55 protein-coding genes (1 of these 55 cut by a window edge) are annotated in these 56,109 nt (G+C 74.1%); 16 read left to right on the top strand and 39 right to left on the bottom strand.

Annotated features, from left to right (window positions below; all coding sequences use genetic code 11):
• Nucleotides 1-1,806: the 5' portion of a BTAD domain-containing putative transcriptional regulator gene (locus ABZ321_RS19825; RefSeq protein WP_354893067.1), read on the bottom strand. Its footprint begins 993 nt before the window's first position; 1,806 of the gene's 2,799 nt are visible here — the first part of the coding sequence; the start codon lies at nt 1,804-1,806; its stop codon lies off the left edge, out of view.
• A 126-nt stretch (nt 1,807-1,932) separates the two neighbouring features.
• Between ABZ321_RS19825 and ABZ321_RS19820 the strand changes: the two genes are divergently transcribed.
• The 3 genes from ABZ321_RS19820 (at nt 1,933) to ABZ321_RS19810 (ending at nt 4,980) form a co-directional block, all read left to right on the top strand.
• Complete coding sequence (locus ABZ321_RS19820) at nt 1,933-2,997, top strand: class I SAM-dependent methyltransferase (RefSeq protein WP_354893064.1); 1,065 nt, start codon at nt 1,933-1,935, stop codon at nt 2,995-2,997.
• A gap of 91 nt (nt 2,998-3,088) precedes the next feature.
• Nucleotides 3,089-4,495, top strand: a complete 1,407-nt coding sequence (locus ABZ321_RS19815) for a ferric reductase-like transmembrane domain-containing protein (protein ID WP_354893061.1) — start codon at nt 3,089-3,091, stop codon at nt 4,493-4,495.
• Complete coding sequence (locus tag ABZ321_RS19810) at nt 4,495-4,980, top strand: FMN-binding protein (RefSeq protein WP_344502685.1); 486 nt, start codon at nt 4,495-4,497, stop codon at nt 4,978-4,980. The genes ABZ321_RS19815 and ABZ321_RS19810 overlap by 1 nt, the downstream gene beginning before the upstream one ends.
• Before the next feature lie 4 nt (nt 4,981-4,984).
• Here ABZ321_RS19810 and ABZ321_RS19805 read toward each other — a convergent pair whose 3' ends face one another.
• Entirely contained in the window at nt 4,985-5,464 is a 480-nt protein-coding gene (locus tag ABZ321_RS19805; RefSeq protein WP_354893057.1) for a GNAT family N-acetyltransferase, read from the bottom strand.
• A 12-nt stretch (nt 5,465-5,476) separates the two neighbouring features.
• Nucleotides 5,477-7,528, bottom strand: coding sequence for an ABC transporter ATP-binding protein (locus ABZ321_RS19800; RefSeq protein WP_354893054.1), 2,052 nt, complete (start codon nt 7,526-7,528; stop codon nt 5,477-5,479).
• Between the two features lie 128 nt (nt 7,529-7,656).
• Here ABZ321_RS19800 and ABZ321_RS19795 point away from each other — a divergent pair, with 128 nt between their 5' ends.
• Together ABZ321_RS19795 and ABZ321_RS19790 are read left to right on the top strand one after the other, a co-directional pair.
• Nucleotides 7,657-8,175: a type 1 glutamine amidotransferase domain-containing protein gene (locus tag ABZ321_RS19795; RefSeq protein ID WP_354893051.1), complete on the top strand. Its 519-nt coding sequence runs from the start codon at nt 7,657-7,659 to the stop codon at nt 8,173-8,175.
• Nucleotides 8,176-8,390: 215 nt separating this feature from the next.
• Nucleotides 8,391-9,434, top strand: coding sequence for a hypothetical protein (locus tag ABZ321_RS19790; RefSeq protein ID WP_354893048.1), 1,044 nt, complete (start codon nt 8,391-8,393; stop codon nt 9,432-9,434).
• Nucleotides 9,435-9,472: 38 nt separating this feature from the next.
• Here ABZ321_RS19790 and ABZ321_RS19785 read toward each other — a convergent pair whose 3' ends face one another.
• Nucleotides 9,473-10,135, bottom strand: a complete 663-nt coding sequence (locus ABZ321_RS19785; RefSeq protein ID WP_354893045.1) for an SDR family NAD(P)-dependent oxidoreductase — start codon at nt 10,133-10,135, stop codon at nt 9,473-9,475.
• Nucleotides 10,136-10,193: 58 nt separating this feature from the next.
• Between ABZ321_RS19785 and ABZ321_RS19780 the strand changes: the two genes are divergently transcribed.
• Complete coding sequence (locus ABZ321_RS19780) at nt 10,194-11,159, top strand: membrane dipeptidase (RefSeq protein ID WP_344502691.1); 966 nt, start codon at nt 10,194-10,196, stop codon at nt 11,157-11,159.
• Between the two features lie 52 nt (nt 11,160-11,211).
• Here ABZ321_RS19780 and ABZ321_RS19775 read toward each other — a convergent pair whose 3' ends face one another.
• The 11 genes from ABZ321_RS19775 to uraD form a co-directional block, all read right to left on the bottom strand.
• A complete protein-coding gene (locus ABZ321_RS19775; RefSeq protein WP_344502693.1) occupies nt 11,212-11,715 on the bottom strand; it encodes a flavin reductase family protein in 504 nt (167 codons plus the stop codon).
• A gap of 102 nt (nt 11,716-11,817) precedes the next feature.
• Nucleotides 11,818-12,774 carry an allantoicase gene (gene alc, locus ABZ321_RS19770; protein ID WP_354893041.1) on the bottom strand — a complete coding sequence of 319 codons (957 nt, stop codon included), beginning with the start codon at nt 12,772-12,774 and terminating at the stop codon, nt 11,818-11,820.
• A complete protein-coding gene (gene allB, locus ABZ321_RS19765; RefSeq protein ID WP_354893038.1) occupies nt 12,771-14,069 on the bottom strand; it encodes an allantoinase AllB in 1,299 nt (432 codons plus the stop codon). The genes alc and allB overlap by 4 nt, the downstream gene beginning before the upstream one ends.
• Nucleotides 14,066-15,217 (bottom strand): hypothetical protein, encoded by a 1,152-nt coding sequence (locus ABZ321_RS19760; RefSeq protein WP_354893035.1) that lies wholly within the window; start codon nt 15,215-15,217, stop codon nt 14,066-14,068. Before ABZ321_RS19760 ends, allB begins: the two co-directional genes overlap by 4 nt.
• 2 nt (nt 15,218-15,219) lie before the next feature.
• Nucleotides 15,220-17,472 (bottom strand): xanthine dehydrogenase subunit D, encoded by a 2,253-nt coding sequence (gene pucD, locus ABZ321_RS19755; protein WP_354893032.1) that lies wholly within the window; start codon nt 17,470-17,472, stop codon nt 15,220-15,222.
• Nucleotides 17,473-17,533: 61 nt separating this feature from the next.
• Nucleotides 17,534-18,880, bottom strand: a complete 1,347-nt coding sequence (locus ABZ321_RS19750) for an 8-oxoguanine deaminase (protein ID WP_344502698.1) — start codon at nt 18,878-18,880, stop codon at nt 17,534-17,536.
• Nucleotides 18,877-19,335: a (2Fe-2S)-binding protein gene (locus ABZ321_RS19745; RefSeq protein WP_344502699.1), complete on the bottom strand. Its 459-nt coding sequence runs from the start codon at nt 19,333-19,335 to the stop codon at nt 18,877-18,879. The genes ABZ321_RS19750 and ABZ321_RS19745 overlap by 4 nt, the downstream gene beginning before the upstream one ends.
• Complete coding sequence (locus tag ABZ321_RS19740) at nt 19,326-20,177, bottom strand: xanthine dehydrogenase family protein subunit M (RefSeq protein ID WP_354893028.1); 852 nt, start codon at nt 20,175-20,177, stop codon at nt 19,326-19,328. The genes ABZ321_RS19745 and ABZ321_RS19740 overlap by 10 nt, the downstream gene beginning before the upstream one ends.
• Nucleotides 20,165-21,016 carry a factor-independent urate hydroxylase gene (gene pucL / locus ABZ321_RS19735; protein WP_344502701.1) on the bottom strand — a complete coding sequence of 284 codons (852 nt, stop codon included), beginning with the start codon at nt 21,014-21,016 and terminating at the stop codon, nt 20,165-20,167. Before pucL ends, ABZ321_RS19740 begins: the two co-directional genes overlap by 13 nt.
• 3 nt (nt 21,017-21,019) lie before the next feature.
• Nucleotides 21,020-21,310: a hydroxyisourate hydrolase gene (locus ABZ321_RS19730; RefSeq protein ID WP_344502702.1), complete on the bottom strand. Its 291-nt coding sequence runs from the start codon at nt 21,308-21,310 to the stop codon at nt 21,020-21,022.
• On the bottom strand, nt 21,307-21,783 hold the full coding sequence (uraD, locus tag ABZ321_RS19725; RefSeq protein WP_344502703.1) for a 2-oxo-4-hydroxy-4-carboxy-5-ureidoimidazoline decarboxylase: 477 nt from the start codon (nt 21,781-21,783) through the stop codon (nt 21,307-21,309). Before uraD ends, ABZ321_RS19730 begins: the two co-directional genes overlap by 4 nt.
• Nucleotides 21,784-21,923: 140 nt before the next feature.
• Here uraD and ABZ321_RS19720 point away from each other — a divergent pair, with 140 nt between their 5' ends.
• Nucleotides 21,924-23,201 (top strand): ATP-binding protein, encoded by a 1,278-nt coding sequence (locus tag ABZ321_RS19720; protein WP_354893023.1) that lies wholly within the window; start codon nt 21,924-21,926, stop codon nt 23,199-23,201.
• Between the two features lie 311 nt (nt 23,202-23,512).
• Here ABZ321_RS19720 and ABZ321_RS19715 read toward each other — a convergent pair whose 3' ends face one another.
• The 3 genes from ABZ321_RS19715 to ABZ321_RS19705 form a co-directional block, all read right to left on the bottom strand.
• Nucleotides 23,513-24,271 carry a GNAT family N-acetyltransferase gene (locus tag ABZ321_RS19715; protein WP_354893020.1) on the bottom strand — a complete coding sequence of 253 codons (759 nt, stop codon included), beginning with the start codon at nt 24,269-24,271 and terminating at the stop codon, nt 23,513-23,515.
• A gap of 63 nt (nt 24,272-24,334) precedes the next feature.
• Entirely contained in the window at nt 24,335-24,691 is a 357-nt protein-coding gene (locus ABZ321_RS19710; RefSeq protein WP_344502807.1) for a hypothetical protein, read from the bottom strand.
• 361 nt (nt 24,692-25,052) lie between these two features.
• Nucleotides 25,053-26,492, bottom strand: coding sequence for an MFS transporter (locus ABZ321_RS19705; protein ID WP_354893018.1), 1,440 nt, complete (start codon nt 26,490-26,492; stop codon nt 25,053-25,055).
• 102 nt (nt 26,493-26,594) lie between these two features.
• Here ABZ321_RS19705 and ABZ321_RS19700 point away from each other — a divergent pair, with 102 nt between their 5' ends.
• Nucleotides 26,595-26,990 (top strand): MarR family transcriptional regulator, encoded by a 396-nt coding sequence (locus tag ABZ321_RS19700; RefSeq protein WP_354893016.1) that lies wholly within the window; start codon nt 26,595-26,597, stop codon nt 26,988-26,990.
• On the opposite strand, the gene ABZ321_RS19695 is transcribed toward ABZ321_RS19700, so the two are convergent.
• The 4 genes from ABZ321_RS19695 to ABZ321_RS19680 all read right to left on the bottom strand — a co-directional run bounded on the left by ABZ321_RS19695 (nt 26,972) and on the right by ABZ321_RS19680 (nt 30,514).
• Nucleotides 26,972-27,670, bottom strand: a complete 699-nt coding sequence (locus tag ABZ321_RS19695) for a methyltransferase domain-containing protein (RefSeq protein ID WP_344502708.1) — start codon at nt 27,668-27,670, stop codon at nt 26,972-26,974. The genes ABZ321_RS19700 and ABZ321_RS19695 overlap by 19 nt on opposite strands.
• Nucleotides 27,671-27,971: 301 nt before the next feature.
• Nucleotides 27,972-28,481 carry a hypothetical protein gene (locus tag ABZ321_RS19690; RefSeq protein ID WP_354893014.1) on the bottom strand — a complete coding sequence of 170 codons (510 nt, stop codon included), beginning with the start codon at nt 28,479-28,481 and terminating at the stop codon, nt 27,972-27,974.
• An 81-nt stretch (nt 28,482-28,562) separates the two neighbouring features.
• Entirely contained in the window at nt 28,563-29,825 is a 1,263-nt protein-coding gene (locus ABZ321_RS19685) for a HAMP domain-containing sensor histidine kinase (RefSeq protein ID WP_354893011.1), read from the bottom strand.
• On the bottom strand, nt 29,822-30,514 hold the full coding sequence (locus ABZ321_RS19680) for a response regulator transcription factor (RefSeq protein ID WP_344502711.1): 693 nt from the start codon (nt 30,512-30,514) through the stop codon (nt 29,822-29,824). Before ABZ321_RS19680 ends, ABZ321_RS19685 begins: the two co-directional genes overlap by 4 nt.
• Before the next feature lie 49 nt (nt 30,515-30,563).
• On the opposite strand from ABZ321_RS19680, the gene ABZ321_RS19675 reads away from it, so the two are divergent.
• On the top strand, nt 30,564-31,064 hold the full coding sequence (locus ABZ321_RS19675; protein ID WP_344502712.1) for a hypothetical protein: 501 nt from the start codon (nt 30,564-30,566) through the stop codon (nt 31,062-31,064).
• Nucleotides 31,065-31,476: 412 nt separating this feature from the next.
• On the opposite strand, the gene ABZ321_RS19670 is transcribed toward ABZ321_RS19675, so the two are convergent.
• On the bottom strand, nt 31,477-32,349 hold the full coding sequence (locus ABZ321_RS19670) for a LysR family transcriptional regulator (protein WP_344502714.1): 873 nt from the start codon (nt 32,347-32,349) through the stop codon (nt 31,477-31,479).
• A gap of 75 nt (nt 32,350-32,424) precedes the next feature.
• On the opposite strand from ABZ321_RS19670, the gene ABZ321_RS19665 reads away from it, so the two are divergent.
• Nucleotides 32,425-33,147, top strand: coding sequence for a hypothetical protein (locus tag ABZ321_RS19665; RefSeq protein WP_344502715.1), 723 nt, complete (start codon nt 32,425-32,427; stop codon nt 33,145-33,147).
• A 103-nt stretch (nt 33,148-33,250) separates the two neighbouring features.
• Here ABZ321_RS19665 and ABZ321_RS19660 read toward each other — a convergent pair whose 3' ends face one another.
• The 8 genes from ABZ321_RS19660 to ABZ321_RS19625 all read right to left on the bottom strand — a co-directional run bounded on the left by ABZ321_RS19660 (nt 33,251) and on the right by ABZ321_RS19625 (nt 40,220).
• Nucleotides 33,251-34,036, bottom strand: a complete 786-nt coding sequence (locus tag ABZ321_RS19660) for an endonuclease/exonuclease/phosphatase family protein (RefSeq protein ID WP_344502808.1) — start codon at nt 34,034-34,036, stop codon at nt 33,251-33,253.
• Nucleotides 34,037-34,085: 49 nt separating this feature from the next.
• A complete protein-coding gene (locus ABZ321_RS19655; protein WP_354893006.1) occupies nt 34,086-34,802 on the bottom strand; it encodes an alpha/beta hydrolase in 717 nt (238 codons plus the stop codon).
• Nucleotides 34,803-35,082: 280 nt separating this feature from the next.
• Entirely contained in the window at nt 35,083-35,712 is a 630-nt protein-coding gene (locus ABZ321_RS19650) for a hypothetical protein (RefSeq protein ID WP_354893003.1), read from the bottom strand.
• Nucleotides 35,713-35,746: 34 nt separating this feature from the next.
• Complete coding sequence (locus ABZ321_RS19645) at nt 35,747-37,015, bottom strand: hypothetical protein (protein WP_354893000.1); 1,269 nt, start codon at nt 37,013-37,015, stop codon at nt 35,747-35,749.
• Nucleotides 37,016-37,179: 164 nt separating this feature from the next.
• Nucleotides 37,180-38,268, bottom strand: coding sequence for an amidase family protein (locus tag ABZ321_RS19640; RefSeq protein WP_354893507.1), 1,089 nt, complete (start codon nt 38,266-38,268; stop codon nt 37,180-37,182).
• 125 nt (nt 38,269-38,393) lie between these two features.
• Complete coding sequence (locus ABZ321_RS19635; protein ID WP_344502720.1) at nt 38,394-39,230, bottom strand: GDSL-type esterase/lipase family protein; 837 nt, start codon at nt 39,228-39,230, stop codon at nt 38,394-38,396.
• The gene (locus ABZ321_RS19630; protein WP_354892996.1) at nt 39,224-39,724 is read right to left on the bottom strand and encodes a hypothetical protein; all 501 of its coding nucleotides are present in this window, start codon (nt 39,722-39,724) and stop codon (nt 39,224-39,226) included. The genes ABZ321_RS19635 and ABZ321_RS19630 overlap by 7 nt, the downstream gene beginning before the upstream one ends.
• Nucleotides 39,711-40,220, bottom strand: coding sequence for a GNAT family protein (locus ABZ321_RS19625; protein WP_354892993.1), 510 nt, complete (start codon nt 40,218-40,220; stop codon nt 39,711-39,713). Before ABZ321_RS19625 ends, ABZ321_RS19630 begins: the two co-directional genes overlap by 14 nt.
• 176 nt (nt 40,221-40,396) lie before the next feature.
• On the opposite strand from ABZ321_RS19625, the gene ABZ321_RS19620 reads away from it, so the two are divergent.
• A complete protein-coding gene (locus tag ABZ321_RS19620; protein ID WP_344502723.1) occupies nt 40,397-40,831 on the top strand; it encodes an SRPBCC family protein in 435 nt (144 codons plus the stop codon).
• On the opposite strand, the gene ABZ321_RS19615 is transcribed toward ABZ321_RS19620, so the two are convergent.
• Nucleotides 40,828-41,835, bottom strand: coding sequence for an LLM class flavin-dependent oxidoreductase (locus ABZ321_RS19615; protein ID WP_354892990.1), 1,008 nt, complete (start codon nt 41,833-41,835; stop codon nt 40,828-40,830). The genes ABZ321_RS19620 and ABZ321_RS19615 overlap by 4 nt on opposite strands.
• Nucleotides 41,836-41,976: 141 nt before the next feature.
• Entirely contained in the window at nt 41,977-43,854 is a 1,878-nt protein-coding gene (locus ABZ321_RS19610; RefSeq protein ID WP_354892988.1) for a Calx-beta domain-containing protein, read from the bottom strand.
• Between the two features lie 247 nt (nt 43,855-44,101).
• Between ABZ321_RS19610 and ABZ321_RS19605 the strand changes: the two genes are divergently transcribed.
• A complete protein-coding gene (locus ABZ321_RS19605) occupies nt 44,102-44,869 on the top strand; it encodes a VWA domain-containing protein (protein ID WP_354892985.1) in 768 nt (255 codons plus the stop codon).
• A 22-nt stretch (nt 44,870-44,891) separates the two neighbouring features.
• Here the strand turns inward: ABZ321_RS19605 and ABZ321_RS19600 are convergent, their stop codons facing one another.
• From ABZ321_RS19600 to ABZ321_RS19590, 3 genes are all read right to left on the bottom strand, one after another.
• A complete protein-coding gene (locus ABZ321_RS19600) occupies nt 44,892-45,407 on the bottom strand; it encodes a gluconokinase (RefSeq protein WP_354892982.1) in 516 nt (171 codons plus the stop codon).
• A 123-nt stretch (nt 45,408-45,530) separates the two neighbouring features.
• A complete protein-coding gene (locus ABZ321_RS19595) occupies nt 45,531-46,283 on the bottom strand; it encodes an SDR family NAD(P)-dependent oxidoreductase (RefSeq protein WP_344502728.1) in 753 nt (250 codons plus the stop codon).
• 54 nt (nt 46,284-46,337) lie between these two features.
• On the bottom strand, nt 46,338-46,730 hold the full coding sequence (locus tag ABZ321_RS19590; protein ID WP_344502729.1) for a hypothetical protein: 393 nt from the start codon (nt 46,728-46,730) through the stop codon (nt 46,338-46,340).
• 268 nt (nt 46,731-46,998) lie between these two features.
• Here ABZ321_RS19590 and ABZ321_RS19585 point away from each other — a divergent pair, with 268 nt between their 5' ends.
• On the top strand, nt 46,999-47,844 hold the full coding sequence (locus tag ABZ321_RS19585) for a GNAT family N-acetyltransferase (protein ID WP_354892978.1): 846 nt from the start codon (nt 46,999-47,001) through the stop codon (nt 47,842-47,844).
• A 74-nt stretch (nt 47,845-47,918) separates the two neighbouring features.
• Here the strand turns inward: ABZ321_RS19585 and ABZ321_RS19580 are convergent, their stop codons facing one another.
• Together ABZ321_RS19580 and ABZ321_RS19575 are read right to left on the bottom strand one after the other, a co-directional pair.
• Entirely contained in the window at nt 47,919-48,299 is a 381-nt protein-coding gene (locus ABZ321_RS19580; protein WP_354892975.1) for a hypothetical protein, read from the bottom strand.
• A gap of 84 nt (nt 48,300-48,383) precedes the next feature.
• Nucleotides 48,384-49,049, bottom strand: coding sequence for a response regulator transcription factor (locus ABZ321_RS19575; protein WP_344502732.1), 666 nt, complete (start codon nt 49,047-49,049; stop codon nt 48,384-48,386).
• A gap of 34 nt (nt 49,050-49,083) precedes the next feature.
• Here ABZ321_RS19575 and ABZ321_RS19570 point away from each other — a divergent pair, with 34 nt between their 5' ends.
• Nucleotides 49,084-50,592 carry a PAS domain S-box protein gene (locus ABZ321_RS19570; protein WP_354892972.1) on the top strand — a complete coding sequence of 503 codons (1,509 nt, stop codon included), beginning with the start codon at nt 49,084-49,086 and terminating at the stop codon, nt 50,590-50,592.
• A gap of 153 nt (nt 50,593-50,745) precedes the next feature.
• Here ABZ321_RS19570 and ABZ321_RS19565 read toward each other — a convergent pair whose 3' ends face one another.
• Complete coding sequence (locus ABZ321_RS19565) at nt 50,746-52,455, bottom strand: glycosyl transferase (protein WP_354892969.1); 1,710 nt, start codon at nt 52,453-52,455, stop codon at nt 50,746-50,748.
• 160 nt (nt 52,456-52,615) lie between these two features.
• Here ABZ321_RS19565 and ABZ321_RS19560 point away from each other — a divergent pair, with 160 nt between their 5' ends.
• Together ABZ321_RS19560 and ABZ321_RS19555 are read left to right on the top strand one after the other, a co-directional pair.
• Nucleotides 52,616-53,092 (top strand): hypothetical protein, encoded by a 477-nt coding sequence (locus tag ABZ321_RS19560; protein WP_354892966.1) that lies wholly within the window; start codon nt 52,616-52,618, stop codon nt 53,090-53,092.
• Nucleotides 53,089-56,109, top strand: a 3,021-nt coding sequence (locus tag ABZ321_RS19555; RefSeq protein ID WP_354892963.1) for a pentapeptide repeat-containing protein, incomplete at its 3' end; no start/stop codon positions are given. The genes ABZ321_RS19560 and ABZ321_RS19555, both read left to right, overlap by 4 nt.

Here is a 56,109-nt window from a genome sequence, read left to right as displayed (position 1 = left end):
CACCCACGCGGCCTCGTCCGGGCCCGAAAGACCCCGGTCGGCCGCCTCGAGGAGGCCGGCGAAGTGGGTGGCGTGCCGCAGCCGCAGCTCCCGGTCGGCGGCCGGGTCGAGCAGTTCGGCGGCGTAGACGCGCAGGCTCGCCAGCATCCGGTACCGCCCGACGCCCGCGCTGCCGGGCCGGGTCAGCAGCGACCGTTCGGCCAGCATCGCGACGACGTGGGCGACCGAGCCGGCCGGCAGCGAGCCGTAGCCGATGACGGCCTCCGCCGCGTCGAGGTCGATCCCGGCGGCGAACACGTGCAGCCGCGCGAACGCGATCCGCTCCTGCTCGCCGAGCAGCCGCCACGACCAGTCGACGACCGCCCGCAGCGTCTGGTGCCGCGCCGGCCGGCCGCGCGGGCCCGCGTCCAGCAGGACCAGCCGCGCGTCGAGCCGCCGGCTCAGGTCGTCGACGGTGAGCGTGCCGGCGCGGGCCGCCGCCAGCTCGATCGCCAGCGGCAGCCGGTCGAGCGCCTCGCACAGCGCGCCGACCCGCGCCGCGAACCCCGGGTCCGTCAACGCCGCGAAGCCCGGGTCGGCGGCGGACGCGCGCGCCGTGAACAGCCGCACCGCGTCGGGGGCGGTGAGCGGGTCGACGACGTACACGCGCTCGCCCGGCAGCCCGATGCGCTCCCGGCTGGTCGTCAGGACCCGAAGGGCCGGGCAGTCCTCAAGCGACAGTCCGACGAGGACGTCGTGGACGGCGTCGACGAGATGCTCGCAGTTGTCGACGACCAGGAGCCCTTCGGCGCCGCGCGCCCACGCGGCGAGGGCGTCGGTGAGCCTCCCCTCGACGACGAGCCCGGCGGCCGCGGCGACCGCCGGCGCGACGGCGGCGGGGTCGCCGACCGCGGCCAGGTCGACCCACCACGCCGGCCCGCACGCCCGCGCGAGGCTGGTCTTGCCGACCCCGCCGGGCCCGACCAGCGTCACGATCCCACCGGCGCCGGCCTCGACGAGCGCGGCGACGGCGCCGAGGTCGGCGTCCCGCCCGATGAGCCCAGCGGTCCTCCGCGTCGGCGTTCCCGGCGTCGGTACCGTTGAAGCCCGGTCGCTCAGGAGCCGGCGCTGCAGGGCGAGCACCGCCGCCGACGGGTCGAGGCCGGTCTCGTCCCGCAGCCAGTCCCGGTGCGCCCGCACCGCGTCGAGGGCCTCGGCGGTCCGGCCCGCGGCGGCCAGCGCCGACGCGAGCGCCCGCACCGCCCGGTCGCGGCCCGGGTCGGCGGCGACGAGCGCGGACGCGGCGGCGACGGCCTCCGCGGTGCGCCCGAGGCCGGCGAGCAGCTCGACGCGGGTCTCCTCGGCGTCGCGGCGCAGCTGCGTGAGGCGGGCGGCCTCGGCCCTGGCGAGGTCGGGGAACTCCGCGTACGCCGCGCCCCGCCACAGCCCGAGCGCCGTGTCGAGCCGGACGAGCGCGTCGACGGCCGGCTCCCCCGGCCGCGGCGCCGTCAGCGCCACGAACTCCTCCGCGTCGACGCCGCCGGAAGGGACGTGCAGGACGTACCCGGGCGGCCTCGTCCTCAGGTGCCCCGCCGCCGCGCCCAGCGACCGGCGCAGCCTGGCGACGTACGTCTGGGCGGCGTTGCGGGCGTCGGGGCCGGTCGCGCCGGGCACGACGAGCGCGCCGAGCCGGTCGACGCCGAGGACCGCGGGGCGGCTCAGGACCAGCGCGGCGAGCACGGCACGCTGCCGCCCGCCGGCGATGTCGACGGGGCGGCCGTCGACGGTGACCTCCAGCGGTCCGAGGACTCCGATGCGCAGGCTCACGACCGGAGGCGGTAGTCGGCGCCCGGCGTCATGCAGTCACCTTCCAGGAATGGTTCACGGGTCTCGTACAGTTCACGTACTCCGGTTGTACGCGGTTCGACAGCCGGAGGGCTCAGCCTTGAGGGCATGACTGACACCGAGAGCCCGAACCTGACCGAGCGCCTCCTCGCGCAGCTGCTGGCCGGCACCGAGCTGTTCAGCGTGCACCTGGGCATCCAACTCGGGTTGTACCAGGTGCTGCACGAGCATCCCGGCGCCACCGACGCGGTCCTCGCCAAGCAGGCCGGGATCGCCGAGCGGTATGCCCGCGAGTGGCTGGAGCAGCAGGCCGCGGCCGGGTACCTGGAGTGCACGTCGCTTGCGGACCGGACGTTCCGGCTGCCGGACGGCACCGCCGACGTGCTGCTGGACCCGGCGCATCCCGCGTCCGGGGTCGGGCTCGTGACCGTGTTCGCCGGGGTGGCGCAGGCGGTGCCGGCGCTGGCCGAGGCGTACCGGACCGGCGACGGCGTCCCGTACGCCGACTACGGCCCGTTCACCCGTGACGGCATCGCGGCGATGAACCTGCCCGGCTTCCGGCACAGCCTCGCGCAGGAGTGGCTGCCGGCGCTGCCCGACGTGGTGCAGCGGCTGGCGCAGGCGCCCGCGGCCGGGGTGCTGGACCTCGGGTGCGGCGCCGGCGCGTCGACGCTCGCGCTCGCCGAGGCGTTCCCGCGGGCCGCGGTCACCGGCATCGACCTGGACGAGGCGTCGATCGCGGCGGCCCGGCGGGCCGCGGCCGACGCGGGGCTCGCGGACCGGGTGTCGTTCCTGCGGCAGGACGCGACGGCCGCGGCGGGCGACTACGCCCTCGTCACGATCTTCGAGGCGCTGCACGACATGGGCGACCCGGCCGGGGTGCTGCGGACCGTGCGAGGCCTGCTCGCGCCGGGCGGAGCGGTGCTCGTCGCCGACGAGCGGGTGGCCGACGAGTTCACCGCGCCGGCGGGTGAGGTCGAGCGGCTGCAGTACGCGTTCAGCGTCCTGCACTGCCTGCCGGCGACGATGGCGGAGGATCCGGTGGAGGCGGCCGGGACCGCGCTGCGCGCGCCGACGGTGGCCCGGTGGGCGGCGCAGGCCGGCCTGTCGTGCACGGTGCTGCCGATCGAGCACGACTTCTGGCGCTTCTACCGGCTGTCCGTTCTGGACTGAGTCCAGTGTGGACGGCCCTTGGATTAGGGCCGCTTTAAAAGCACCTGAAGGGTTTGGCCGCCGGCCCACGCGGTTGGTAAGACCGTCCCCGGTGGACATTCAAGGGGCACTACGAGAGCCAGTTCCAGGGGCGGTCATCCCGCGTGAGTTCCGCCGGCCGTACCGGCGCCGGCGCTCCGTCGACGCGTGGCGGGCGGTGACGATCGCCGCGTTCTGGCTGGGGCTGGTGGCGACGCTGCTGCCGTGGTGGTGGAACACGCCCGCCGGGTTCCTGCGCGACCCGGCGACGTCGCTGACGGCGGTGGGGCGGATCACCGGGCTCGTCGCCGGCTACGTCCTGCTGGTGCAGGTGCTGCTGATGTCCCGGGTCGCCTGGCTGGACCGCTGGCTGGGCGCCCGGGACCTGCTGCACTGGCACCGCGACCTCGGCGTGTTCGTCGTGGCCGCGGTGCTCGCCCACGCCGCGTTCACCGTCCTGGGGTACGCGAAGCTCGAACGCGTCGGGCCTGCCCGCGAGGTCGTCCGGTTGCTCACGGTCGACAAGTACACCGGGATGCTCGGCGCGTTCGTCGGCACCGGGCTGCTCGTGGCGCTCGCGGTCCTGGCGCTGCCGCTGCTGCGGCGCCGCATGTCCTACGAGGTCTGGCACCTGCTGCACCTCACGTCCTACCTGGTGCTGGTGCTCTCGGTCGGGCACCAGTTCGCGGTCGGGCAGGAGATGTCGGCGCCCGGCTTCTCGCGCGCCTTCTCGCTGGCGCTGTGGTGCGCGGTCGTCGGCGCGGTCCTCTGGGGTCGGTTGTTCGCTCCCGTACGGATGAACCTGCGGCACCGCTTCCGGGTGCGGTCCGTCGTGCTCGAAGGCCCCGACATGATCTCCATCTACATCGGCGGCGACCGGCTGCCGGAGCTGCGGGTCCGCGCCGGCCAGTTCTTCCGCTGGCGGTTCCTCGACGACCGCAACTGGTGGCAGGCGCACCCGTTCTCGATGTCGGCGGCCCCGAACGACGACTGGCTGCGGCTGACCGTGAAGGTCGTCGGCGACCACACCGCCGGCCTGCGCCGGCTGCGCCCCGGCACGCGCGTCTTCGTGGAGGGCCCCAGCGGCGACTTCACCGCCGACCGCCGCCGGCAGGCCCGTGCGCTGCTCATCGCCGGTGGCAGCGGCATCGGCCCGATCAGGGCGCTGCTGGAGGAGCTCCCGCCGCGGACGGTCGTGCTGTACCGGGCGCGCAACGCCGGCGAGCTGGTCTTCCGGGAGGAGCTGTCGCTGCTCGCCGAGGCGCGCGACGCGCAGGTCTGGTACGTCACCGGCGGCCGTGACGACCCCGGCCCGCGGCGCGCGTTCAGCCCGCGCGGGCTGCTCGAGCTGGTGCCGGACCTGACCCGCCGCGACGTGTACCTGTGCGGGTCGGCCGGTCTCGTCGACGCGTCCGTGGTGGCGCTGCGCCGGGCCGGGGTGCCGGCCCGCCAGATCCACCTCGACCCGTTCGAGTTCTGATGCGACGCATCGGCATAGCCGTCCTCGGCACCGGCGTGCTCACCGCGCTCCTGGTCGCGGTGAAGTCCCAGCTCCCGGCCGCGGTCCCGCCGGCCGCCGCCACCCGCCCGTCCGGCCCATCCACGGCCCACGCCCCGGCCGTCGCCTCCCAGCCCGCGCCGGGTGTCCGCGTCGTGGACCCGTCCCGGATGATGGACGGCTCCCACCTCGGCGCGGTCTTCACCAACCCGTTCGGGCCCGTCCAGGTCCGCGCCGACGTCCGCGGCGGCCGCCTCGTCGACGTGGTCACGGTGCGCCTCCCGACGGCCGCGGCCCGCGGGATCGAGATCGGCATGCGCGCGGCACCGGTACTGCGTGCGCAGGCCCTCGAACGCCAGAGCGCCGACCTCGACACGGTCTCGGGCGCCACCTACACCAGCGACGGCTACCGGCGCTCGCTGCAGTCCGCCCTCGACGCCGCCCGCACCGGCCGCCCCGCCGCCTGACCGGTCAGAGGGCGATCACCATCGACGGGTGGTCCACATCGCGGAAACCGAACCCGCGGTAGAGTTCGTAGCCCTCCTCGGAGGCGTGCAGCTGCGCCCGGACGACCCCGTTGTCCCGGAACCAGCCGAGCAGGGCCGCCACGCACGCCTTGGAGAAGCCGCGGCGCCGGTAGCCGTCGTCGGTGGAGACGTTGAAGACGTAGCCGCTCAGGCCGGTCGGGTTCGACGGGGAGCCGAGCCGCTCGTCGATGACGCCGACGGCGCACGCCGCCAGCCGTCCCGGTTCGCCGGGCCGGTCGACCACGAACGCCGCGGTCCGCGCGTCGTCGCCGGGCAGCCGCCGGCGCAACGAGCTTGCGGTCTGCTCGGCCCAGTCCCCCGGCTCGAGCACCACACCGTCCATCGCCTGGAACATCACCATCCGCAGCCGGACCAGCTCGCCGGCGTCGGCCGCGGTGGCCCTGCGGGCATGCACCTCGATCACGCCGCGAAGGTATCAAGCGGCCGTGTACCCCGTCGCCTGCAATGCGAACAGCTCCGCGTACGTGCCGCCGGCGCCGAGCAGGTCGAGGTGGGCGCCGTGCTCGACGACGCGCCCCTCGTGCAGGACGTAGATGTGGTCGGCGTGGCGGACGTTGGCGAGGCGGTGCGTGATGAGCACCGTGATCCGGTCGGGCGCGCCGGCCCGCAGCGCCGCGAACAGCGCGTGCTCGGCCCTCGCGTCCAGCGCCGCGGACGGCTCGTCGCAGATGAGCACCGGCGCGTCGCGGTAGAACGCCCGCGCGGCGGCGAGGCGCTGCCACTGGCCGCCGGACAGGTCCTGGCCACCGGCGAAGTTGCGCGACAGCAGCGTGTCGTAGCCGGCCGGCAGCCCGGCGATCATGTCGTGGGCGCCGGCCTTGCGCGCGGCGGCCTCGACCAGCCCGTCGTGCGTGTTCTCGCGCGGCTCGTCGTTTGTGCCGTCGTTCGTGCCGTCGCGCGGGCCGTCGCGCGGGCCGTCGCGCGGGCCGTCGCGCGGGCCGTCGCGCGGGCCGTCGTTCGTGCCGCCGCGCGGGTCGTCGTTCGTGCCGAGCAGGATGTTGCGTTCCGCGGTGAACGGCCAGTGCCAGTACTCCTGGCTGACCATCGCCACGTGCCGCCACGCGTCCTCGGGGTCCACGGTGGACAGCGGCGTGCCGTCCCACGACACGGTGCCGCTGTCCGGGTGGTACAGCCCGGCGATGAGCCGCGCGAGGCTGGTCTTGCCGGAGCCGTTCTCCCCGACCAGCGCGATCGTCTGTCCGCGGTGGACGGTCAGGTTCGCGCCGAGGACCGCGGGCGCGTCGGTCTCCGCGTAGTGCAGGGTGGCGTCGCGGACCTCGATGCTCGCCGGCGCCCGCACGGTCGCCTCCCTGGTCACGGGCGGCATCCGCTCGCCGGCGCGGGCCAGGAAGTCGGTGTAGTCGTTGAAGTACAGCCCTTCCTCGTAGACGCGGTTGACGTTGGTGACGGCGAGCGCGAGCGCGTTGCGGGCCGCCTGCAGCGCGAGCACCGCGGTGCCGGCCGCGGCGAGCGGCAGCCGGTGGTCGACGAGGAGCGCGCCGAGCGCCACGTACACCCCGAACGTCGCGACGCCGGAGAACACGCCGCCGACGAGCCGGGTCATCGTCTGGCGCCGGACGACCTCCAGCTCCGTCCTCGTCTCCGCGCCGGCCATGATGTCGTACTCGCGCAGGAGGAACGGCCGCATCGTGAACGCGCGCAGCTCCGCGGCCGTGGCCCGGTTCGCCATCAGGTCGGACAGCATCCACAGCCGGCGCCGGCGGCTGGTGCGCGCGTGGTTGCTGAGGTAGGCGAGGCGGGCCGCCCGCACCGCCGCCCACGCGGCCGGGACGCTGGCCAGCAGCAGCGCGCCGAGCAGCACGGGGTGCAGCAGCGCGAGGGTGACCGCGGTCGCGGCGAGCCCGGCGAGCCCGGCGGTGAGGTCGATCGCGCCGCGGGTCAGGAACTGCACCGCGAGCGACCCGCGGTTGCGGGCGCGCTCCATCTCGTCGGAGAACCCGGCGTCGTCGAACGCGGCCAGCTTGACCTGCGTCGTCAGCTCGAACAGCCGCCGCTCCGCGGTCGTGAGCACCTGCGGCTCGAGGCGCGCCTGCGCCCAGCCGGCGATGATCGACAGTCCGCTCCGCACGAAGGTCGCGGCGGCGACGACGACCAGCGACGGCACCGCCGCCCGGACCCGGTCCAGGGTCGGACCCGCGGCGAACAGCGCCTGCAGGACCCCTCGCGTCGCGAGCAGCCCGAACGCGGTCGCGACCCCGGCGAGCAGGTTGAACGCCAGCGCGGCCACGGTGTCGCGGCGGCTGGCCTGCCACGCGATCGTGACCGCCTGCCGGAGGACCGCCGGAAGACGCCGCGCCATCGCGCTGAACCGCACGCTGGCCAAGGCCACGCTGTGCGACTCCCACCACGACGCCTTGAGCTCCGGCAGCTGGGAGCTGCCGGAAGGGTGTGACGGCCGGGAACTGCCGGAAGGGCGTGACGCCGCGGTCACCGTCGCCTTGGCCATCGACCCTCCTCGACGTCTCGGTTCGAGGACAGCGGCGTCCCGGCGCCACGGGTGAGCCGTCACACGCTTGGGTGGTCGCGCAGCGGGTAGGCAACTGGGGAACGCGACACAGAAGGAGGATATCGACGATGAACGTCGCATTTCTGGTTGCCAAGGAGGGCATCGAGCAGGTCGAGCTCACGGAGCCGTGGAAGGCCGTCGAACACGCGGGTCACACGCCGCGCCTGGTCTCGCCCGAGCCGGGCCGGGTGCAGGCATACCACCACCTGGACAAGGCCGACGCGTTCGACGTCGACGTGACCGCGGCCGACGCCCGCGCCGACGACTACGCCGCCCTCGTCCTACCCGGCGGCGTCGGCAACGGTGATCTGTTGCGCTGGCAGCGACCCGCCGTCGGCCTCGTGAAGGACTTCGTCGCCTCGGGCAAGCCCGTCGCCGTGATCTGCCACGGTGGCTGGGTCCTCATCGAGGCCGGCGGCGTCGGCGGCCGCCGCGTGACGTCGTGGCCGTCGATGCAGACCGACTTCCGCAACGCCGGCGCCACGTGGGTCGACGAGGAGGTCGTCGTGGACGGCCCGCTCATCAGCAGCCGCAAGCCCGACGACCTGCCTGCGTTCTGCAAGGAGCTGGTCGAGGCCCTGGCCTGACCGCCACCGGCGAGGCAGCGGCATGCCACCACCGGCGAAGCCTTGGCATGCCACCACCGGCCGGCATGACCACCACCCGGCCAGCTGTGGCATGACCTCCACCCTGGCCAAGCGGGCATGGCCTCCACCCTGGCGGGCATGACCACGACCGGGCCGGGTCCGCGCGACCGCGCAGCCCGGTCGTGCCCGCCCCGGGGTACTAGAGTCGGCGGGCGATGCTGGACCTCACCCGGGAACTGATCCGCCGTCACGAGCGCGGGGCGGCCGGCCGGCACGACGTCTGGGTCCGCGCCGCGGCACGGGCGATCAGGCGGGCCGGCGACGCCCACGACGCCGCGGCGCTGCTGCCCTGCTTCCTCGACGACCCCGAGGCGCGCGGCGCGCTGCTGCCGGTGCTCGCGTGCCACGGCGACCGCTCCACCGCGGCGGCGCTGCTCGCCGTGCACGACCGCAACCCCGAGGTGCTGCACGTGGTCGGCTGGTTCGGCCACGAGCCGGCGACCCTCATCCTCTGGGACCACGCGCTGCAAGGGGACTGGGACGCGCAGTGCAGCGCGGTGCTCGGCCTCCTCCACCTCAGGTGCGACGGCATCGACGTGGCCGCGGAGCTGCGCCGGCACGAGGGCCGCGGACTGTTCCCCGAGCTGCTGCCCGCCCTCGCCGTGAAGACCGGCGACCCGTCGTGGGCGCGGCGGCTCCTCGACTGGGGGACGACCGGCGCCTCGACCGACTGCAACGGCGGGCTGCTCCTCGGCCTGGCGCTGCTCGGCGCCGCCGGCCGGGACGCGTTCGACCTGGCGCTGTGGAGCCCCGCGTGGGAGACGTGGTCGGGCTCGACGGGGACGGTCCGCTGGGCGGCGCGCGGCGTCCTCGCCACCGGGTGGGGCGTCGCCGGACTGCGGTCCCGCTTCGACGCGCACGTCAGCGCCGCGACCGACCCCGCCGACCGCACCAACGCCGTCCTCGTCCTCACCGGCGTCGTGGACCGCTGGCTCGACGACGAGTGGACCGGCCTGCACGCGGCCGTAGAGCCGCCGGAGACGAGGGAACAGGCGTTCCGGCTGCTGTTCGAGGGCGAACGGGCGCTGGACCGCCTCGCCGAGCGGCTGGTCGACGAGGCCGGGGACGGCGGCCGCACCGAGATCGAGCCGGGACTGCCGCTCCGGTTCGTCCTGCGGCAGGTGTACGACCTGCGCCGCCGCCTCGAAGACGCCGTCCACCACGAGGCGGACCTCGACGCCCGGACCCGCACCCCCTGACGCCACCGCGCGGCGCCGTCACGGGCGGTGCGGCACGGTCACCGCTTCAGGGTGCTCCGCGTGATCATCCGCAGGGCCCGGGCGGCGACGGACATCCTTCTCGGGTAGGACACCACGGGCCGGCGGGTGCGAACGGCCTGCATGAGCACGTCCACCGCACGGTCGACGCTGACCAGCATCGGCTTCGCGGCACCCTGGGCCATCTTCGTGTCGACGAACCCGAACCTGACCGCGGTGACCGCCACGCCGCGCGGGCGCAGCGCCGCCGACAGGCCGAGCAGGTAGGAGGTCAGGCCGGCCTTCGAGGCGGCGTACCCGGGCGCGTCGGCGGAGATGAGCACGTCGGCGAGGCTCGACAGCCCGATGACATGGCCGCGCCCGGCCGCGAGCATGCCCGGCACGACCGCCTCGACGGTCCGGGCCGCGCCGATCAGGTTCACCTGGAGCGCCCTCGTCTGCGCCGCGAGGTCCGCGGGGTCGAACATCTCGCCGACGCCGGCCGCGTACACGCACAGGTCCACCGGGCCGATCCCGGCGAGCACCGCGGGGAACTCGTCCGCGGTGACGTCCACGACGTGCTGCACGACGCCGTCCCGCGGGCTGCGTGACACGCCGGTGACGCTCCACCCCTCGGCGACGAGACGCTGCGTGAGCGCGAGTCCGATCCCGTCACTGTTGCCGACCACGAGGGCACGCTTCACCCGGCGAGCGTAACCACGCCCCTCGGCGGCGGCCAAGACATGCAGGTAGCGTGCCCGTATGACGGTTGATCGGCTGCTGTGGGAGCAGCACACCTGCCTGCCGCTTTCGGTGCGGGCACGGGTCAGCGACCTGCGGCGCTACCGGAGGCCGGGCGGGACGTTCGCGTCGGTCAACGTCGGGTACGCACCGCACAGCGCCGACGAGGTCCGCACGTTCCTTGCGGCGTTCCGGGCCGGGGTGGCACTCGAGGAGGAGATGGTGCTGGGCGAGTCGGTCGCCGACATCGACCGGGTGCACCGGGACGGCGGGATCGCCGTCGCGTTCGACCTGGAGGACTCGGGGCCGCTCGAAGGGGACCTCGGGCGCGTCCGGGAGTTCTTCGACCTGGGCGTGCGGACCATGCTGCCGACCTACAACCTGCGCAACGCGGCCGGGTCGGGCTGCCTCGACGAGGTGGACGAGGGGCTGACCGCTTACGGCCGCGACCTCGTCCGGGAGATGAACGCCGTCGGCATGGTCGTGGACGGGTCGCACTGCAGCATCCGGACGGGCCTCGACCTGGCGGAGGTGACGCAGCGGCCGATGGTGTACAGCCACTCGTCCATGCGGGCCGTGTGGGACCACCCCCGCAACGTGACCGACGAGCAGGCCAGGGCGTGCGCCGCGACCGGCGGGGTCATCGGCATCACCGGCGTCGGGATCTTCCTCGGACCGAACGACGCCTCCGTCGAAGCGCTCGTCCGGCACATCGACTACGCCGTGGAGCTGGTGGGACCCGACCACGTCGGCGTCGCGAGCGACTTCGCGTTCGATCACGAGGACCTCGTCCAGGAGATGACGACCAACCCGGAGCTGTTCCCGGAGAGCTACACGCGATGGGGGCCGATCGAGCTCATGCCGCCGGAGGGCCTGCTCCAGGTCGAGGCGGCCCTGGAGGCGAGGGGTTACCCGGCGGATGCCGTGACCGCCGTCCTGGGCGGCAACTTCCGCCGCGTCGCCACCGAGGTCTGGTCCGCCCCGTAGCCGGCCGGCCGGGGTCGGAAGGGTGAGGTCAGGCGGGCGACCGGGCCGCGGGTCAGCGGTCGAGGGCCAGGTAGCTGCCGTCGTGGTACACGAGCGGCGTCGCGGTGGCGTCGGAATGGTGGGCGGCGTGGACCGGGGACGCCACGACGATCACGTGGTCGCCGGCCTCGACGTGGTTGACGACCTCGCAGATGAGGACCGCCAGCACGCCGTCCAGCAGGGGGACGCCGTCAGGGCCTGAGGTCCAGGTGCCGCCGGCCGCGGCGTACGTCGCGTAGCGGTCGGCACCCCTGGCGGCGAACGTGCGGGCCACGGGCTCCTGCCCGGCGGTGAGGACGTGCACGCCGACCAGGCCGGCGCCGCGGACGATCGGCCACGCCGAGGCGGCCTTGGCGACGCAGAAGGAGACCAGCGGCGGGTCCAGCGAGACGGACGTGAAGGACGTCGCCGTGAAACCGGTCGGCGGGGAGCCCGGCGCGGTGACGACGACCACCGCGGCCGCGTGGCGGCGCAGGACACGGCGGAACAGCCCGGAGTCGATCGCGGTAGCGGTCACCCGTCCTCCTGTCACATCCGCTGCCCGGAAGGCCCTGCCCCGAACGCACTGCCCGGAAGTCAGGGGAACCTTACCCGTGGGTACCAGATGCAACCATCGGCGTCAGAGGGTCTCGCCGAAGAGGCGGAGGCGGGCCATCCCGCCGTCGGGGAAGACGTCGAGGCGGACGTGGGTGGCGGGGACGGTGCTGTCGAGGCGGAAGCGGTGCCTGGTGTCGGGCTGCAGGTCGACCCGGGGCAGCAGGTCGAACCAGGCCGCATCGGACGAGGGGTCCAGGGTGCCGCGGAGCGTGGCGGCGGCGGGGGCGTTGCCCTTGAAGTGGGTGGTGTCGAGCTCGGCCAGGCGGATGGTGCCCCGGGCGGCCAGGCGGACGAGGACCCAGTCGTTGCCGTCGTCGCGGCGGCGGGCCGTCTCCCAGCCGTCCCCCATGACGCGCGCGTGGCCGGGCAGGATGAGGTTGTTGGCGGAGCCGTAGAAGCGGTTGCTGCAGTCCACGACGAGACCGCCGAGCTCCAGGGCCGCGAGGTCGACGGTCATGCCGTGCAGCAGCGCCGGGTCGGGGTCGACGACGCCGTGCACGCGGAGGCGGGCGACGCCGCCGTCGGGGAAGATGTTGAGCCGCACGTGGGTGACCCGGCGGTGGTCGGTGACCTCGAAGAGGTTGCGCGTGTCGCCCCGCACGGCCGACCGGCCGACGAGGGGGAACCAGCCGGTCAGCGCGGCGGGTGCGGGATGTCCGGGGACCTCGCAGCCCTCGACCGAGACGTGCGGCGGGTAGTTGCCGGTGAAGTGGGCGGTGTCGACGACGACGCCGTGCACCGCGCCGGGGGCGCCGAGGCGCACCACGGCCCAGTCGTGCAGGTCCGGACCGAGGGTGCGGCGCCGGCGGGTCTCCCAGCCGTCGTAGACCTTCCCTTTGGGGCCGAACGTCCACGTCTCGAACGTGGACGGCTCCGGGTTGACGAGGTTGTCGCGGGCGGCGAAGAACTCGTCGTTGGCGTCGACCACGCCGCCGCCGAGCAGCCGGGACGCCAGGTCGGGCAGGTCCGTGAAGGTCATCGATCCTCCGAGCGCCGCAGCAGCGTTCCGTGTGGAGTGTCGCCGACCGGCACGCCGCGCAGCCAGGTGGTGTGGACGACCCCGCGCAGCGCGGCGCCGGCGTAGGGCGTCACGGGGTGCCGGTGGTGCAGGGCGGTCGCGTCGACGACGAACGGCTCGTCGGGGGCGAAGGCGACCAGGTCGGCGTCGGCGCCCACCGCGATGCGTCCCTTGCGGGTCAGGCCCACGAGGTCGGCGGGTCCCAGCGCCATCCAGCGCACCACGTCGGCGAGGGTGAAGCCGCGGTCCTGCGCCTCGGTCCAGACGGCGCTGAGGCCGACCTGCAGCGAGGCGATGCCGCCCCACGCGGCCGCGAAGTCACCGCTCTCCCGGCGTTTGAGGTCTGGTGTACTGGGTGAGTGGTCGGACACGACGACCGTGATGGTGCCGTCCGCGAGGCCCGCCCACAGCCCGTCCTGGTTCACGGCGTCACGGATCGGCGGGCAGCACTTGAACTCGGTGGCCCCGTCGGGGACGGCGTGCGCGTCGAGGGTGAGGTAGTGCGGGCAGGTCTCGGCGGTGACCCGGACCCCGCCGGCGGCGGCCTCGCGCAGCAGCGGCAGCGCGTCGGCGGCCGACAGGTGCAGGATGTGCACCCGCACGCCCGCGGCGGCAGCGGCGGACAGGGCGGTGCCGACGGCGGCGACCTCGGCCACCGGCGGCCGGGAGGCGAGGAAGTCGGGGTAGGCGCGGGACGCGAGGGTGTCGCGCAGGTGCCCGGGGTCCTCGGCGTGCACGACGAAGAGCGCGTCGACGCTCGCGAACGCGGCGGCAAGGCCATCGCGGTCCAGGGGCGGGAACTCGGGGACGCCCGAGTCGGCGAGGAAGCTCTTGAAGCCGAAGACCCCGGCGTCGTGCAGCGCGGGCAGCTGGCCGGCGTTGCCGGGGACGGCGCCGCCCCAGAAGCCGACGTCGACCCAGCACTTGCCGGTCGCGGCGGCCTGCTTCTCGCGCAGCGCGGCGACGGTCGTCGTCGGGGGCAGCGAGTTGAGGGGCATGTCGATGATGGTGGTGACGCCGCCGGCGGCCGCGGCGCGGGTGGCGGTGGCGAACCCTTCCCACTCGGTGCGGCCGGGCTCGTTGACGTGCACGTGGGTGTCGACGAGGCCCGGCAGGAGGACGAGGTCGCCGAGGTCCTCGTCGCAGTCGGCGTCCACGGGGCCGAGGGCGGCGATCCGTCCGTCGTGGACGGTGACGGTCGCCGGGCGCGGGCCGTCCGGGAGATACACCTGCCGCGAGCGCAGCGTGAACGTCACAGAGCCACCAACTCCTCGATCGTCCGCCCGACGGAGGGCGCCGACAGGGCTCCGCAGTGGACACCGCGGAGCAGGAAACGGGCGATGGCCCGGGCCGTGGCGGGCTCGTCGAGGATGCCGCTGTCACGGCGGGACAGGTAGGCGTCGAGGCGCCGGCGGGCCTCGGGCAGGCCGTCGAGGTAGAAGCCGAACGTGGCCGCGTAGCGGGTCGGCAGCTGCGCCGGGTGCAGGTCCCAGCCCTGGTGGATGCCGCGTTCGAGGCTGCGGCGCACCAGCCGGGCGTGCACCTGCCACGCGGCGTGCACGGCGGCGGTGTCGCCGACGGGGAGGATGTTGGTGGAGCCGTCGGCGACGTGGACGCCGGCAGACGCCGCCGCCACCTGCATGACCGCCTTCGCGTGGTCGGCGACCGGGTGGTCGAGGGCCTGGTGCGCGGGCGCGACACCGAGGGCGGTGCTGTAGTCGTACGTGCCGTAGTGCAGCCCGGTGAGCCGCCCGCGCGCGGCGAGGATCATCAGCGGCAGCGGCGACGTGCCGTCCGGGCCGAGGACCGCCTGCGGGGTCTCGACCTGCAGCTCGAAGCGCAGCCGCCCCTCCTCCAGCCCGTGCGCGTGCTCCAGCTGGCGGCACAGCAGGACCGCGGTGTCGACGTTCGCGACCGAGGTGGGTTTCGGGATCGTGACGACGAACTCCGGCGGCGGCGGGCCGAGCGCGGACAGGAACAGGTCGAGGGTGCGGGCGGCACGCCGCACCGTCGCCGGTTCGAGGCTCTTCACCCGCAGCCCGCTGAACGGCACGGCACAGGCGCGCAGGGCGGCGCCCGCCGCGAGGGCGTGCTCATCCTCGACGGGGGAAGGGCGCACGCCGTAGCCGTCCTCGAAGTCGACGCGCAGGTCCTCGACCGGTTCGCCGGCGAGCTTCGTCCGTACCATGTCCACAATGGACTCGGAGAAGCCCGGGAGCCCGTGCTCCTCCAGGGCGGCCAGCGCGAGCGCTCCCCAGTCGCGGACCGTGGTGGCGCTGAACCGGTCGGCGGGCACGTAGCAGGTGTGCACGGGGCGGCGGGTAACCGGCGCGGGCGGCGGTGTGTCGCCGGCGTGCTCGGCGCTCGCGAGCAGCTCTTCGAGGTCGAGGTCGGTGAGTCCCATGCTCAGGTCCCCGTGAGATGTTCGGGCCGGACCGGGACGCGGTTGAGCGCGAGGCCGGTCGCGGCGCGGATCGCGGCGACGATCGCCGGGGTGGACGAGATCGTCGGCGGCTCGCCGACGCCGCGCAGGCCGTAGGGCGCGTCGGGGTCGCCGAGCTCGAGCACGTCGATGCGCATCGGCGGGACGTCGAGGATGGTGGGGATCAGGTAGTCGGTGAACGACGGGTTGCGGATGAGCCCGCCGTCGACCTGGATCTCCTCCATCACGGCGAGGCCGAGGCCCTGAGCGGTGCCGCCGGCGATCTGGCCGCGCACCGACTGCGGGTGCAGGGCCCGGCCGACGTCCTGCGCGGTGACGATCTCGACGACCCGCACGAGGCCGAGCTCGACGTCGACGTCGACGGTCGCGCGGTGCGCGGCGAACGCGTACTGCACGTGCGCGTCGCCCTGGCCGGTCAGCGGGTCCAGCGGCGTGGTCGGCCGGTGCCGCCACTCGACCGTCTCCTCGACCGGCACGTCGCCGAGCACGTCGGCGAGGTCCGCGATCAGCTCCCCTTCCCCGGTGACGAGCTTGCCGCCCTGCAGGGCGAAGTCGTCCCTGCCGATGCGGCGGCCGAGCTCCCGCCGGACGGCGGCGCAGGCGGCCTTGACGGCGCCGCCGGTGACGTACGTCTGCCGCGACGCCGAGCTGGAGCCGGCGCTGCCGATGGTGGTGTCGGCGGTGGCGACGGTGACCTGGTCGACGCCGAGCTCGGTGCGCACGATCTGGGCCTGGACGGTGACGAGCCCCTGGCCGACCTCGGCGGCGGCGGTGTGCACGACGGCGGCCGGCTCCCCGCCGACGACCTCGAGCCGGACGCGGGCGGTGGAGTAGTCGTCGAACCCTTCGGAGAAGCCGACGTTCTTGATGCCGACGCCGTAGCCGACACCGCGGCGCACGCCTTCGCCATGGGTGGTGTTGGCGACGCCGCCGGGCAGCTCCCGCAGGTCGCCGCCGCGGTCCGGGGGTTGCGGCGCGGCGCGGACCCGGTCGAGGAGGTCGGCGACGGGGGCGGGGCCACGCACCACCTGGCCGGTCGGCATGGTGTCGCCGGGCGCGATGGCGTTGCGGGTCCTGACGTCGACGGGGTCCATGCCGAGCACGGCGGCGAGCTTGTCCATCTGGGACTCGTAGGCGAAGCACGCCTGCACGGCGCCGAACCCCCGCATGGCGCCGCACGGCGGGTTGTTCGTGTAGACGGCGTAGCCGTCGACGAGCACGTTGTCCACCGTGTACGGTCCGACGCCCAGCGTGGTCGCGTTCGCGACGACGGCCTTGGACGTGGAGGCGTACGCGCCGCCGTCGAGCACGATGCGTGCCTTCACGTAGACGAGCCTGCCGTCGGTGTCGGCGCCGTGCTCGTACCACATGCGCGCCGGATGCCGGTGGACGTGCCCGTGGAAGGACTCCTCGCGCGAGTAGACCATCTTCACGGGGCGGCCGGTGTGCAGCGCGAGCATGCACGCGTGGACCTGCATGCTGACGTCCTCGCGGCCGCCGAACGCCCCGCCGACACCGGCGAGGCTGAGCCGCACCTTCGAAGCCGGCAGGCCGAGGCAGTCGGCGACCTGGTCGAGGTCGCCGTGCAGCCACTGGGTGGCGATGAAGAGGTCGACGCCGCCGTCCTCGGCGGGGATCGCGAGGCCCGACTCGGGCCCGAGGAACGCCTGGTCCTGCATGCCGACCTCGTACTCGCCGGTGACGACGACCGGGGCGGTGACGGACTGGTCGCCCTTGCGGATCGGCACGTGCCGCAGCAGGTTTCCCCTGTCGTGGACGGTGTCCGCGGAGTCGATGGCGGCGACCGGATCGGTGATCGGCGGGAGCGGCTCGTACTCCACGACGATCGCGGCGCACGCGCGGCGGGCGGTCTCCGGGTGGTCGGCGGCGACGATGGCGACAGGCTCGCCCGCGTAGCGGACCTGGTCGATGGCGAGGACGGGCTGGTCGCGGTCCTCGAGGCCGTACCGCTTGGCGCCGGGCACGTCGGCGGCGGTGAGGACCGCGTGCACGCCCGTGGTGGCGACGGCGCCCGTGATGTCGACGCGGACGATCCTGGCGCGCGGGTGGGGGCTGCGGAGCGTGGCGCCCCACAGCATGCGGTCGGCCCACAGGTCGGAGGAGAACGCGAACTCGCCGGTCACCTTCAGGGTGCCGTCGGGCCGCTGCGGCGAGGTGCCGATGCCCTGCTGCGTGCCCAGCGCCGCGGTCGTCATCGCGCCTCCAAGACCGTGCGAGAGCCCGCACCTGCGAGTGGGCAGGGCGATGGAGGCGCGGTCATCGGGCCTCCCGGAGCTTGCGGGCCGCCCGGGCGAGCGCCGCGGCGGCCATGGCCTCGTCCACCGTGGACAGCGCGCCGTCCTGGACGACGACGCGGCCACCGACGAGCAGCAGGCGCAGCGGCGCCGGCGGGCCGAACACGAGCGCGGCGACCGGGTCGTCGATGCCGGCGTGGCCGATGCCGTCGAGCCGCCACAGGGCGACGTCGGCGAGCTTGCCGGCCTCCAGGGAGCCGAGCTCGTCGGCGCGGCCGAGGCAGCGGGCGCCGCCGATCGTGCCCAGCGCCAGGGACTCGCGGGCGGTGAGCGCGGCCGGCCCGCCCCGCAGGCGGGCCAGGTACAGGGCCTGGCGCAGCTCCGGGCCGAGCTGCCCGGCCTCCTGCGACGCGGCGCCGTCGACGCCGAGACCGACCGGCACCCGCGCGTCGAGCAGGTCGCGGACGGGGGCGATGCCGGCGCCGAGCCGCCCGTTGGAGCTCGGGCAGTGCGCGACGCCGGTGCCGGTGGCGCCGAGCTTCGCGATCGCGCCGGGATCCAGGTGTACCGCGTGGGCCAGCCACACGTCGTCGCCGAGCCAGCCGAGCGACTCGGCGTAGTCGACGGGCGTGCAGCCGTGGACCTCCCGGCAGTACGCCTCCTCCTCCACGGTCTCGGCGAGGTGCGTGTGCAGCCGGACCCCTTCGGAGCGGGCCAGGTCCGCGGCCTCGCGCATGAGCCGCGGCGTGACGGAGAACGGGCTGCAGGGCGCGACCGCGATCCGCACCATCGCGCCGGGCGACGGGTCGTGGAAGCGGTCGATCGCGTCCTTGGTCGCGGCGAGGGCCGCGTCGGTGTCCTCCACGACGCTGTCCGGTGGCAGGCCGCCGTCCTTGACGGACAGGTCCATCGACCCGCGGCACGGGTGGAAGCGCAGGCCGACCGCCGCGGCCGCCTCGATCTCCGCGGCGAGGACGTCGCCGCCGTCGCGGGGGAACACGTAGTGGTGGTCGGTGCTGGTGGTGCAGCCGGACAGCGCCAGCTTGGCGAGGCCGGCGGTGGCGGCGGCGTGCACGGTCCCCGCGTCGATGCGGGCCCACACCGGGTACAGCTCCTTGAGCCAGCCGAAGAGGATCTCCTGCTGGGCGTAGCCGCGGGTCGCCGACTGGTACAGGTGATGGTGGGTGTTGACGAGCCCGGGCGTGGCGAGGCAGCCGGTGCCGTCGACCCGGGTCGCGTCCGGCGCGCCCTCGTACGGGCCGGGTCCCACGGCGACGATCCGGTCGCCCTCGACGGCGACGTGGCCGTCGGCGTGCTCGGTCCCGGCGCCGTCCACCGTGGACACCGCGCAGTGTTCGATCACGATCATTCGCCGGCCGCCAGCTTCACCGCGGCGACGATGTTCTCGTAGCCGGTGCAGCGGCACAGGTTCCCGGCGAGGGCCTCGCGGATGTCGGGATCGCTGGGCACCGGGTTGCGCGCGAGCAGGTCGTGGACGGCGACGACGAGGCCGGGGGTACAGAATCCACATTGGACCGCGCCGGCGGTGAGGAACGCCTGCTGGACCGGGTCGAGGCCGTCCGCGTCCGGCAGCCCTTCGACGGTGCGGACGTCGCGGTGCTCGGCCTGGCCGGCGGCGACGAGGCAGGCGCAGACCGGGGTCCCGTCGAGGTAGACGGTGCACGATCCGCACTCGCCCTGCTCGCAGGCGTTCTTCGCGCCGGGCAGCCCGAGGCGTTCGCGCAGCACGTACAGCAGGCTCTCCCCCGGCCAGACGTCGTCGGCCTGGCGGTCCTCCCCGTTGACGGTCAGGTTCACGCGCATCGGTGCTCCTCCCAGGCCCAGCGCAGGGTGCGGCGGCCGAGGACGGCCAGCGCGTGCCGCCGGTAGGCCGCGCTGCCGCGCACGTCGTCGATCGGCCGGGCGGCGGCGCCGACGAGCTCGCCGAACCGCCGCGCGAGCGAGTCCGGCAGCGGCGCGCGGTCCTCCCACGGCAGCTCGGCGGACAGGGACTCGGCGTCCGTGGCACGCAGCGGGGTCGGCCCGGCGGAGCCGATGCCCGTGCCGACGCTGCGGCGGGACGGGTCGAGCGCGAGGGCGAACGAGCAGACCGCGATGACCATCGCGTTGCGGGTGCCGACCTTCGCGAACTGCTGCGGCCCCTTCGCGGCCGGCACGAGGAACGCGGCGATCAGCTCGTCGGGGGCCAGGACGCTGCGTTTGGGGCCCTGGAAGAAGTCGGTGACGGCGACGGTGCGGGTGCCGCGGACGGAGGCGACCTCGACCTCGGCGCCGGTGGCGAGCAGCGGCGGGTGCGCGTCGCCGGCGGGTGAGGCGGAGCCGAGGTTGCCGCCGACGGTGCCGCGGTTGCGGATCTGGGGTGAGCCGACGGTCCTGGCCGCCATGGCCAGCCCGGGCAGGCGCGTGCCGAGCTCGTCGATGATGCGCCGGTACGTGACGCCGGCGCCGATCCGCAGCCGGTCGCCGTCGGTGGCCCAGTCGGTGAGCGCCGCGACCCGGGTCAGGTCGAGCAGTGCGGGCGGCCGGCGGCGGTCGAAGTTGAGCTCGACCATGATGTCGGTGCCGCCGGCGATCGGCACCGCGTCGGGGTGTTCGGCCTTCGCGGCCAGGGCCTCGTCCCAGGTGGACGGTCTCAGAAACTCCACGTGACCTCCTCGGCGACATCGTCGTCGCGCCTGACGGTCCCTTCGATCAGCCCGTACGGCCGGTCGGCGGCGTAGTACACCTCGTCGGGGTTGTCGAGCCCGAACGGGGCCAGATCGACGAGGAAGTGGTGCCGGTTGGGCAGCGACAGCTTCACCTCCACGACGTCCGGGCACGCCGCCAGTACTGACGAACCCATCGCGAACAGGGTCTGCTGCAGCGCCAGGCTGTGGGTGGCGGCGAACGCCTCGACCAGAGCGGCCCGGGCCGCGCCGTGGTCCGCCGAGCCGGTGTGCCGCCAGGTGGCGTTCACGCTGGTGGCGAGGATCCGGTCGCGGGTCTCGGGCAGGGTGGTCCAGGCGTCCTTGACGAAGCCGTGGAACTCGGAGTCGGTCGTCTTGAGCAGCACCAGGTCGCGGACGCCGGACACGACCTGGGTGTGCTCCGCGTCGTGGTGGACGGTGGCGGTGCGCACCTCGCCGCCGTCGCGGCGGAACGTGTGGCGGCCGTCGACGGGCCGCCACGGGTACTGCTCGACGTGGACCCGGGCGCCGTGGATGCTCGGCTGGGAGCCGACGAAGTGCCGGGCCAGCCGCGCCGCGAATGATTCGATGTCGTCGATGCCGTGCTGGCGGGCGAACGCGTAGACGGTGTTCTTCTGCGTGTCGGTCGGCAGCACGGCGCCGTTGTCGCCGGTGAGGTGGCTGGCGGCGAGGTCGCCGCGCAGGGAGACGCTGACGTTGAGGTCCATGAGCTCGTCGCCGCCGGGCCCGCGGGTGACGCGCACGATGCGGATCTCGGCCTTGCCGTACTGGTTGGGTCCGAGGGCGAAGGTCGGCACGGGTCAGCTCCCCCGGTAGGTCGAGTACCCGTACGGGCTCAGCAGCAGCGGCACGTGGTGGTGCCGCTCATCGGCGACCGTGAAGACGATCGCGACCTCGGGGAAGAAGTCGGAGGCGAACTCCGTCCGCAGGACCAAGCGGTGCCGGCCCGCCTCGAGCGGCGCGTCGAACCGCCATCGGCCGTCCGTGTCGGTCACCCCGTCGTGCGGTCCCGAAGGAGTTTCGAGGCACACCGGTACGCCGGCCACCGGAAGCCCTCTGGAGGTGTCCAGCACGTGGGTGGAGAAGCTCATACCACGAGCCGTTCCAGGCGCAGCTCCACAATCTTGCGCAGCTCGCCCCGGACGACCCGGCGCTCGGTCTCCTCGTCGTTGCCGAGCCGGCCGCGGGCCTCGGCGAGGATCTCCGGCGCGCTCCTGCCGCTGGCGAAGATCAGAAACAGGTGGCCGAAGCGCTCCTCGTAGACCCGGTTGGCCTCGGCGAGCTCGGCGGATCCCTGGACTTCGGACTGCTCGCGGCGCGACCAGGCGGCCTCCTCGCTGTCGCCCTCGGGGCGCTCGCCGATGCGGGGGTGGGCGGCGAGGGCGTTGGCAAGGTCCGGCCAGCTCAGCGCGTCGAACTCGGCGACGCCGGTGACGATGAGGTCGGCGGATGTCGGATAGGGGCGGTGGCCGGCCACCCTGGCGGCCCAGCCGGGCGACGCGCAGCAGGCCAGCAGGGCCTCCTGCGCCGCGGCCGGCGGCAGATCGTTGAAGTGGGCGAGCATGGCCCCCCTCTCACTATCTCCGGCACCATACTCCGGAGATGTTTCATGTCTAGGCCTGTCCAGTATCCCCTTTTTGTCTCCCCAAGCCACGCCTTCTCCGTCGCGGTGCCGCCTGTCCGGCTGCGTGGCAGACTCGAAGAATGCAGTTGCGGCCGGAGATCGAGCTCGTCGAGGCGTCGGGCCGGTCGCTGCGCATCATCGACGCGCACCTGATCACCGACGGCCCGATCGGGCACGACCTGCCGGACCGCGGCATCGTCCTGACCGCCGGCCCCGACGGGTACACGGCCCGCTGGTCCCGCGGTTTCGTGAACCTGCCCGGCCTCGCCCGGGCGTTCGTCGGCGGCGCCACGGGCGGGGCCCTCTTCCGGCTGCTCGGCCTGCCCGGCGCGGTGCTCGGGGCGGTCATCGCGGTCGGCCTGGCCCGCACCGCCAAGGACCGCCCCACGACCGTGCCCGACCCGACCGTCACCGTCGTCGAGGACGGCCCCGACCTGGTGCTGCGCTCGGCCGACCTGGCGTCGCTGGTGTTCGCCGTGATGGAGCTGACCGGCGCGACCGACCCCGTGACCGTGAGCCCCGCCTTGCAGCAGCCCTCGCTGACCGACTCCGAGGCCGTGCGCCTCGACGACGTCGGCGGGCTCGACGAGGTCGTGGCGCAGTTCCGCGACGTGGCCGTGTCCTTCCGCCACCCCGAGGTCATGGCCCGCTGGGGCGCGACCAGGCCGCAGGGCATCCTGCTCTACGGCCCGCCCGGCACCGGCAAGACGATGCTCGCCCGCGCCCTGGCCAACGAGATCGGCGGCGAGCTGCGCGAGATCCGCACCCCGGAGATCCTCGACAAGTGGGTCGGCAACTCCGAGAAGAACATCCAGCGGATCTTCGCCGACGCCCGCCGCCTCGACCACCCGACCGTCCTGCTCTTCGACGAGTTCGACTCGATCATCAGCTACACCGGCGCCGCCTTCGACGCCGCCGGCCAGATGATCAACGCGGTGGCCGGCATCTTCAAGCAGGAGATGAACACCCTCATCGAGCACAACCCCAACGTCATCGTCGTGGCCACCACCAACTTCCCCGACCGCGTCGACGCCTCGCTGATCCGCTCGGGCCGCTTCGACCTGAAGCTGGCGGTGCCGCCGCCCGGCCCCGCCGCCCGCGCCGACATCCTCGGGAAGCTGCTGCGCCGCCTCATCACCCGGCACGAGGTCGGCGGCTTCCGCCTCTTCGCCGACGACGTCGACGTGCCTGCTCTGGCCGCCGCGGCGACCGGCCTGACCGGCGCGGACTTCAAGGAGGCGCTGCGCCGCGCCCAGCTCGACAAGGCCATGGACGAGGCGCGCCAGGGCCGGCCCCCGTCCCCGATCACCCACGCTGACCTGCTTGCTGTGATCGCCGCTGTACGACCCACCGCCTGACCGACTGTCCGGCGTCGCCTCCGCCGCTTCTCCGCGTCACGCCAAGCGACCTATCGCTCCCGCGGCCTTGATCGAGCGCGCCGTCCCCGCGACCACCTTTGGCGCGGCGGCCCCGCGGCCTCGTTGAGCGCGGCGTTCGTTGAGCGCGGCGTTCGTCGTCAGCCTATGGCGAGGCCAGGTCGAACGAGCGGGCGGCGCCGGCCAGCAGGCCGACGGCGATCCAGCCCGGACGCACCGGGTGCCTGCGGCCGAACGAGCGGGCGGCCAGGGGCGAAGGTCGCTGATCTGTCCGGTGTCGCCCCGAGTCGGGCTCAGGGGTTGTGGACGAACGGCGTCGTGGTGGCGAGTTGCTGGAAGCCGAGCCGGCGGAGAATCGGGCGGCTGTCGGCGGACGCGTCGACCTGCAGGTACCGGTAGCCGGCCGCGGCGGCGAGGGCGGCGCGGTGGGCGACGAGCGCCCGGAAGACGCCACGCCCGCGCCAGTCGGCGACGGTGCCGCCGCCCCACAGGCTGGCGAAGCCGGTGCCGCCGTGGAACTCGACCCGACCGGCGCAGATGGGCCGGTCACCGGCCATGACGACGGCGGCGGCGATCTCACCGGGACGGTCGGCGAGGCGTGCGGTGAGATCCTTGCCGATGCTCGAGTGGTCGCCGCCGAACACCTCGTCGTGGACCGCGACGACCAGGTCGACCCCGGCCGCGTCGGTGACGGGCTCCAGCCGCGTGCCGGCGGGCAGCGTCACCTCGAGGGGAAGGCCGGCGACCTCGGCGAAGAGCAGGCCCTCGACGGGGCCGGGCTCGAACCCGGCGGCGAGGAGCCGCCCGGGCAGGTCGGCGGGGCGGTCGTGCGAGTAGTGCTTCCACTCCCACGGCTGGCCGAGCCGGCCGAACCGCTGGATCTGCGCGGCGATGACCGCGTCGGCGTCGAGGCCGTTGAGGTCGCACCAGGAGATGCCGTGCCAGCCGTCGCTGGAGGAGACGACCCGCACGATGCCGGGCTCACGCTCCACGACCGAGCCGGCGCCGGCCCCGGGCTCCTGGCGGATCTTCTCATCGAACAGGGCTAGCACCCGCTGGGCATCCACGCCTCAAGACCACACCCTCGCCGATCCGCGTGCAAGCGGTTTGCGGCGTCAACCGGTGTAGGTGCCGATGACCTCGATCACGCCGACGAGATGCTCGTTGAGGGCGTCGACGTCCTCGGCGGGGATCCACAGCTCGAGCACGGTCCCGCCGCCCGCACGCCGGCTGACGTACCGCCGGGCGAACGCCGTCTCGACCCGGAACCGCGTCACGTGCCCGACCCCGGACGCCGGCACGTTCCATTCCCGGGCGATCTGCGTGGCGTACTCCTCGTTGAGGACCGGGTAGAAGATCGGCTGATCGGCCAGCCGCGCCGGCCAGCGCCGCCAGTCGGCCGCCTCGACGAGCCGCAGCTCCTCCGGGCCGACGGGCCGCCACAGCGTCGTCGTGCCGTCGGCGTTCTCCACCCGCCCCACGAGCAGCTGCGCGGCCAGCCGTGCCACGTCAGGGTCGACGCCCTGCCCGCCCGGCGGACTCTGCTCCACCCACGCCGCCCGGTCCGCCGGGACGGCCGGCACAGCGGCGAGGTCGTCGATGAGGGCGGCGAGCACGCGGTCGCCTTCCAGCCAGCGCAGTGCGGCGACGTCATCCGGGTCCGAGCTCTCGATGACCGCGGTGAGCGCCGCGGCGTCGAGCTCGTACGCCGCCGATCCGGCCACGTGACCGCACGCCGCCACGAGCGGCGGTGGCCAGCCGGCATCGGCCCGGACGAACTCGCCGCCGACCGGGCCGATGCCGTATGCCTTCGTCACAGCGGCAAGTGTCGCATCACGCGTGCCGGCCGCGACGCCCGGAGAGCACCGGCACCAGGCTCAGGGCGAGCCCGGCGAGCGCGACGCCGGTGACGAGGTTGACGCCGGGGTGGAACTGGGTGAAGTCGCCGGCGCCCGCCCCCGCGTCGCCGCCGGTCGCGACGAGGGCGGTGACCGCCGCAAGGATGAGGGCCGCGCCGACCTGGCCGGAACTCTGCACCAGTCCGGAGGCGAGCCCCTGCTCCTCGTCGGCGATGCCGTCGGTCGCCTGGGCCATGATCGAGCTGAACCCGAACGCGAAACCGCCACCCAGCAGCAGCATCGCCGGCAGGATCGCGAGCAGGTAGTGCGGCGCGCTGCCGGCGGTGAGCAGGAACCAGCCGTAGCCCAGGCTCATCGACAGCATCGAGGCGACGATGAGGCGCGGGGTGCCGTAGCGGTCGATGAGCCGGCCGACGAAGGGCGAGCCGAACGCGACCAGCAGGCCCGCCGGCAGCAGTGCGAGCGCCATCCGCAGCGGCGACCAGTGCAGGACGCTCTGCAGGTACAGCGTCATCATGAACTGGAAGCTCAGGTAGGACCCGAAGAGCGCCACCATGCTCACGTTGGCGCGCACGATCGAGCCGACCCGCAGGATGCCGAGGCGGATGAGCGGGTGCGCGACGCGCCGCTCGATGAGCACGAACCCGGCCAGCAGCGCGACGGCGACGACGGCGGAGGCGAGCGTCACCGGGTCGAGCCAGCCGCGGTCGGGCGCGGACACGACGGTGTAGACCGCCAGGAGCATGCCGCCGACGAGGGTGGCCGCGCCCGCAAGGTCGTGCCCGCCGCCGTGGGCCGGCTCATCCCTGGGGATGAGGACGCGGCCCGCGACCAGCGCGGCGATGGCGAGCGGCACCGGGATGAGGAACGTCCACCGCCAGCCGACGCTGGTCAGCAGCCCGCCGAGGATCAGCCCGGAGCTGTACCCGCTGGCGCCGAAGACCGAGAAGACCGACAGCGCGCGGTTGCGGGCCGGCCCCTCGTGGAACGTGGTGGTGAGGATCGACAGGGCGGTCGGCGCGGTGAACGCGGCGGCGAGGCCCTTCACGAAGCGGGTGGCGATGAGCAGCGTGCCGTCGTCGACGAGGCCGCCGACGAGGGACGCGACCGCGAAGACGCCGAGCGCGACGAGGAACACGCGACGCCGGCCGAGCAGGTCGGCGGTCCGCCCGCCGAGCAGGAGCAGGCCGCCGTAGCCGAGGACGTACCCGTTGACGATCCATTGCAGCGAGGTGGTCGACAGGCCGAGCTCGGCGCCGATGGACGGCAGCGCGACGCCCACCATCGACACGTCGAGGGCGTCGAGGAACAGCACGGCGCAGAGCACCGCGAGGATCCCCCAGAGCCGCGGGGTCATCGTCGCGTGGGGCTCCGGCGCGATGGTCGTGCCTGGGGCCGGGAGTGTCGTAGTCACGGCACGGACACTAGATGCATGCGCATTCAATGTCCACGCACTAATTGCTGTTGCATTTAATGTGGGTGCATCGGGATGTGGTTCCGGAGTAGGATGCGCGGCATGACGTCGCAGGCTGCGCTGATCGAGCACTGGCGCTCGCTGCTGACCAGCTACAACGAGGTCGCGAGCCATCTGGAGCGCGCCCTGTCGGAGACGCACGGGCTGAGCATGAGCGAGTTCGAGATCCTCGACCGGCTCGTCGCGCAGCAGTGTGAGAAGCGCCGCATGCAGGACCTCGCCGCCGACATGTACCTCAGCCAGAGCGCCCTGTCACGGGCGGTCGCGCGGCTGGAGAAGAGCGGCCTGGTGTCGCGCGCGCTGTGCGAGGCCGACCGGCGGGGCGTCTTCGTGACGCTCACCAGCGAGGGCCTGCAGCGGCACACCGCCGCCCGGGAGACCCACCTGGCCGTGCTCGCAAGTCACTTGCAGGTCGGCGGTCAGGACACCCGACGGTAGTAGGAGTCGACCGCCGGCTGGCCGGTGTAGTTGGCGCCCGCCGTGTCGTCGGCCCCGAGGTACTCGTACGGCAGCGCGACGTCACCACGGTCGTCCCGGCCGATCCTGCGGCGGCGGCCGTCGTAGTTGAACCCCGCGTCCCGCAGGTGCGTGGCGAGCCGCCGCCCGGCGGGCCGGCCGTCCTCGAGCCGCACGCTGTCCAGGTCGATGTCCGCGACGAGCCGGCCACCGCCGGTCAGCCAGCCCGCCGCCTTCGCCAGGAGGCCGAGCTTGTCGCCCACGTAGTGCAGGCCGTGCACGCTGGTGATGAGGTCGTACCGCCGGTCCGGCTTCCAGTCGGCCACCGACGCGGTGGTCAGCCGCAGCCACGGCACGTCCGGCGCCGGGTCGAACATGTCGACCAGGTCCACCCCGTGGACGAGGACCCGCTCCCCGACACCGGCGGCGTCCAGCCTGGCGGCCGCCTCGACCAGCGCCCGCCCCGTGCCGCAGCACAGGTCGAGCCACGCGACGGTGTCCGCGGTCCCCGTGACCGACACCAGCGGCAGGAGCGCGTCGACCGGGTTGAACCCCAGCTCGCGGTCATAGCTGTCGACCCCGGCGAGCCCGCGCCCGCGGTTCATCGCGGAGTTGGCCACCACTGACGAGCCGGCGAGCGTGTCGTCATCGAGCAGGGTCACCGGACCATGATCGCAACCATCCCCCACGAAGCCAACACCGCGCCGCCCTTCCCCCACCCTCGTCCGCCGTTCCGTCCCGTTCTCTGGGATGACTCCCCCGCCGCACCGCCGCAACCCGCGTGCGGAGATCGCCATTCGCGGCGTTCACACGAGCGACGCCGTCCTGCGATGTGGGACACGGCGGCAAGCCGTCTCTCATGAGCGAGCCCGCCGACCGACCCCGGCCGGTGCGGCACGCCCGCACCGCGGCCGTCGGCGCCGCTGGCTGTGAGCGGCGCCGACGGGGGTGTGGCCGGGTGGGTCAGCGGCGGCCGCCGTGGTCGTCGCCGGCGTCGTGGCCCGCACCGTCGTCCGAGCCGTGGCCACCGCTGCCGTGGTCGTCGCCGACATCGTGGCCCGCACCGTCGTCCGAGCCGTGGCCACCGCTGCCGTGGTCGTCGCCGACGTCGTGGCCCGGGCCGTCGTCCGAGCCCCCACCGCGGTGGCCGCTGCCCGAGCCGCCGCTACCGCTGTTCCCGGAGCCGCTGCCCGAGTTGCCGGAGCCGCTGGTGCGGTTGCCGCCGTGGTCGTCGGCGGACGGGGAGGCCGAGGCGGACGGGTGGTGGCCGTGGTCGTCCATCGATGCCGACGGGGACGCGGTCGGGTCGTCGCTGGACATCGACGGGGACGGCCAGGCGCTGTCGTCGGTCGACGGCGACGCCGAAACCCGGGCGGGACGGCCGTCGTTCGACGGGCCTGACGCGGCCAGGGCCGTGCCGCCGATGGCGAGGGCCGTCGTGACGGTCGCGGTGATGATGATGAGCTTGCGCATGTCGTACACACCTCCGTGGTTGTGCTGTGCTTGCACTGACCACGGTGCCGGGCGCGGCGATAGCGGAGGCCTGTGGCAACCCTAAGGTTCGGTTAACGCGCCCAGCGTCACCGTGACCCGTGCGCCGCCGAGGGGTGAGCGGTCGACGGTGAGGGTTCCGCCGGCGGTTTCCGCGGTACGGCGGGCGATGTCGAGACCGAGACCGGTGGACCCCGCGTTGCTGACGCCACGGGCGCCCGCGGACGGGTCGAAGCCGGCTCCGGCGTCCTGGACGGTGAGGACGCGGCGGGAGTCCAGCGTGACCGCCAGGGCCACCCCCTCCTCCGTGTAGGCGAAGACGTTGCCCAGCAAGGCGTCGACGCACGCCGCCAGCTCCGTGGCGGAGACCGCGACGGGCAGCGGGCCGGCCGGCAGGTCCGTCTCGACCGGGCGGCCCTGGTCCTCGGCGAGCACGGTCCAGAAGCGGACCCGTTCGGCGACGACCGCGGTCGCGTCGCAGGACGGCACGTCACGCTCGCGGCGGGCGTCCTCGATGACGGTGGTGACGGCCCGGTCCAGGGCGGCCACGTGAGCGAGGATGCGGTCGGCGTCGGCGGGGTCGCGCAGGCCTTCGGCGTCCAGGCGCAGGGCGGTCATCGGGGTCCGCATGCGGTGCGAGAGGTCCGCGACGCGCTCGCGTTCGGACTGCAGGAGGTGGCGGATGCGGGCGGCGAGGTGGTTGAGGGCGGCGGCGACCGCGCGGACCTCCGGCGGCCCCGACGACGCCGGCGCCCGGCGGTCGAGGTCGCCGCCGGCGAGCGCGTCGGACACCGCGGCCAGGGAACGGATCGGGCGCACGACCATGACGGCGAGGCGGTCCGCGACGGCGACGCCGACGGCGAGCAGGCCGGCGCCGAGCAGCGCGAGGACCAGCCACGCGCGGGTCACGCCCTGGCGCAGCTCGGCCAGCGGGACGAACACCCGGATGACCGCGGTGCCCTGCGGGAGGCCCTGGACGGCGACGAGGACCTCGCGACCGGCGGCGTGCTCGACGGAGAAGCTGCCGGTCCGGGCGGCGAGCCGCACCGCCGGGGTCTGGTCGGTGAACGGGCCCACGACGGCGCCGTCCGGCTGGTACACGCTGACCGGCCGCGAAGGGTCGACGTTGAGCTGCTCGACGGCGAGGCGCAGCGACTGCGGGTCGGCGGTGGCCACGAGAATGCCCAGGGACTGCGCCTGCGTCATGGCGACCGAGACGGCCCGGTCCGCGGCGACGCCGCGCAGCAGCAGCGCGAGCGGGACCAGGAACGCGAGCAGCACCAGCGTCATCGCGGCCGCGACGAGCAGCGCCAGGCGCCACCTCACCGCGGCAGCCCGAACTTGACGCCGACGCGGCGGACGGTGTGCAGGCGGCGCGGCTCCTGGGCGGTCTCCCCCAGCTTGCGGCGCAGCCACGACAGGTGGACGTCGACGGTCTTGTCGGCCGTCGTGTACGGCACCTGCCACACCTCGGTGAGCAGCTCGCGCTTGCCGACGACCTCGCCGGCGCGGGTCATCAGGTGGTACAGCAGGTCGAACTCGCGCGGGGTGAGGTCCAGCGGCGCGCCGTCGAGCGTCGCGGTCCTGGCCCGCGGGTCGATGCGCACCCCGTCGACGTCGAGCGCGGGATCCCGTTCGGGTGCGGACGGTCCGCCGTCGGCGCGGCGCAGCACGGCGCGGATCCGGGCGTCGATCTGTTCGGCACCGTACGGCTTCACGACGTAGTCGTCGGCGCCGGCGTCCAGGGCGCGGACCATCTCGCCCTCGGTGCGCCTGGCGGTGACCACGATGATCGGCACGCGGCTCACCGCCCGCAGCATCCGCAGCACCTCCCGGCCGTCGAGGTCGGGCAGGCCGAGGTCCAGCAGGACGACGTCCGGCGCCTCCGCGACGGCGAGCTTGAGCCCGTCCATCGCGGTCGCGGCGGGCACGACGACGTGCCCCCGCTCGGTCAGCGCGCGCACGACGCCACTGCGGATGGTCCCGTCGTCCTCCACGAGCAGCACCTTCGCCATAGCCAGAGGTTAACCATGCCTTAGCCATCGGCGGTGGATAGTGGTGTGCATGTGGACGACGTTGCACCGCCGGTGGGCCCTCGCGGGCGGCGCGTGGCTGGCGACCGTGGCCGTTGCGACCGCCGTGGCGACCGGCGCCGTCGGGTCGATGCGGCAGGGCATCTTCGGCACGTCGGACACCCCGTACAGCGAGGCCAAGGTCGACGCGCTGCTGGCCGGCGCCACGACGGGCCCGGCCGCGTCACCGGCCACACCACCGGTCACGCCGGACGGGACGCCGGGTCAGTCGGCGAGCCCGACGACGGCCGGGGGCGGGGTCGTTCGGGCCCTGACGACCTCGGCCGGGACGATCGTCGCGGTGTGCGACGTGGGTCTGGTCACACTGCGGTCGTGGACACCCAACTCGGGCTTCGAGACCGACCACGTGCAGCGGGGACCGGCGGCGGTCGCGTCGCTGCGGTTCAAGGCGCGCAGCGGCGGCGGCGACGTGCGCGCCGAGGTGACCTGCGCCGGCACCGAACCCCACCTCACCGTCGCCGGCGACGACTGACCCCTTCGCGGCATCGGCGCGTGTACCACGCAACGACGGCCTGACCTTGCGGCTTGTCGGTGCCCTGTGCGGCACGGAACGGCCCCCGCGGCACCGACGGCCTGGACCAACCGCCGCGGCGGCTGCAATCCCGGTGCAACGACGACCGACGCCCGTGCGACGGCGGCAGACCCGACACGACGATCATCTCGACCAACCGGCGCGGCGACCGCACGCCCGGTGCAACGACGGCCATGCGGCGGGATGAGCGGCCGGCACGATGAGGACCGGCGTCCACGCGGCGAAACGAGTCAGGGATCGCAGCGCCTCAGCGAGGACGCGGGCCGGCGGAGTGAGCCGTTGACGGCCCGATGGCCATGCGGCGAACAAGCGGCCGGCGCGACGAGGGCCGGGGTCCGCGCGGCGGGACAGGTCAGGGTCGCAGCGCCTCGGCGAGGGCGCGGGCCGGTGGGGTGAGCGAGCCGTGGACGAGCTCCGTGCGGTGCACGAGTCGCGGTCTTGTCACCGGGACGCCGGCGACGCCCGGGTGGGTCAGCGGGCCGGGCAGCAGCGCCAGGCCCGCACCCGCGGCCACGAGCGCGAGCAGCCCGCCGGTGTCGGTGCCCTGGTAGGTGAACCGTTCACGGAACCCGCCGCTGTGCGCCAGCGCCCGTAGCTGCGGCAGTGGCGTGGCGACGTCGGGCGCGTCGATCCACGTCGCGTCGGACAGGTCGGCGAGGCCGACGGATGCGCGGCCGGCGAGCGGGTGGCCGGTGGGGAAGGCGACCAGGGCGGCGGACTCCGCCAGTACCGACGCCGCCAACTGCCCTGCGTCGGGCAGCGGCAACGGGTCGCTGGGCGCCGTCACGCCGTCGACGAGTCCGACGTCGAGCGTCCCGGTGGCGACGCCGGTGGCCACCGCGTCGCGGCCGGCCAGCAGCAGCGTGAACCGCACGCGGGGCATGGCCCGCTGCACCTCGGCGAGGACCGCGGCGGCCCGCGCGCTGCCGGCGAACGGCGTGGCGCCGAGCACGACCGTCGCGGCGGGCTGGCCCGACAGGCGGATCACGTCGGCGCGGGCGGCGCTCAACCGCAGCAGGATCGGGCCGGCGTGCTCGAGCAGCCGGGCGCCCGCGTCGGTCGGCGCGACCGGCCGCCGGTGCAGCAGGGTGGTACCCAGGTCGGACTCGAGCGCGGCGATCTGTTGCGACACGGCGGACTGCGTGTAGCCCAGCTCCTGCGCCGCGGCGGAGAACGACCCGGCGCTCGCGACCGCGACGAACGTGCGCAGCAGGTGCGGATCCACACCATCAGTATTGCTTATCCTGCTACGCGAATCAGTTGTTGGACTGATGTACGCCGGTCACGGGACAGTGGACGGATGACAGAGACCCGCACCGCCCGCATCGCCCTGGTGGGCGACCGTTCCCTGCACGTCCGTTCCCACGCCCGGATTCCGGGGCTGCTCGACGTCCTCCGCGCGCAGCACGGCATCGGCGTCGACGCGTACTGGATTCCGACACCCGACGCCCCGGCGACCGACCTCGCCGGGTTCGACGGCGTCTGGCTGCTACCGGGCAGCCCGTATCTCAGCGAGGAGGGCGCCCTGCACGCCGTGCGGGTCGCCCGGGAGCACGGCATCGCGTTCCTCGGCACGTGCGGCGGGTTTCAGCACCTGCTGCTGGAGTTCGCCCGCACGGTCTGCGGCATCGCCGACGCCCGGCACGGCGAGTCCGAGCCCGACGCCAGCCAGCAGCTGATCGTCCCCCTCGCCTGCTCGCTCGTCGGCCACGAGGGCGCGGTCAACCTGACCCCCGGCTCGCTCGCCGAGCGCGTCTTCGGGGTCGAGCGTTCGATCGAGCGGTACCACTGCGGGTACGGGCTGGACCACGCCTTCCTGCCGGAGCTGACCAGGCACGGGCTGCGCTTCACCGGCTTCGACGACGAGGGACAGGTGCGGGTCGCGGAGCTGGCGGGGCACCCGTTCCTGATGGGCACCCTGTTCCAGCCCGAACTGGCCGGCGACGGCTCGCGCTGCCACCCGGTCATCCGCGCGTTCGCCGAGGCCGCCGTCTCCGTCGCCGCGCGGTCGGTGGTCTCGTAGCCGACCGGTCAGCAGCGGCGGCGCGCAGGCCGGTGCGCCCAGCCGGCCGCGTTCCGGGTCGACGCCGACGATGCGGGCGACGCTGATCCTGGCGTCGCCGGCTTCAGCGCAGGTCGGCGACGACGGCGAAGTGGTCCGACGGCCAGACGCCGTCGTGGGGGACGGTGCCCGCCAGGTGGACGCCCTCGACGGACCCGCGGCCCGGGCCTTGCAGGCCCACCAGGACGTAGTCGATCCGGGCGTTCGGCGTCGCGTGGCAGGTGACGTGCGGGTTGCGGCGGTCCCAGGTCCACCCTGGGTCGCTGCGGCCGTGGTACCGCCACGCGTCGACCAGCACCAGGCCCGGCACGACCGGCGCGGTGAGGTGTCCGCCCAGGCGCCGCATCTCGTCGGACTCGGGCTCGGCGTTGAAGTCCCCGGTGAGCACCGGCGGGTGCTCCGGGATTCGGTGCCCGGCCACGAACGGCACCAGCCGCTCGACCTGCGCGCACCGGGCCGCGGAGCCGTCGGACGGCGAGTCCAGATGGGTGGTGAACACCGGCACCGGACCGTCGGGAGCGTCGATGCGGGCGTGCAGCACCGTCCGGCCCTCGCCGCCGAGGTCCCCGATCGCGGTCGCACCGATCGGCCACCGGCTCAGCACCGCGTTGCCGACATCGACGGTGGTGTCGCCGATCCGGTCGTGCCAGCGCCCCGGCATCGGCGAGCTGCTGAACGCCCAGTGCATGCCGAGCTCCCGCGCCAGCAGCTCGACCTGGTGCTCACCGCCGCGGACCGCCCAGGCCTCCTGCAGGCAGCACACATCGGGCTGCTCGGACCGGAGGGTGGCGAGGATCGCCTCGTGCCGGGCCCGCCAGTCGCCGAACCGCCACCACACGTTCCACGTCATGATCCGCACCGGGCCGATCGTAGATCACCGATCCGGCGGGTGGTCCACGTCAGCGCGGGGCGGCGAGGACGGGCAGGAGCGCGGCGGGGTCCTCGACGTGGGCGTTGTGACCGAGGCCGGGAAGGTCGACCGGCTCCGGGACGAGCGCCGCGAGCTGCTCGTGGCTCACCATCTGGTCGTGCTCACCCCGGGCGAGGACGACCGGGACGCGCGCGGCGGCGAGGAGGGCGGCGACCCCGGGCTCGCCGACCGCAAACGTCCGCGGGTCGTGCGTGCTCCGCCAGCCCTCGCCGTCGCGGGTCACGGCGGCGTCCGGCGCATCATCCTTGAGTCCGACGAGCCCGGCGACGCGCTGGAAGCGAGTTGCGGCCTCCTCGCGGGTCGGGTGGATGATCGGCGGCTTCCTGGCGAGCGCCGCGGCGCGGTCGAGCTCCGCGGCGGTCCAGGCGACCTTGATGCCGAGCCCGACGACCGCCCGCACCCCGGGCAGGTCGGCGAGGTGCAGGCCGATCACCCCGCCGAACGAGTGCCCGACGACGACGGTCCCGTCCGGGTCGACCAGCCCGGCGACGGCGTCCGCGACCCCGGCGAACGAGTAGTCCTCCAGCCACCCCGAGCCGCCGTGGCCCGGCAGGTCGGGCGCCACCCACGCCGTGTCGAGGAGGGCGGTCAGGTCGTCCCACACGTCGGCCGTGGCGCCGAGGCCGTGCAGGAGCAGGATCGCCGGGGTGCCGGAGCCACCGCGGAGCACTCGAAGGTCGGTCACCCCGACAGCATCCCCCACAACGGCGCCGCCACGGGCCGGCAACCACCCGCGCCCAGAATGAACGGGTGGCCCGCCCCGCGCCGGGACGAACGGGTGACGCCTCGCGTGCTTCGCATCCACGCAGGCCGGTCGTCACCCGCACCCTGGTGAACGGGTCGCGCAGGACACCAGCATCGCGGACGCCGCCCTCCGCGTCGCTTCGGAGGTCGGATCACCCGCACTCCCACGACCGGGCGAGCCGGTCAGCGCACCCCGCGTCGAGACGGGCGGCGGTGAGGGGTTATCTGGCGGTGGCGTACGCGAGGAGGCGTGGGGTCGTGACGTCGCCCCAGGCGGCGGTGAGGGTCGGGGCGCCGGGAGGGGGCGGGGCGTCGTCCTTGAGGACCCTGAGCACGGTGAGTTCGTGGGAGCTTGTTGCGATGCGGGTCGGGTCGGCGTCCTCCACGTGGAGGATGTCGGTGGTGTCGGGGGCTGCGGCGCCGGCGTGGCCGCTGCCGTTGGCCTGGACGTCGCTCGGGCGGGCCTGGCGGACGCCTTCGACCTCGAACTCCTCGGCGGCCTGGGGTTCGGCGGTCAGGATGATGCGGGCGAGGGCGGCGGCGTAGACGGGGTCGCCGGCCGCGTCGTACACCCACCTGGTGCCGAGGACCGAGTGCTCGGTGGTGCCGACCAGCCAGCGGTCGGCGCCGGCGAGCGGTGCGCCGCGGTAGGTGAGCGGGACCTGCAGGACCGGTCCGTCGCCGGCGCGGACGAGGATCGTCTCGATGCCGACCTCGCCGGCGGGGTCGTCGAAGCGGAACGCGCCGACCTTCGCGACGTCGGGGTCGGCGTACCAGGAGCGGGTGGGCAGCCACGCGTTGAGCAGTTCGAGTTTGGTGGGCGTCAGGTCCGCCCGGTGCAGGAGCGCCATGATCGCATCGTAGTGGCGGCGGCGGTCGTCCTGCTCAGGGCAGCGGGCTGGCGGGCCACGCCGCGACGGTGTTGCCGCCGGTCCAGACGCAGTCGTCCAGGATCCAGCGCACCACGCCTGCGTCGTAGGCGCCGGACGCGGTCGCCCGCAGCACCCCCGCGCCCTCGTCGACGGTGACCTCGAGGATCCGCCGGCCGTCGGCGGTGCGCTCGGAGAGGCGGGCCGGGTGGCCGCCGATCGTGGTGTCCATGGCCGGCAGCCGGGCCGGCGCCTGCTGCGGGACGCTGGTCAGCCTGAGGTCGGACGTGCCGTCGGTGAGGTCGAGGATGGTGTGCGTCTCGCCGGCTAGGAACGTCATCGTGCAGCGGTCCGCATGCATGCCGTCGGGGAGGTTGGTGAGCCGGTAGGGCACGACGCAGCGGTACGCGCGGTCGAGGCGCACCCCGGTGGCGAACACCAGGGCGCGCGGCTCGTCGAGCGTGGTGACGACTTGCAGCCACAGCCCGTCGGCGTCCTGCCAGCGGATGACGGTGGTGCCGTCGGAGGAGGTCAGCACGGCGGGCCGGCCGGCGACGGTGACCGGGGTGGGTGCGCCGATCTGCGGCTCCCAGCCCTGGGTGGTGACGCCGACCCGGACGGTGGTGCCCGCGAGCTGGTCGGTGGTGCCGGTGAGCCCGTCGGTGGTGCCGGCGAGCCGGTCGCCGGCGCCGGTGGAGCCGTGGAAGGTGAGGGATTCCTGGCGTTCGCGGACGAGTTGCTGGTAGGTGACGCCGAAGGACGGTGACGGCAGCCGGTCCACGCTGAGGTGCAGCACCAGGGGGCGGCCGATCCTGCCGGGGCCGGCCTCCGCGGCGGCCTCGCCGGTCGCGGCCGGTGGGCGCGGCACGTCGACCATCAGCTCGCCCTGAACCTCGCCGACCTCGCCGGCCGCGCCGGGTGACGGCGACGCGCCGCCCGACGGGTTCTGGTGGGCCGGCAGGCCGGTGAAGACGTCCGAGGGTGACGTCGGCGCCGGGTCGCCGCCCGGGAGCAGCGCCAACGCCGCCGCGACGGCGGCGACGACAGCGCCCGCGCCGCCGAGCAGCAGCCACCGCCGCGGCCAGGAGGCGGTGCCCTCGCGGGACACAGCGCCCGCGCCGTCGCCAAGGAGCGGCCACCGGCGCCGCCCCGGGACGGCAGCGGCCGCACTGGACGACAGCGACAGCGTCGAGGCCGGAGCGGCAGGCAGCACTCCGTGGGGCGGAGCGGCGATGGTCGCCTGTCCACTGTGGGCGTCGGTGTCGACGGCCGGGTCGTCGGTCATCGCGGCTCCGGGGCGGTGAGGGGTGACTCAGCCATCGTGCCCCCCGTCGGCAACCACGAAGCCGACGGTGAGATCGGTCTTCATCCATCCCGGCAAGGCGCCGGTGTCACGACACAGACGTCGGGAGGGGGTGCCGAGGTTGCACGGGACGCACCGCGCGGAGCTCAGGCCAGGGGGCGTGCCGCCAGGGCGAGCAGGCCCAGGTCGTGCCCGGGCGGCGCGATGACGGCGACCCCGGCCGGCGGCGTCGAGGAGGTCGGCACGGAGACGCTGGGCAGGCCATACGCGCTGGCGGGGACCGCGCACCGCAGCGTGTCGCGGCGCCACGCGTCGCGGGCGGAGGGGCTCAGGTCGCGGGGGTGGCCGGGGCCGCCGGCCGGCAGGACGAGCCAGGCGTCGCGGTCGGCCAGCAGGTCGAGCAGCTCGGCCCGCAGCCCCGCGAGGAACGACCGGGCCTCGGCCTCCTCGGCGGCGGTGACGGACGCGCCGAAGCGGAACCGGTCCTCGACGTCGACGGCGAGCGCCCGCGGGTGCGCGGTGATCCACTCGCCGTGCGCCCGCCACGCCTCGGCGGCCTGCACGCGGCGGAAGGCCAGCAGCAGCGGGTCGGGATCGTCCCAGGTGGACAGTGTGACGGGCGAGACCGGCAGGCCGAAGAGGGAGTCCCCCGTCAGGCCGGGGACCTCGCCGACGGCGAGCAGCCGCGACGGCGGCGCCGACGGCCCGGCCGGCAGCAGGACGGAGCCGACGAGGGCCAGGTGCGAGGCGGTGGCAGTGATCCAGCCGACGGTGTCGAACGACGGCGCGAGCGGCAGCACCCCGCCGGTGGGCACGACGCCGTGGGTGGGGCGCAGGCCGAAGAGGCCGCAGCAGGACGCGGGGACACGGATGGAGCCGCCTGTGTCGGTGCCGAGGCCGATGTCGGCGTGCCCCGTCGCGACCGCCGACGCGGGGCCGCTGGAGGAGCCGCCCGTGACGAGGCCGGGTGCCGAAGGGTTGGGCGGGGCACCATAGTGGACGTTCGTGCCGGACAGGGAGTAGGCGAGCTCGTCGGTGTGCGCGATGCCCTGGATGGTGGCGCCCGCGGTGCGCAGCCGGGCGACGGCGGGGGCGTCCTCGGCGGCGGGCAGGGCGGACGCGAGCCACGTGGGGTTGCCGCCGCCGACGGCGAAGCCGGTGACCTCGAAGAGGTCCTTGACCGCGACCCGCAGGCCGTCGAGCGGGCCGTGCCCGGTGGCGTGGGCCAGCGGCATGCCTTTCACCCGCCACACCGTAGGGTCCGCGGACATACCGTCGCCTCCCACCTGCCGCCGCAACGTCGCGGCGGGCCGTTGAGTGAGCGTAGCGCCCGCGCGACGAACGCACAGGGGGTCGGACCTCACCAGTCCGGCGGGCCGAGCCAGGTCGCCTTCGCCAGCGCGTTCTGCCCCGCGGAGTTGGGGTGGAAGAAGTCCTGCGCGACCACCATGTCGAGGGTGAACGCGACCCGGTGCGCCGCCCCGCCGTCGTCCCGGCACCGGGGTCCGTAGGCCTTGCAGGCGGCGGCGAGCTGCGTGTTGTAGGCGTCGACCCGCGCCCCGAACGCCTTGCGCCGCGCCACGTCCGCGGGTGCGGTGGACGTGGGCGCGGCGAGCAGCGCCTGGCAGATCCCGAGCGACCACGCCTTCACCGCGACCTGGCTGGTGTGCCCGACCTCCCAGAGCCGGTTGATGTCGGGGATGCTGACGACCAGGACGCGGGCCTGCGGCAGGCCTTCCTTCAGCACGGCGAGGGCGTCGTCGACCTGGCGACGGAACGTGTCGACGGGGGTCATCGCGTCGAGGGTGGGCCGGCAGGCGTCGTTGGCGCCGATGAGGATCGTGACGTAGGTGGCCTTCGCGGTGACCGCGGTGCGGGCCTGCGCGGCGAGCGCGTCGGCGCGGGCGCTGCCCTGGGCCGAGTTGACGCCGCGCAGGCCCGGATACGACGGCCGGAGCCGCCGGTAGTGGCTGTCGACGCGGGTGCCGTCGCCGGTCGACCACGAGTTGCGCGGGCACGGCGAGGGCGCGAGGCACGACGCGAACGCGGTGGTGAGCGAGTCACCGAGGGCGGCCATGGCCATGGAGCCGGACGACGGGGCCGGGCCGGCAGGACCCCCGCCACCCTCACAGGCGAGCGCGAGGACGACGAGCGCGGCGAAGAGCACGTTGCGTGCCCAATTGACGACGATCAGCACATAGTAGCGTGCAGGCGCTTCAGCAGCGACATCTCCAGCTCCTCCGGCAGCTGGAAGAAGCCGTCCTCGGTGAGCAGCCGGTGGTGGTCGTTCGGCCGGTAGGACATCGGCACCAGCGCGCCGTCGCGCACCTCCACGCTCCCGATGACGTCGCACGAAGGGACGTCACCCGAGGGGTCGGGGGTACGGGCGTCCAGCAGGTCCACCCAGCCGTGCCCGCCGACCGCGGCGGCCTGCTCGCGGATGCCGGGCACCACGAAGACGTCGTCGGCGATCATCTCGTGCAGGAAGCGCACGAACGCCGGGTTCTCCTCGAAGTGGTCGGGCTGCATCGCGGCGGGCCCGTCGACGCCGACGGCGAGGAGCCCGACGACCGCCTCCGGCGACAGCCCGTACTCCGCGGCTTCGTCGGGCTCGAGCGGTGACACCAGATGGCGCAGCCGTTCGCCGACGTACACCTCGTACACGAACAGCGAACGCTTATCGGTCTCCACGGAGCTTCCCGTAGACGAGGACGTCGCGCCAGGCGCCGTCGCGGAACTCCGCGGAGCGCAGGATGCCCTCGCTGAGGAACCCGACCTTCTCCAGCGCCTTCTGCTCCGGGATGTTCTCCGGCTGCGTGCGGGCCTCGATCCGCGGCGCCGCGCTGTTGGCGAACAGGTAGTCGCACAGCAGCGTCTGCGCGCGCCAGCCGACGCCGCGGCCGCGCCACTCCGGCAGCAGGATGATGCCGATGCTCCAGTACCGCGACCAGCCGGTGCCGGTCGCCTCCCAGCTGACGTAGCCGGCGGCGGTCTCGTCGGCCTCGACCATCAGCCGGCCGTCGTGCTCGCCGAGGAAGCCGTCCTCGGCGAAGCGCCTGGCCGGGCCGGTCGGCTCGCGGTAGCCGGACCAGGCCGGGCCGGCCAGCCCCGGCTCCGTCACGAACCGCCGGAACATCCCCAGATCGCTCTCGACCACCGGTCGCAGCCGAACCCAGGTCTTGTTCAACGTTGCCTCACCTCGCCTCGGAGAACCGCCGAACGGGCCGCCGATGTCAGCCGGCCGCCTGCGCACGACGCACAAGATCGTCCGCCATCCTCGCCGATGATCGGGGCGACCGCCATCCGACCAACCGCCGGGAAAGGCCAACCGACGGTAGATCGGCCACGCTACCGTCTGAGCCCATGTCCGTCGATGCCTTCGCTCACACGTTCCTCGTGGCCGCCCCGCCCGCCCGGGTCTTCGAACACCTGGCGGACCCGCACTCGTATGTGGGCCTGTCGCCGCTCGTCGTGGCCGTCCGCGACGTGCGCACCGACGGCGACCAGGTCGGCTACGTGGCCCTCGAACGGTTCCGCTTCTGGACGAACCGGATCCGCGTGACGATGACCCTCGACCCGGCGGCACCGGCGGTGGTCAGCGACGTCGTCTCGCCCGGCCGGGTCCGGCTGCGGGCGGCGGTCACGCTGGCGCCGTCCGGGGCCGGGACCGAGGTCACGGAGACGATCACGGTCGACTCGCCGTCGTTGCTGCGCCGGTACGTGGTGCGCACGGCGAGGTCCGTGCAGCTGCGACGGGCCGCCGAACTGACCCGTCGCATGTCGGCCGGGCCCTCCTAGCGGGTCAGGTGCGCCGCGACGTGCTCCCGGATCAGCGCGAACGAGCGGGCGCGGGCCTCGATGTCGTACACCATGCAGGTCAGCATCAGCTCGTCGGCCTGGGTGCGGTCCAGCAGCCCGGTCAGCTGCGCGCGGACGGTGTCCGGCGAGCCGAGGGCCTGGCCCTCGCGCCGTTCCAGGACGAATTCGCGTTCGCGGTCGCTGTACGGGTAGGCCGCCGCCTCCTCCGGCGTGGCGAGGGCCTCGGGCCGGCCGGAGCGCAGCCGCAGGAACGACAGCTGGCTCGGCCCGGCGAGGAACTCGGCCTCCTCGTCGGTCGGGGCGCAGACGGCGCTGACGGCGACCATCGTGTAGGGGGCGTCGAGCCACTGCGACGGCCGGAAGCTGTCGCGGTAGAGCCTCAGCGCGGGCAGCGTGTTGGCGCTGGAGAAGTGGTGCGCGAACGAGAACGGCAGGCCGAGCAGGCCGGCGAGCTGGGCGCTGAAGCCGCTGGAGCCGAGCAGCCACACGTCGGGCTTGTCGCCGCGCCCGGGTGAGGCGAGGATGCGCTGCCCGGTGTCGTCGCCGGTGAAGTAGGCGATGAGGTCCTGCAGCTCCTCCGGGAAATGCTCCGCGGACAGGCCTTCCATGGTGCGGCGCAGCGCGAGCGCCGTGTGCTGGTCGGTGCCGGGCGCTCGGCCGATGCCGAGGTCGATGCGGCCCGGGTGCAGCGCCTCGAGGGTGCCGAACTGCTCCGCGACGACGAGCGGCGCGTGGTTGGGCAGCATCACGCCGCCGGAGCCGACGCGGATCGTGGACGTCGCGGCGGCCAGGTGCGCCAGCAGCACCGCGGGCGTGGAGCTCGCGATCGCGGGCATGTTGTGGTGCTCCGCGACCCAGAACCTGCGGTATCCGAGCGCCTCGACGCGTCTGGCCAGCTCTGTCGTGTTGCGCAGGGCATCGCCGGCGGACGCGTTCGCGGCGCGGGGCGCGACGTCAAGGACGGAAAGCGGAATCTCGGTCACAAGTCATGGTCAACAACGCCGTCCCCGGGAATGTTCCCGAAGGCGGGGCGGTGTGACGTGGCGCTGGTCGTACACCTGCCGCAGACGCGAACAGGCGCGGCCCGCCCCCATGTGAAGGGGCGGGCCGCGCCGCGGTGACGGTCAGACGCGGCAGGGGTTGCCGGTCGGGTTGGCGGCGGTGCCGTGGATGTCGGCGCGTGCCTCGCTGATGACCACGTCCGTCAGCAGCGTGTCGAGGACGACGGCCTGCTGGGTGACGCTGGTCGGGGTGGTCGTGGTCGCGTTGAGCTTGAGCGAGCCGACCACCAGCGGCACGGTGAGCGGTGCGCTGCCGACCGTGACCGCGATGCCGTTGATCTTCAGGTACGCGATGCTCGACGACCCGCTGAGGACCGGTGCGAGCCCGCCCGGGCCGGACGCGCAGGTCGCCTTCGCGGTGGCCTGGATGAGCCCGAGCTCGATCGTGATCGGCGCGACGCCGCCGGCGGTGATCTTCACCGACTCGACGGTGGCCTTCGCCGTGCCGTTGTCGCCGGCCGCGGGTGCGGCGTCGAGGTTGTCGGGGGTGAGCGCCGCGTTCGCGTCCAGGGTCTTCGACTCCACCTTGATCAGGCCGGAGTCGAGGGTGAGCTGGGCGAGGACCTTGCTGTCGTCCGCGCACGGCACGTTGGCCGGGTTCGCCGCCGGCGAGGACAGCGGGCCGACCCGCAGGACCTGCGCCGTGCAGGAGAACGTGCCGTTGCGGTCGGCGTCGACGATCGTGCCGAGGCCGGTGCCGTCGGCGATCGCGGCGCCGGCGGGCGCGGACAGGTTGACGGTGAAGCTCTCGTCGAGCTCGTCGACCGCGTCGTTGACGACCGGCACGGTGACCGGCCGGCTGGTCTGCCCCGGCGTGAACGTGACCGTGCCGCTGCCCGCGGTGTAGTCGGCGCCGGCGGTGGCGGTGCCGTCGGCCGTGGCGTAGTGCACGCTGACCGGCGACGTCGCCGGGCCGGAGAGCGAGACGGTGAACGTGGCGTTGCCCGCGTTCTCGTCGACGACGACGTCGTTGATCGCGATGGTCAGGACGGTCACCGACAGGGTCTGGATGAAGGCCGCGCCCTGGCTGACCCCGTCGACCTGGAAGTCGACCTTGCAGGTGTACGTGCCGGGCGCGGCACCTCCGGCGACCGTGACGTGCTCGGTGAAGTCGGCGGTCGCGCCGCTGTCGACGGTCTTCGAGGCCGGGTCGAACGTCAGCGCCAGGTTGCCGTCGCAGTCGAACACCACCGGGGCGACCTTGACCTGGATCGCCTGGACGCCGGCGAGGATCGCGGCGCTGACCTGGTCGGCGGGCACGTCCGGCAGGTACACGCCGCCGGTGCCGGACGTGATCGCCTCGGCCTGGCCGCCGGCGTTCATGCCGCCGACGTCGACGGCGACGACGCGGATGTGCGCGGCGTTCAGCGCCGCGACGGTGTCGGCCAGGCCGTGGCCGAGGCTCGGGTCGTGCGACGGGGCGTCGCCGAAGACGACGACGATGCGGGTGCCGCCGTCGCGGAAGTGCACGGCGCCGTTCGCGAGTTGGAACAGTGCGTTGAGGTTGTCCTCCGGCAGGTCACCCCCGCCGCCGGCGACCCATTGGTCGATGCCGGCCTGGACCGCCGCCTGGTCGGCGGTGATGTCCTGGCGGACCGTGAACGGCGCGGAGTCCTCGAAGTCCTTGTACTCCGCGACCCCGAACCGCGCCTGCGGCTGCGCGGCCGCGATCTGCCCCATGACCGACGCGGCGTTGGCGCGCACGTCGGCGATCGGCCCGGTCATGCTGCCGGTGGTGTCGGCCAGGAAGACGATGTCGGGCTTCGGCGGGACCGGCGCGGTCTCGACGTGCTTGGCGATGTCGGCCGACTGGCCGGGCCCCAGTGTCAGGCTGACACCGGGCGGGGTGACACCTGGAGCGGCCTGCGCGGCGGTTGCCGTCGCGAGGACGGTCACCGCCCCTGCGGTCAGCACCAGGCTGAGCAATGACGCGAGTTTCACGTGCTCCTCCTGCGACGGTCGGCGGTTGCCGAGGAGAAGCAAACAATGGCGCCGTCCGCGCGAAACAGGACTTGCCGACCGGGCCGGCGTCGGATAAGAAGCGCTCAGCCGCCCCTTACGAATTCACTCCTGTGAGTGTCCGTGAATGCCGTTCCACATTCAATTCAGTCCTTCGCCCGGGTGTACGAATGTCGACACACCCGCAGGAGTTACCGTTGTCCTTTACTGACGTACAGGGGGTGGCGGCATGGCCGGGAGAACGCAGCTGACCGCGGCGCGGGCCGTGCAGCTCGTCAAGGAGCCGTCCGGGGCGCCCGCGGTCAACCTCGCCAAGGTGCGCGAGTCGGGCCACGTCGACCTCGCCAAACGCGCCGACAAGGCCGGCCTGGCGCTCAGCAGGCGCGGGCTCGGCGGCATCCGCGCCCAGGCGATGCTCGTGCTCGACCACTCCGGCTCGATGCGCCCCGACTACAAGTCCGGCGCGGTGCAGACCCTGGTCGAGCGGGCCCTCGGCTTCGCACTGCAGATCGACATCGACGGCACCGTGCCGGTCATCCCGTTCGACACGAAGGTCCTGCCGACGGTCGCGGTGACCGTCGACAACTACAGCGGCGTCGTCGACCGCGAGATCAACCAGGGCTGGATGGGCACGACCAACCTCGCCGACGCCCTCGCCGTGGTCCTCGCCGAGGCCGAGCGGACGACGGCTCCGATCTTCTGCATCGTCGTCGCCGACGGCAGCCCGGACAGCAAGCGCGCGACGACCAAGGTGGTGTGCGAGCTGGCGCGCTACCCGGTCTTCCTGAAGCTGCTCGCCGTCAAGCCCGTCGAGTACTTCCAGACCCTCGACGACCTCGACGACTCCAAGCGTCTGCTGGACAACGTGGACACGAAGTACTCGACCGAGGCGCTCGACCTGCTGACGTGCAGCGACCTGCAGTTCGCCGAGGCGATGGCCGACGAGTGGGACACCTGGGTCGCCGCGGCCACGGCCGCCGGCATCCTCACCCCCTGATCGCACGACCGGGGCGCCGGCCTCACCGCGGGCGGGTCCCCCGCACGATCTCGTCGACGATCTGCTCGGGGGTGGCGTCGATCGACACCGCCAGGATGTCCTCGCCGGGCTGCGGCGGCTCCAGGGCGGCGAACTGGCTGTCGAGCATCTCCACGCGCATGAAGTGACCGTGACGGGCCGCGAGCCGGCGCGTGATCAGCTCGCGGGAGCCTTCGAGGAACACCAGCCGCACCTGCGGGCGGCCGTCGCGCAGCTGGTCGCGGTACGCCCGGCGCAGCCCCGAGCACGACACGACCCCGGGGGTGCCCGCGGCCGCGTGCTCGTCGATCCAGCGGCCGATCGCCGCGAGCCACGGCGCACGGTCCTCGTCGGTGAGCGGCTGCCCCGCCGCCATCTTGGCGACGTTGGCCGGTGGGTGGAAGTCGTCGGCCTCCGCATACCGCCAGCCGAGCCTCCCGGCGAGCAGCGCCCCGACGGTGGTCTTGCCGGTCCCGGCGACACCCATCACGACGATCACTGGAGGTGGGCTGTCCGGCATGGCGACACGGTACCCAAGCGACCGGTCCGCCACACACGGCGGTCGCCGCCGTCGGGTCGCCCGACGGGATTTCGAGGTGGGCCGGTCGGTGGTCGTCGCCGACCGGCCCTCGACGGCCTGCGGTCAGGACGCCGCCATCGCCACCAACGGGGGGAAGTGGCGGGCGACGAGCTGCTTGGCGACGGTCGCCGGGTCGGCGATGTCGCCGACCCGGTGGCGCTCGACGAGGCGGGCGTGGCCGGGCAGGCCCGTGCCGCGCTCGCGGAGGGTCCGCTGCATCTGCGTCTCGATGGCCCCGGGGTCGACGATCTCCACCGTGCAGGAGCGGCTCGCCGCCTCGCTGACGCAGCGCATGAACGCCTCCGCGCCCGCCTTGGTGGCGCAGTACGTCGCCCAGCCCGGGTAGCTGCGGTGCGCCGCGGAGGAGGCGACGTAGACGATCCGCAGGCGGGGACCCGGGTCGCGGGCGAAGGTGGACAGGAAGGTGTTCGTGAGCAGGATCGGCGCGACCAGGTTGACCTGGACCGCGGCGAACACGTCCTCGGGGGCCAGCTCGCCGACCAGGCCGATGGGCTCGACCGTCGCGGCGTTGTGCAGCAGGACGACCTCGTCCTCGGGTGCGGTCCCGCCGACGAACGCGGCCAGCTCCGCCTCCGTCGGAAGGCTGACGGCCTCGGCGAGGTCGGTGGCGCGCAGCCGTACCGACGCCGGATGCCGAGCGGCGAGCACCTGCTGCTCCGAGGGGAAGGCGCGGGCCAGGCCGAAGACCCTGGCACCGTCGGCTTGCAGCGCGTGGAACAGGGCCGCGCCGAGCCCTCTCGAGGCGCCGGTCACGATGACCGAACGCTTGCGAATAGCGTCCGCGGGTGCGGACATGACATCACTCCAACCGTGTCGAGGTGACAACAACGACGAGGGTGGGAGTTCGGCTTACGTGCGCCAGACCTGCAGTGCGGCGCGGGCGGGCGCGTGGCCCGTGCGGGCACCCGCGGACGGCTCGACACCGGAAGCCGGCATGAGCTGCGCGATGACGCCCGTGGTGAGCTGCGCGGCGTGGTGGGCCGCGACCTCGGGGGTGTCCACCTGCTCGCCTTCGGCGTGCAGCATGAGGGGCTGCCGCTCGTCGTCGTCATCGCCGTCCGACGACGGCTCGTGGTGATGGTGACCGGCGGCGAACGGGACGGGGCTGGACGTGAGGAGCTGGTGGACGATCCCGGCATGGGACGCCGGCGAGCCGACGGTGGCCCCGAACAGCATCGCGAGGACCAGGGCGAGGACGCCGACGACCCAGCCGGGCGTGCGTGCCCGCGTGAGTCCGTCCAAGGTCCGCCCCCTCCCCGGTGTTGCCCAACGTCATCATGGCCCAACGGAGTACTTCTCGGAGTGTCGCGAATTTGCCAGCATCCGCGAAATTCAATTTCCCGGATAGGGTACGCAGGTGCTGGTCCGAGCGGTCGCCGAGGGCGACCTGTCCTGGTTGCAAGAATTGCTCACCAATGCATACGGTGCGGTCCACGTCATCACGGGAGAAAACGGTCGCGACGCCGACCGGCTGCCAGGACTCGTTGCCGAAAGCGCAACGGGCGAACGGGTGGGCCTTCTCACCTATGAGGTCGCGGCGACGGGCCTCGAAATCGTCACGCTCAACGCCGTCCGTCCACATGCCGGGATCGGGACCGCGTTGCTGGACGCCGCGCGGGCGGTCGCGGCCGACGCCGGATGCAGCCGGCTGTGGCTCATCACCACCAGCGACAACCTGGACGCGCTGCGGTTCTACCAGCGGCGGGGACTGCGGGTCCGGGCCGTGCACCCCGGCGCCGTGCAGCGCGCCCGCCGCCACAAGCCGCAGATCGCCGAGGCCGGCGACTTCGGCATCCCGCTGCGCGACGAGGTGGAGCTGGAGCTTTCGCTGCGGGACGAGGAGGCGTACGTCCGGCCGGGCACCCTCGCCGACGTCAAGCCCGTCCTGGGGCTGATGGACGGCGCGACCCGCTGGCTCGTCGGGCTGGGCCGGACCGGGCAGTGGGGCACCGAGCCGCACTCGACCAACCCGCGCCGGCTGACCGCGATGATGCGGTGGGTCCCGCAGGGGCACCTGCACGTCGCCGAGATCGACGGCACCGCGGTGGGCGCGATCGTGGTCGGCGAGGCGCCGGAGCACATCCCGGTCGTCTACGAGCCCGAGCTGTACGTGAACCTCCTCGTCACCGATCGCGCGCGGCAGGGCCGCGGGCTGGGCGGGACGCTGCTGGACCACGCCCGGGTGCTCGCCGTGCGGCGCGGGATCGGGCTGCTGCGGGTCGACTGCTACGCGGGCGACGACCAGGCGCTGGTCGGCTGGTACCGCCGGCAGGGCTTCACCCCGACCGAGACCTTCACGGTCCGCCTCGCCACCGGCGTCGACTGGCCCGGCCAGGTCCTTGAACAGCGCCTCTGAACAGCGCCGCTGAGCAGCGGCTCGGAGCAGCGGCTCGGAGCGGCGCCTTTGAACAGCCGCTCCGAACGGCGGCTCTAGGCCGGCGTGCCGCCGAGCGCGGTGGCGAGGGTCTCCAGCAGGCGCAGGTCGTGCGCGTACCCGGACAGTTCGGACCGGCGGACCGCGACGAGCCCGCCGGGGCCGCCGCTGACGCGCACGTCGCGCCACGACGACCCGGCCCGGCACAGCGCGGCGACGGCCGCCGGCGGCGCGCCCGCGTCGGGGACGAGCGTGCCGGCCGCGTTGCCGAGGGCCTGCAGCTCCGGCACGGCCGCCGCGACCCGGGTGACCATGGCGCCGCCGGTGTGGCGGATGTCGACCCGGAACCCGTCCCGCACGCCGGTCAGGTGCACGCCGGCCGTGTCCTCCACGCGGTGCAGCCCGCGCGGCAGGAGCTCGCTCAGGTCCTCGTCCACCCGCCCAGCCTGCCCGCTCCCCCACCGGCGGGCGACGACGGCCGCACCACGAACGCCTGTGGTGCACGCACCACAAGGCACGTCTCAGTCGCGATCGGCCAGGTAGAGCAGCACGGCGCCGACCCGGCGGTGGGTCTCGCCCTCCTCGACGAGGCCGAGCTTGGCGAAGATCGAGTTGATGTGGCGCTCGACGGCGCGGACCGTGACGAACAGGCGCTCCGCGATCGTGGAGTTGTTGGCGCCCGTGGCCATCTCCGCCAGCACCTGCCGCTCCCGGGCGGTCAGGTGGCGCAGCGCGCTGCCGGCCGGGCGGGCGCGGGCGGTGAGCATCGTCTCCACGATCCGCGGGTCGATGACGGAGCCGCCGCCGGCGACCGCCCGGACCGCGTCGGCGAGCTGGCCGGGCTGCGCCAGGCGCTCCTTCAGCAGGTACGCCCGGCCGGCCACCCCGTCCTGCAGCAGCGCGGTCGAGTGCGCGGGGTCGTCGTACTGGCTGAGCACCACCACGCCGATCGCCGGGTGGCTGCCCCGCAGCGCGATCGCGGCCCGGACGCCCTCGTCGGTGTTGGTCGGCGGCATGCAGATGTCGGTGACCACGACATCGGGCGCCAACCGCTCCACAGTGGACAAAAGCTCCCCGTGGTCGGCGGCGAGTCCGATCACCGACAGGTCGGCCTGGTCACTGAGCAGTGCCTTGACACCCTCCCTGACCAGGAGACTGTCATCCGCCACCACGACCCGGATACTCATGGGTCCGTAACCTACCGCCTGCCCCGGAGGACCCGTGAGCGTCGACTTCGCCCTCCTGCTCCGCCTGGAGCACGCCGTCGCCGACATCCTCGCCACCCCGGAGCCGGCCGGGCGGCCCGTCCTCGACGCGATCGGCCGGGCCCTCGGCTGGTCGGCGGGCGCGATGTGGCAGGTGACCCCTGGCGGGCTGCGGTGCGTGGCGACGTGGTCGACGTCGGACCGGTTCGCGGCGTTCGAGACCGCGACCCGCGATCTCGTGCTCGCCCGCGGCGAAGGGCTCCCGGGCGCGGTGTGGCAGCGCGGCGAGCCGGCGTGGGTGCGCGAGTTCGGGCGGCAGGCGGCGTTCCCTCGGGCGGCCGCCGCCGGTGAGGCCGGCCTGTCCGCCGCGTTCTGCTTCCCGTTGCGGAGCGCGGAAGGCGTCGAGGGGATCGTCGAGTTCTTCACCAGCACGCTCGCCGAGCCGCCGCCGGACCTGGTGTCGACGGCGAAGAGCCTGGGCCGCCGCATCGGTGACGCGCTGCACCGGGCGCGGGCGGCGGACGCGGTACGCCGCAGCGAGGCCCGTCTCCGCGCGGTGCTCGACTCCGCGCTGGACTGCGTCGTCATCGCCGACGCCGACGGGATGGTCCTCGAGTTCAACCCCGCCGCGTGCCGGACCTTCGGCTACCGCCGCGACGAGGCCGTCGGGCGCGAGCTGGCCGAGCTGATCGTGCCGCCCGCGCTGCGCGAGGCGCACCGGCAGGGGCTGCGCCGGCTCCTCGCCTCGGGCGAGCCGCGCCTGCTCGACCAGCGCGTCGAGACGACCGGCCGGCGCGCCGACGGCACCGAGTTCCCGGTCGAGCTGACCATCACGCGGGTCGCGGTCGCCGGTCCGGCCGTCTTCAGCGGGTACCTCCGCGACCTCAGCGACAGGCACAGGGTGGCCGAGGAGCTCAAGGCGTCCCGCCGCCGGGTGCTCGAGGCGGCGGTCGGTGAGCGGCAGCGCCTCGAACGGGACCTGCACGACGGTGCGCAGCAGCGCCTCGTCGGTCTCGGCATGACCCTCGCCAGGGCCCGCACCGCCCTGCCCGACCAGCCGGCGCGGGCCGCGGCGATCCTCGACGACGCCATCGCCGCCCTGGAGGAGTCCGCGATCGAGCTGCGCGACCTCGCCAGGGGCATCCATCCGGCAAGCCTCACCCGGTACGGGCTGGGTGCCGCCCTCGCCGACATGGCCCGGCGCAGCCCGGTCGAGCTGCGCCTCGGCGAGCTGCCGGCCGGCCGGTTCCCGCCGGCGGTCGAGGCGACCGCGTACTTCGTGGTGAGCGAGGCGGTCACGAACGTCGCCCGGTACGCGGGGACCGGCACCGCCCGGGTCGATGTCGCCGTGTCCGGCGCGGAGCTGGTCGTGACCGTCACCGACGGCGGGCGCGGCGGCGCCGACGCCGGGCTCGGCTCGGGGCTGCGCGGGCTCGCGGACCGGATCGCGCTGCTGGACGGCACCCTGACCGTCGACAGCCCGGCGGGCGCGGGGACCACGGTGCGGGCGAGCATCCCCCTGTGATGTGGTGCCAGCATCCATCCGGCACTGGTGCCGGCGCACTGCTGCCCCGCCCCGGCGGGCGCGAGGATTCCCTTCAGTCGGACGACTTTCGAGGGGACACCACCATGACGCACGCCATCCGCTGGGCCGGCCCTTCCCGCGCACGCTGCCGGGTCAGGGGTTCCTGACGTCCCACAGCCACAGCCCGCCGGTCAGCCGCCCCGGCCCGAGCAGCGCGTCGAGGGTGCCGCGCTCCGCCGCCGCGGCGGGACCGTCGGGGGCCAGGACGATCGACGTGCGCCAGTAGGCGAGGTCGAGCCTGGCCTGCTCCCGGTCGAGGTCGGTGACGGCGGTGACCTGGTGGGTGCCGGTGGCGGCGTTGATCAGCCGGTCGGTCGGCCGGGCCGGCGCGCCGACGGTCGCGTGCCGGCCCTGCACGCCGCCGGCCGGGCCGAGGAAGTAGCCGTGCGACATCCGCAGCTCGGTACCGGTCGCGGTCGCCCAGCTCATCGCCGTCCAGTGCTCGAACGTGGCGAGCGGCACGATCAGTACCGACTCCTGCGGCCCGACGAAGGAGCGCCACTCCCCCGACGCGATGAACGCCGGGACCGGCGGCCGGTCGAACACCTTGATCGGCACCGGCGCCGCCGGCACCAGTACCGCCGCGACCAGACCCGCCTTGAGCAGCCGCATTCCCGCCGGCGCGGGCAGCCGGTCGAGGCCGATCGCCACCAGCGGCGCGACCGCCCAGGTGGCCGCCTCGCCGAGCCGCGTCGGGAGCAGGGTGTCGAAGAGCGGCAGGTGCCGCAGCAGGGCATAGGGGCCCGGGACGCCGATCTCGCGCTGGTACAGCGTGAGCTCGTTGCCCAGCGACAGCACCGCGAACAGGGCGCCGGTGCCGGCGAGCGACCGCACGAGCGGCTCCCGCCACCGCCACGCCACGACGGCGGCGACCGCGATGACGAGCGGCCAGCCGAAGTAGCCGTGCTGCTCGGCGGAGAACCCGGGCTCCGGCTGGAACTCGCTGAACCGCACGGCGACCGAGTTGCGCGAGAACGACGTGAACCCCAGCAGGTCCGTGTGGAACGCCGTCATCTGCTTCTCGCCGCCGCGGTAGGCGCCCGTGCCCGAGAACTGCCACCACAGCGGGAACGCGAGCACGACCGCCGTCGCGAGGAGCGTGACCCCGAGCCCGGCGAGGACGCTCAACGCCCGCACCTCGCGGGGCCGCTGCACCAGCCACAGCAGCCCGAACACCCCGATGGCGAGCGCCGTGATGAACAGCGTCTCCTCGTTGATGAAGACCTGCCACACCACCAGCGCGGCCAGGATCAGCCCGCCCCGCACCGGCGCGTCGCGCAGCTTCACGACCCGCCACACGATGACCGGCACCAGGAACTGTGCCGTGAGGTTCGGGTGGAACGTGGCGTGGTTGGCGACGCTCGGCGCGAACGCGGCCACGAGCCCGCCCACCCAGGCGGCGACCCTGTTGTCCACGACGTGCCGGGACAGCAGCCAGAACCAGGCGGCCGCGGTCGCGGTGAGGGTCAGCACCACCAGCAGGTCGAACGTGATCCCCGGCCCGACCAGCATCGTCACCGGCGCCAGCGGCAGCCCCAGCCCGAACATCGTCGTGTTCGCCATGCCGTTGACGCCCACCGGCGCGTTCAGCCGGTCGAGGAGGAACGGGTTCTCCAGGTGCCGCACGCACCGTGCCGCCCACGCCAGGTAGTACTCGGCGAGCATCCGGTCCCCCGGCGTGTACGGCAGCCGCTGCCCGGGATGCGCGAGCAGCCGCCCGCAGAGCACGATCGCACCGGCGAGATACCCGGCCACCGCCACCGCGTCGCCCGCCCACCGGCTCCGGGATTGCCCCTCGTCCATGCCGAGACCCTAGCTGCCGCCGCATCGGCGACCCGTACGCGGGTGACTCCGGCAGTCGCCTACCCGACGCCGCAGCGAGCGACCGGTCACGCTCCGCTGTGTTAGCGTCGTCGCCATCCCGGGTCGATCCGGGCTATCCGGGGTGGTCCTGATGCGGTCGGTGCGGATCGTCTTGAGCTGGTGCCATCGGGACCAGCGACTCAAGGAAGCGCTGCTGCGTGACCTGCTGCCGGCGCTCGGGCTCTTCCGGGACCTGGAGGTCCAGTGGTGGCAGGACAGCCACCTGACCTGCGGCGAGGAGTTCGGCCCGGCCATCGTCGGCCGGTTCGGTGAGGCCGACTTCGGGCTGCTGCTGCTGACCAGCGCCTACTTCACCCGGCCGTTCATCCGGCAGCACGAGCTTCCCCGGTTCGCCGGGCCCACCGCCGACAAGGGCTCGCTGCCGGTGGCGCTGGGCCCGCTGCCGTCGTTCGGCCCGCACCGTGACCTCGGCGGGATCGAGCAGCAGCTGATCTTCGGGCAGGAGCAGGGCAGCTATGCCGAGCTGTCCGGCGTCAAGCGGACGATCTTCGCCAACAGGCTGGCCGACTCGATCCGCGCCCGGGTCCTCGACCTGAACGGGTTCGTGACGCTGTGACCCCGCTCCCTCCGGCGGAGGCCGTCGCCCGCGTGGAGGCGCTGCGCGCCGCCGGTGCGGTGACCGAGCTGCAGGCGGCCCGGCTGAACGTGATCGTGCGGCTCCTCGACGCGGGCGGACGGTTCCTGCTGCGCTCCGCGCTGGACGAGGCGGAGTTCCCCGCCGACCAGGCGCGGGGCCAGGACGCCTTCCAGGACTTCCGGGGACGGGTCAACCGCGCGGCCGAGACGGCCGGCGTCGACCTGCAGCTGGAGCTGGAGCCCCGCAAGAGTCCGCCGGAGCGCCGCCACGGCTGGTTCGCCGGTGGTGACCTGACGGACGCGGGCATCGTCGCGTTCACGGGCAGGGCGGCCGACGACACCGGCATCGCGCACCCGATCGCGCCCGAGGTCACCGAGCTGGGCGACTCGCGACGCACCAGGGTGTATGTCAGCGTCGCCGCCGCCGACGCCGGCTCCCGGCCGACGCGCCAGCTGGTCGGGCTGCTCCGCCAGCACCTCCAGCTCGACGGCGAACGGCAGTGGGAGGTCGCCGACCCCGACTCGATCGGCCTCGGCGAGAACCTGCAGGACAGCCGCGACCGGCTCTGCGCGCAGGCGGACGTCCGCGTGGTGCTGCTCAGCCCGTCGTACCTGACCGACGAGGCGAACGCAGCCGAGCGGCACCGCGTCCTGGACCGGCCCGGCCGCCGGGTCGTCTTCGCGCTGACCGCCCTGCCCGACGCGACGCCCACGCTCGGGCCGTTGCCGCGACGCGGGGTGCGCCGCCGCGAGCAGCCGTGGGCCGTGCTGCGCGGGGAGCAGCAGCGCAAGCAGTACATCGACGCGCTCGTCGACGCGCTGCACGCCGAGGTCCGGGCGCAGCCGGCGCCGGCGCTCGACGCCACGGCGGAGCTCGCGGAGCACACCAAGCGGCTCACGGACCGCCGCGGCGGCAACGACAGCACCGTGCTGGTGGACGCCGAGGTCAGCGAGACCACGTTCCGGGAGTCCCACCTCGAGGCGCCGGACAGGGGCCCGGCGCTGGCGGCGGTCAACCGGCTGCTGGAGTGGGCCATGGCGCAGGACGGCCCGCGGCTGTGCGCGCTGCTGGGCGACGTCGGCCTGGGCAAGACCACGACGGCGAAGCTCTTCGCGCGGGCGCTGCTCGACCAGCGCTCGAAAGGGGCGCCGCTGCCGCTGCTGTTCGACCTCCGCGACGTCCGCGCCGGCGACCTGAGCCGGGCGATCACGCTCGACACGATCCTCGACAGCATGCTGGAGGCCAGCCGGCCCGCGGCGGTGCCCCGGGAGCGGCTCTCCGCCGACACCGTGCGCCGCCGGCTCACGCAGGGCGACGCCGTCGTGATCTTCGACGGTCTCGACGAGGCACTGGTCCACCTCGAGCCGCACGACCAGCGGCTCTTCATCCGCCAGCTGTGGCGCGCCGTCGAGGGCACGACCAGCACCCGCATGCTTGTGACCTGCCGGACGCAGTACTTCCGCACGATCCGCGACGAGGTCAACTTCTTCACCGGCGACGACCGGCAGGGCCCGCAGGGCAAGGACTACCTGGCGCTGCTGATGCTCCCCTTCGGCGAGCGGCAGATCCGCGACTACCTCGCGGGCAACCTCGACGCCGAGCCCGACAAGGTCGAGGCGTTCCTGACCCTCATCGGCAGCGTCCACGACCTCACCGACCTGGCCCGCCGCCCGATGACGCTGAAGCTCATCTCCGACCAGGTCGAGTTCATCGAGACCGCGAAGCTCAAGGGCCGGGCGGTGCGCGCCGTCGATCTCTACGGCGAGGTGGTCGAGCGGTGGCTGGCCCGCGACAGCGGCAAGCACACCCTGCTGCCCGACCACAAGCACCTGCTCATGGAGGCGATCGCCGCGGAGATCTGGCGCTCGGGCCGCAACTCCTGGACCGCCGGCGACGTGGACGACTGGCTGCTGGACCTTCTCGACCAGCGCCCGGACCTCCGCCGCCACTACCGCGACAACGTCCCCGACCTGTGGAAGACCGACTTCCGCACCGCCACGTTCCTCAGCCGCGACGGCGACGAGTTCACCTTCGGCCACCGCTCGCTGTTCGAGTACTTCCTCGCCCGCCACCTCTTCCGGGCGCTGCGCGAAGTCCCCGCCACCGGCCCCGACCCGGTGGCCATGCCGGTGCCCGGCCCGGAAACCCTCGACTTCCTCGGCCAGTGCCTGGCGGCCGCCACCCCGCCCGCCCGCGCGGCGGCCCTCACCGGCCTCGCGGCGATCCGGGACCAGTACACGCCGGAGGCGTCGGAGCTCGCCTTCGCGTACGCACTGCGCGCCGCCGAGCACGGACACCCGCACCAACCCCTGACCCGGGTCCAGCTCCCCGGCGCGAACCTCGCCGAGTGGACCATCGGCAACCCCGGCATGAGCGGACACGCGCTGAGCCTGGCCGGCGCCGACCTCCGCGGCGCCGACCTCCGCCGCGCCCGCATCCACCACACCGACCTCACCGGCGCGGACCTCACCGACGCCCGCCTCGACTCGGCCGAGCTGCACGACAGCAGCTTGAGTCAGGCCGATCTCGACGGCGTACTGATCGCCTCCGCACTCCTGCGCCACTGCGACATCGGCGACGTCGACTTCACGCGAACCATCCGCCACCGCACGCAACTCCTGTGGTGCACCCCCTCCCCCCAGCCGGCCGAAGGCCTGCTCGTCGCTCCCCTGCCGGGTGCACGGCAGGCTCGAACCACCCCCTGGGTCGCGACCGGGCACACCGGCCCGGTGAACGCGGTGGCATGGTCACCGGACAGCACCCGGCTGGCCACTGGCGGCAACGACGGTGTCCGGGTCTGGAACGCGACGACCGGCGCCGAACACCTCCAGCTCGCCGAGCACACCGGCTCGGTGAACGCGGTGGCGTGGTCGCCGGACGGCACTCGCCTGGCCACCGGCGGCAACGACGGTGTCCGGGTCTGGAACGCGACGACCGGCGCCGAACACCTCCAGCTCGCCGAGCACACCGGCTCGGTGAACGCGGTGGCGTGTACG

Origin of the sequence: Dactylosporangium sp. NPDC006015 (assembly GCF_040614215.1) — a bacterium.
In the GTDB taxonomy this organism is placed as follows: Bacteria; Actinomycetota; Actinomycetes; order Mycobacteriales; family Micromonosporaceae; genus Dactylosporangium; species Dactylosporangium maewongense.
This window is presented reverse-complemented; position numbering and strand designations above follow the sequence as displayed.

Bases quoted from the DNA above. Each gene is read 5' to 3' on its own strand.
- ABZ321_RS19820 (WP_354893064.1), top strand. From the start codon at position 1,933: ATGACTGACACCGAGAGCCCGAACCTGACCGAGCGCCTCCTCGCGCAG.
- ABZ321_RS19810 (WP_344502685.1), top strand. From the start codon at position 4,495: ATGCGACGCATCGGCATAGCCGTCCTCGGCACCGGCGTGCTCACCGCG.
- ABZ321_RS19800 (WP_354893054.1), bottom strand. From the start codon at position 7,528: ATGGCCAAGGCGACGGTGACCGCGGCGTCACGCCCTTCCGGCAGTTCC.
- ABZ321_RS19795 (WP_354893051.1), top strand. From the start codon at position 7,657: ATGAACGTCGCATTTCTGGTTGCCAAGGAGGGCATCGAGCAGGTCGAG.
- ABZ321_RS19790 (WP_354893048.1), top strand. From the start codon at position 8,391: ATGCTGGACCTCACCCGGGAACTGATCCGCCGTCACGAGCGCGGGGCG.
- ABZ321_RS19780 (WP_344502691.1), top strand. From the start codon at position 10,194: ATGACGGTTGATCGGCTGCTGTGGGAGCAGCACACCTGCCTGCCGCTT.
- alc (WP_354893041.1), bottom strand. From the start codon at position 12,774: ATGACCTTCACGGACCTGCCCGACCTGGCGTCCCGGCTGCTCGGCGGC.
- ABZ321_RS19760 (WP_354893035.1), bottom strand. From the start codon at position 15,217: ATGGGACTCACCGACCTCGACCTCGAAGAGCTGCTCGCGAGCGCCGAG.
- pucD (WP_354893032.1), bottom strand. From the start codon at position 17,472: ATGACGACCGCGGCGCTGGGCACGCAGCAGGGCATCGGCACCTCGCCG.
- ABZ321_RS19750 (WP_344502698.1), bottom strand. From the start codon at position 18,880: ATGATCGTGATCGAACACTGCGCGGTGTCCACGGTGGACGGCGCCGGG.
- ABZ321_RS19745 (WP_344502699.1), bottom strand. From the start codon at position 19,335: ATGCGCGTGAACCTGACCGTCAACGGGGAGGACCGCCAGGCCGACGAC.
- ABZ321_RS19730 (WP_344502702.1), bottom strand. From the start codon at position 21,310: ATGAGCTTCTCCACCCACGTGCTGGACACCTCCAGAGGGCTTCCGGTG.
- uraD (WP_344502703.1), bottom strand. From the start codon at position 21,783: ATGCTCGCCCACTTCAACGATCTGCCGCCGGCCGCGGCGCAGGAGGCC.
- ABZ321_RS19720 (WP_354893023.1), top strand. From the start codon at position 21,924: ATGCAGTTGCGGCCGGAGATCGAGCTCGTCGAGGCGTCGGGCCGGTCG.
- ABZ321_RS19700 (WP_354893016.1), top strand. From the start codon at position 26,595: ATGACGTCGCAGGCTGCGCTGATCGAGCACTGGCGCTCGCTGCTGACC.
- ABZ321_RS19690 (WP_354893014.1), bottom strand. From the start codon at position 28,481: ATGCGCAAGCTCATCATCATCACCGCGACCGTCACGACGGCCCTCGCC.
- ABZ321_RS19680 (WP_344502711.1), bottom strand. From the start codon at position 30,514: ATGGCGAAGGTGCTGCTCGTGGAGGACGACGGGACCATCCGCAGTGGC.
- ABZ321_RS19675 (WP_344502712.1), top strand. From the start codon at position 30,564: ATGTGGACGACGTTGCACCGCCGGTGGGCCCTCGCGGGCGGCGCGTGG.
- ABZ321_RS19665 (WP_344502715.1), top strand. From the start codon at position 32,425: ATGACAGAGACCCGCACCGCCCGCATCGCCCTGGTGGGCGACCGTTCC.
- ABZ321_RS19660 (WP_344502808.1), bottom strand. From the start codon at position 34,036: ATGACGTGGAACGTGTGGTGGCGGTTCGGCGACTGGCGGGCCCGGCAC.
- ABZ321_RS19650 (WP_354893003.1), bottom strand. From the start codon at position 35,712: ATGGCGCTCCTGCACCGGGCGGACCTGACGCCCACCAAACTCGAACTG.
- ABZ321_RS19645 (WP_354893000.1), bottom strand. From the start codon at position 37,015: ATGACCGACGACCCGGCCGTCGACACCGACGCCCACAGTGGACAGGCG.
- ABZ321_RS19640 (WP_354893507.1), bottom strand. From the start codon at position 38,268: ATGCCGCTGGCCCACGCCACCGGGCACGGCCCGCTCGACGGCCTGCGG.
- ABZ321_RS19620 (WP_344502723.1), top strand. From the start codon at position 40,397: ATGTCCGTCGATGCCTTCGCTCACACGTTCCTCGTGGCCGCCCCGCCC.
- ABZ321_RS19605 (WP_354892985.1), top strand. From the start codon at position 44,102: ATGGCCGGGAGAACGCAGCTGACCGCGGCGCGGGCCGTGCAGCTCGTC.
- ABZ321_RS19600 (WP_354892982.1), bottom strand. From the start codon at position 45,407: ATGCCGGACAGCCCACCTCCAGTGATCGTCGTGATGGGTGTCGCCGGG.
- ABZ321_RS19595 (WP_344502728.1), bottom strand. From the start codon at position 46,283: ATGTCCGCACCCGCGGACGCTATTCGCAAGCGTTCGGTCATCGTGACC.
- ABZ321_RS19575 (WP_344502732.1), bottom strand. From the start codon at position 49,049: ATGAGTATCCGGGTCGTGGTGGCGGATGACAGTCTCCTGGTCAGGGAG.
- ABZ321_RS19565 (WP_354892969.1), bottom strand. From the start codon at position 52,455: ATGGACGAGGGGCAATCCCGGAGCCGGTGGGCGGGCGACGCGGTGGCG.